The 57,671-nt window shown below is 66.8% G+C and carries 43 protein-coding genes (2 of these 43 only partly in view); 32 read left to right on the top strand and 11 right to left on the bottom strand.

All coding sequences use genetic code 11. From position 1 onward, the window contains the following. The 25 genes from flhA to CKW06_RS11540 form a co-directional block, all read left to right on the top strand. On the top strand, positions 1 to 2,058 hold the 3' portion of the coding sequence (flhA, locus tag CKW06_RS11660; RefSeq protein ID WP_174522842.1) for a flagellar biosynthesis protein FlhA. It extends 3 nt beyond the left edge of the window; only the last 2,058 of its 2,061 coding nucleotides appear in the window; the start codon falls outside the window, past its left edge; it ends in the stop codon at positions 2,056 to 2,058. A 145-nt stretch (positions 2,059 to 2,203) separates the two neighbouring features. Next, positions 2,204 to 3,820 carry a flagellar biosynthesis GTPase FlhF gene (gene flhF, locus CKW06_RS11655; protein ID WP_024957811.1) on the top strand — a complete coding sequence of 539 codons (1,617 nt, stop codon included), beginning with the start codon at positions 2,204 to 2,206 and terminating at the stop codon, positions 3,818 to 3,820. Further along, on the top strand, positions 3,807 to 4,694 hold the full coding sequence (locus tag CKW06_RS11650) for a MinD/ParA family ATP-binding protein (protein WP_005409532.1): 888 nt from the start codon (positions 3,807 to 3,809) through the stop codon (positions 4,692 to 4,694). The genes flhF and CKW06_RS11650 overlap by 14 nt, the downstream gene beginning before the upstream one ends. Beyond that, entirely contained in the window at positions 4,691 to 5,434 is a 744-nt protein-coding gene (locus CKW06_RS11645; RefSeq protein WP_005413248.1) for an RNA polymerase sigma factor FliA, read from the top strand. The genes CKW06_RS11650 and CKW06_RS11645 overlap by 4 nt, the downstream gene beginning before the upstream one ends. Positions 5,435 to 5,491: 57 nt before the next feature. Beyond that, positions 5,492 to 5,884: a chemotaxis response regulator CheY gene (gene cheY, locus CKW06_RS11640; protein ID WP_005413247.1), complete on the top strand. Its 393-nt coding sequence runs from the start codon at positions 5,492 to 5,494 to the stop codon at positions 5,882 to 5,884. Continuing rightward, the gene (locus tag CKW06_RS11635; protein ID WP_010482455.1) at positions 5,884 to 6,489 is read left to right on the top strand and encodes a protein phosphatase CheZ; all 606 of its coding nucleotides are present in this window, start codon (positions 5,884 to 5,886) and stop codon (positions 6,487 to 6,489) included. Before cheY ends, CKW06_RS11635 begins: the two co-directional genes overlap by 1 nt. A 2-nt stretch (positions 6,490 to 6,491) precedes the next feature. Next, complete coding sequence (locus CKW06_RS11630) at positions 6,492 to 8,321, top strand: chemotaxis protein CheA (protein WP_024957812.1); 1,830 nt, start codon at positions 6,492 to 6,494, stop codon at positions 8,319 to 8,321. A 101-nt stretch (positions 8,322 to 8,422) separates the two neighbouring features. Then, complete coding sequence (locus CKW06_RS11625) at positions 8,423 to 9,163, top strand: flagellar motor protein (protein ID WP_005409527.1); 741 nt, start codon at positions 8,423 to 8,425, stop codon at positions 9,161 to 9,163. A 1-nt stretch (position 9,164) separates the two neighbouring features. Beyond that, on the top strand, positions 9,165 to 10,181 hold the full coding sequence (motD, locus tag CKW06_RS11620) for a flagellar motor protein MotD (protein ID WP_012480097.1): 1,017 nt from the start codon (positions 9,165 to 9,167) through the stop codon (positions 10,179 to 10,181). Positions 10,182 to 10,185: 4 nt separating this feature from the next. Next, on the top strand, positions 10,186 to 10,968 hold the full coding sequence (locus CKW06_RS11615) for a ParA family protein (protein ID WP_024957813.1): 783 nt from the start codon (positions 10,186 to 10,188) through the stop codon (positions 10,966 to 10,968). After that, on the top strand, positions 10,965 to 12,179 hold the full coding sequence (locus CKW06_RS11610) for a chemotaxis protein CheW (protein ID WP_038645950.1): 1,215 nt from the start codon (positions 10,965 to 10,967) through the stop codon (positions 12,177 to 12,179). Before CKW06_RS11615 ends, CKW06_RS11610 begins: the two co-directional genes overlap by 4 nt. 286 nt (positions 12,180 to 12,465) lie before the next feature. Then, positions 12,466 to 12,774 (top strand): STAS domain-containing protein, encoded by a 309-nt coding sequence (locus CKW06_RS11605; RefSeq protein WP_005409522.1) that lies wholly within the window; start codon positions 12,466 to 12,468, stop codon positions 12,772 to 12,774. Continuing rightward, positions 12,771 to 13,136: a response regulator gene (locus CKW06_RS11600; protein ID WP_005409521.1), complete on the top strand. Its 366-nt coding sequence runs from the start codon at positions 12,771 to 12,773 to the stop codon at positions 13,134 to 13,136. Before CKW06_RS11605 ends, CKW06_RS11600 begins: the two co-directional genes overlap by 4 nt. A 45-nt stretch (positions 13,137 to 13,181) precedes the next feature. Beyond that, on the top strand, positions 13,182 to 15,167 hold the full coding sequence (locus CKW06_RS11595; protein ID WP_024957769.1) for a chemotaxis protein CheA: 1,986 nt from the start codon (positions 13,182 to 13,184) through the stop codon (positions 15,165 to 15,167). 370 nt (positions 15,168 to 15,537) lie between these two features. Further along, the gene (locus tag CKW06_RS11590; protein WP_024957770.1) at positions 15,538 to 17,787 is read left to right on the top strand and encodes a methyl-accepting chemotaxis protein; all 2,250 of its coding nucleotides are present in this window, start codon (positions 15,538 to 15,540) and stop codon (positions 17,785 to 17,787) included. A gap of 204 nt (positions 17,788 to 17,991) precedes the next feature. After that, a complete protein-coding gene (locus tag CKW06_RS11585) occupies positions 17,992 to 18,765 on the top strand; it encodes a flagellar brake protein (RefSeq protein ID WP_005413239.1) in 774 nt (257 codons plus the stop codon). A gap of 232 nt (positions 18,766 to 18,997) precedes the next feature. Continuing rightward, positions 18,998 to 19,489, top strand: coding sequence for a chemotaxis protein CheW (locus CKW06_RS11580; RefSeq protein ID WP_005409516.1), 492 nt, complete (start codon positions 18,998 to 19,000; stop codon positions 19,487 to 19,489). Between the two features lie 136 nt (positions 19,490 to 19,625). Further along, positions 19,626 to 20,009: a hypothetical protein gene (locus CKW06_RS11575; RefSeq protein ID WP_005409515.1), complete on the top strand. Its 384-nt coding sequence runs from the start codon at positions 19,626 to 19,628 to the stop codon at positions 20,007 to 20,009. A gap of 101 nt (positions 20,010 to 20,110) precedes the next feature. Next, positions 20,111 to 22,486: a methyl-accepting chemotaxis protein gene (locus tag CKW06_RS11570; RefSeq protein WP_024957771.1), complete on the top strand. Its 2,376-nt coding sequence runs from the start codon at positions 20,111 to 20,113 to the stop codon at positions 22,484 to 22,486. Between the two features lie 733 nt (positions 22,487 to 23,219). Then, positions 23,220 to 25,490: a methyl-accepting chemotaxis protein gene (locus tag CKW06_RS11565; RefSeq protein WP_024957431.1), complete on the top strand. Its 2,271-nt coding sequence runs from the start codon at positions 23,220 to 23,222 to the stop codon at positions 25,488 to 25,490. 37 nt (positions 25,491 to 25,527) lie between these two features. Further along, on the top strand, positions 25,528 to 26,397 hold the full coding sequence (locus tag CKW06_RS11560) for a CheR family methyltransferase (RefSeq protein ID WP_049402309.1): 870 nt from the start codon (positions 25,528 to 25,530) through the stop codon (positions 26,395 to 26,397). Beyond that, entirely contained in the window at positions 26,394 to 26,990 is a 597-nt protein-coding gene (gene cheD / locus CKW06_RS11555; protein WP_005409511.1) for a chemoreceptor glutamine deamidase CheD, read from the top strand. The genes CKW06_RS11560 and cheD overlap by 4 nt, the downstream gene beginning before the upstream one ends. Continuing rightward, a complete protein-coding gene (locus tag CKW06_RS11550; RefSeq protein WP_005409510.1) occupies positions 26,987 to 28,060 on the top strand; it encodes a protein-glutamate methylesterase/protein-glutamine glutaminase in 1,074 nt (357 codons plus the stop codon). The genes cheD and CKW06_RS11550 overlap by 4 nt, the downstream gene beginning before the upstream one ends. Before the next feature lie 92 nt (positions 28,061 to 28,152). Then, positions 28,153 to 29,739, top strand: a complete 1,587-nt coding sequence (locus CKW06_RS11545; RefSeq protein ID WP_024957434.1) for a hypothetical protein — start codon at positions 28,153 to 28,155, stop codon at positions 29,737 to 29,739. Positions 29,740 to 29,829: 90 nt separating this feature from the next. After that, positions 29,830 to 30,774, top strand: a complete 945-nt coding sequence (locus tag CKW06_RS11540) for a hypothetical protein (RefSeq protein WP_024957435.1) — start codon at positions 29,830 to 29,832, stop codon at positions 30,772 to 30,774. A gap of 91 nt (positions 30,775 to 30,865) precedes the next feature. Here CKW06_RS11540 and acnB read toward each other — a convergent pair whose 3' ends face one another. Genes acnB through CKW06_RS11525 form a run of 3 tightly spaced genes read right to left on the bottom strand, consistent with a single transcriptional unit; the run spans position 30,866 to position 34,130 of the window. Further along, positions 30,866 to 33,457: a bifunctional aconitate hydratase 2/2-methylisocitrate dehydratase gene (acnB, locus tag CKW06_RS11535; RefSeq protein WP_024957436.1), complete on the bottom strand. Its 2,592-nt coding sequence runs from the start codon at positions 33,455 to 33,457 to the stop codon at positions 30,866 to 30,868. 43 nt (positions 33,458 to 33,500) lie between these two features. Then, the gene (locus CKW06_RS11530; RefSeq protein ID WP_005409506.1) at positions 33,501 to 33,899 is read right to left on the bottom strand and encodes a type II toxin-antitoxin system VapC family toxin; all 399 of its coding nucleotides are present in this window, start codon (positions 33,897 to 33,899) and stop codon (positions 33,501 to 33,503) included. Between the two features lie 6 nt (positions 33,900 to 33,905). Then, positions 33,906 to 34,130, bottom strand: a complete 225-nt coding sequence (locus CKW06_RS11525) for an AbrB/MazE/SpoVT family DNA-binding domain-containing protein (RefSeq protein WP_005409505.1) — start codon at positions 34,128 to 34,130, stop codon at positions 33,906 to 33,908. A gap of 192 nt (positions 34,131 to 34,322) precedes the next feature. On the opposite strand from CKW06_RS11525, the gene bamE reads away from it, so the two are divergent. Together bamE and acnA are read left to right on the top strand one after the other, a co-directional pair. Further along, positions 34,323 to 34,694 carry an outer membrane protein assembly factor BamE domain-containing protein gene (gene bamE, locus CKW06_RS11520; protein WP_005409504.1) on the top strand — a complete coding sequence of 124 codons (372 nt, stop codon included), beginning with the start codon at positions 34,323 to 34,325 and terminating at the stop codon, positions 34,692 to 34,694. 260 nt (positions 34,695 to 34,954) lie between these two features. Further along, a complete protein-coding gene (gene acnA, locus CKW06_RS11515) occupies positions 34,955 to 37,708 on the top strand; it encodes an aconitate hydratase AcnA (RefSeq protein WP_024957437.1) in 2,754 nt (917 codons plus the stop codon). Positions 37,709 to 37,859: 151 nt separating this feature from the next. Here acnA and CKW06_RS11510 read toward each other — a convergent pair whose 3' ends face one another. Then, entirely contained in the window at positions 37,860 to 39,410 is a 1,551-nt protein-coding gene (locus CKW06_RS11510) for a BCCT family transporter (RefSeq protein ID WP_024957438.1), read from the bottom strand. A 170-nt stretch (positions 39,411 to 39,580) separates the two neighbouring features. Between CKW06_RS11510 and betI the strand changes: the two genes are divergently transcribed. The 5 genes from betI (at position 39,581) to rpfF (ending at position 46,432) form a co-directional block, all read left to right on the top strand. Continuing rightward, positions 39,581 to 40,171: a transcriptional regulator BetI gene (gene betI / locus CKW06_RS11505; RefSeq protein ID WP_024957439.1), complete on the top strand. Its 591-nt coding sequence runs from the start codon at positions 39,581 to 39,583 to the stop codon at positions 40,169 to 40,171. Between the two features lie 38 nt (positions 40,172 to 40,209). Beyond that, positions 40,210 to 41,682, top strand: a complete 1,473-nt coding sequence (gene betB / locus CKW06_RS11500) for a betaine-aldehyde dehydrogenase (RefSeq protein WP_005409500.1) — start codon at positions 40,210 to 40,212, stop codon at positions 41,680 to 41,682. Between the two features lie 101 nt (positions 41,683 to 41,783). Continuing rightward, positions 41,784 to 43,466: a choline dehydrogenase gene (gene betA / locus CKW06_RS11495; RefSeq protein WP_024957440.1), complete on the top strand. Its 1,683-nt coding sequence runs from the start codon at positions 41,784 to 41,786 to the stop codon at positions 43,464 to 43,466. A 219-nt stretch (positions 43,467 to 43,685) separates the two neighbouring features. Continuing rightward, positions 43,686 to 45,362: a long-chain fatty acid--CoA ligase gene (locus CKW06_RS11490; RefSeq protein ID WP_024957441.1), complete on the top strand. Its 1,677-nt coding sequence runs from the start codon at positions 43,686 to 43,688 to the stop codon at positions 45,360 to 45,362. Positions 45,363 to 45,562: 200 nt separating this feature from the next. Next, positions 45,563 to 46,432 carry a diffusible signal factor synthase RpfF gene (rpfF, locus tag CKW06_RS11485; RefSeq protein ID WP_024957442.1) on the top strand — a complete coding sequence of 290 codons (870 nt, stop codon included), beginning with the start codon at positions 45,563 to 45,565 and terminating at the stop codon, positions 46,430 to 46,432. A gap of 12 nt (positions 46,433 to 46,444) precedes the next feature. On the opposite strand, the gene CKW06_RS11480 is transcribed toward rpfF, so the two are convergent. The 7 genes from CKW06_RS11480 to prfB form a co-directional block, all read right to left on the bottom strand. Beyond that, positions 46,445 to 49,168, bottom strand: coding sequence for a response regulator (locus tag CKW06_RS11480; protein WP_077684481.1), 2,724 nt, complete (start codon positions 49,166 to 49,168; stop codon positions 46,445 to 46,447). Between the two features lies 1 nt (position 49,169). After that, on the bottom strand, positions 49,170 to 50,309 hold the full coding sequence (gene rpfG, locus CKW06_RS11475; protein WP_024957444.1) for a cyclic di-GMP phosphodiesterase response regulator RpfG: 1,140 nt from the start codon (positions 50,307 to 50,309) through the stop codon (positions 49,170 to 49,172). 205 nt (positions 50,310 to 50,514) lie between these two features. Continuing rightward, on the bottom strand, positions 50,515 to 52,026 hold the full coding sequence (gene lysS / locus CKW06_RS11470; protein WP_024957445.1) for a lysine--tRNA ligase: 1,512 nt from the start codon (positions 52,024 to 52,026) through the stop codon (positions 50,515 to 50,517). Between the two features lie 218 nt (positions 52,027 to 52,244). After that, the gene (locus CKW06_RS11465; RefSeq protein ID WP_005409493.1) at positions 52,245 to 53,885 is read right to left on the bottom strand and encodes an acetolactate synthase large subunit; all 1,641 of its coding nucleotides are present in this window, start codon (positions 53,883 to 53,885) and stop codon (positions 52,245 to 52,247) included. Between the two features lie 63 nt (positions 53,886 to 53,948). Further along, the gene (locus CKW06_RS11460; protein ID WP_024957446.1) at positions 53,949 to 55,334 is read right to left on the bottom strand and encodes an NAD-dependent succinate-semialdehyde dehydrogenase; all 1,386 of its coding nucleotides are present in this window, start codon (positions 55,332 to 55,334) and stop codon (positions 53,949 to 53,951) included. Positions 55,335 to 55,986: 652 nt separating this feature from the next. Beyond that, positions 55,987 to 56,769: a helix-turn-helix transcriptional regulator gene (locus tag CKW06_RS11455; protein ID WP_024958346.1), complete on the bottom strand. Its 783-nt coding sequence runs from the start codon at positions 56,767 to 56,769 to the stop codon at positions 55,987 to 55,989. A 154-nt stretch (positions 56,770 to 56,923) separates the two neighbouring features. Further along, the gene (prfB, locus tag CKW06_RS11450) for a peptide chain release factor 2 (RefSeq protein WP_014037064.1) occupies positions 56,924 to 57,671 on the bottom strand; it runs 378 nt beyond the window's last position. Within the gene, positions 56,924 to 57,671 belong to an annotated coding region that runs on past the window's edge; the region does not span the whole gene.

Here is a 57,671-nt window from a genome sequence, read left to right as displayed (position 1 = left end):
ATCCGCCAGGGCCTTGGCGCGCCGCTGATCGTGCTGGCCCTGCTGGCCATGGTCGTGGTGCCGCTGGCCGCGCCGGTGCTCGACGCTCTGTTCACCTTCAACATCGCCATCTCGCTGATGGTGCTGCTGGCGGTGGTCTACGTGAAGCGCCCGCTGGACTTCACCATCTTCCCGATCGTGCTGCTGATCACCACCATGCTGCGGCTGGCGCTGAACGTGGCCTCCACCCGCGTGATCCTGCTGAACGGCCAGAACGGCCACGACGCCGCCGGCAAGGTCATCGCCGCCTTCGGCGAATTCGTGATCGGCGGCAACTATGCGGTCGGCATCGTGGTGTTCGCGATCCTGACCATCATCAACTTCGTGGTCATCACCAAGGGCGCCGGCCGCGTTTCGGAAGTGACCGCGCGCTTCATCCTCGACGCGATGCCCGGCAAGCAGATGGCGATCGACGCCGACCTCAACGCCGGTTTGCTGACGCGTGAAGAAGCCAAGCTGCGCCGCGAGGAAGTCCGCGAGGAAGCCGACTTCTACGGCGCGATGGACGGTGCCAGCAAGTTCATCCGCGGTGACGCCATCGCCGGCATCCTGATCCTGTTCATCAACATGCTCGGCGGCCTGGCCGTGGGCGTGTTGCAGCATGGCATGCCGTTCGGCGAAGCCGCTGCCACCTACACCCTGCTGTCCATCGGTGACGGCCTGGTGGCGCAGCTGCCGGCCCTGCTGGTCTCCAGCGCGGTGGCGATGCTGGTGACCCGCGCCTCGCGCTCGCAGGACATGGCCCAGGCGATGACCGGCCAGGTGTTCGGCCAGTACCGCGCACTGGCGATCACCGCCGGCATCATCGGCGTGGTCGGCCTGGTGCCGGGCATGCCCAACGTCGCTTTCCTGACGCTGGCCGCGATCCTTGGCTTCATCGCCTGGAAGGTCTACCGCAAGGGCAAGGCCGCAGCCACCGACCCGGCAGCCGCCGGCAATGACGCGGCCGCACTCAACGCACTCGGCCGCCCGGCGGCACCTGCGCCGACCGCCGAACTGAGCTGGGACGAACTGCGCCCGGTCGACCCGCTGGGCCTGGAGGTCGGCTACCGGCTGATCCCGCTGGTGGACAGCAACCAGGGCGGCGAACTGATGGCGCGCATCAAGGGCGTGCGCCGCAAGCTGACCCAGGACGTTGGCTTCCTGATTCCCTCGGTGCACATCCGCGACAACCTGGAACTGCCGGCCAACGGCTACCGCGTGCTGGTGCATGGCGTGCCAGTGGCCACCGCCGAGATCCACCCGGACCGCGAACTGGCGCTGGACCCCGGAAGTGCCCTCGGCGCGCTGGAAGGCATCGCCGGCAAGGATCCCGCGTTCGGCCTGGATGCCACCTGGATCCAGCCGCACCAGCGTGCCCAGGCTGAAACGCTGGGCTACACCGTGGTCGACCCGGCCACCGTGGTGGCCACCCACCTCTCGCACCTGATCCGCGAACATGCGCCGGAACTGCTTGGCCACGAGGAAGTGCAGCACCTGCTGGCCAACCTGGCCAAGAGCGCGCCCAAGCTCGTCGAAGATCTGACGCCGAAGGCGCTGCCGCTGTCGGCGGTGGTGCGCGTGCTGCAGAACCTGCTGGTCGAGCGCATCCCGATCCGACAGCTGCGCAAGATCGCCGAGGCGCTGGTCGAACACGCGCCCAGCAGCCAGGACCCGGCGGTGCTGACCGCTGCCGTGCGCACCGCGCTGGGCCGCTTCATCGTGCAGGAGATCGCCGGAATGTCGGCGGAGCTGCCGGTGTTCACCCTCAACCCGCAATTGGAACGTGTCTTGCAGGAGTCCACGCAGGGCAACGGCGCCGCGCTGGAACCCGGACTCGCAGAGCGACTGCACCAGAGCCTGGCCGAATGTGTCAGCAAGCAGGAAGCGCGAAACGAGCCGGCGGTCGTGCTGGTACCGGGCCCGGTGCGCGCCGCGCTGGCGCGCCTGGTCCGCCACAGCGTTCCGTCGTTGTCGGTCCTGGCCTACAGCGAGGTGCCGGAGGACAAGCGCCTGAAGCTGGTCGGAACGATCAGCTGACGCCGCCCACCGATGCGCCAGAAAACAGACACCACCTTCGAACCAACGCAACAGACAGATACCAAGGGGAACCCGCACCGTGCAGACCACCGACCACCCGAGTTCTCCGACCGCCACCCCGCCGTCTTCGTCCCGTGACCACAGCATGAAAATCAAACGATTCGTCGCCGCCGACATGCGCTCGGCCATGAACCTGGTGCGCAAGGAACATGGTCCTGACGCCGTGATCCTGTCCAACCGCCGGATCGAGGAAGGCGTCGAGATCGTCGCCGCGGCCAACTACGACGAGAGCGCCGTGCAGCGTGCACTGGAAGCCTCGCGCCGTGATGTCGCACCGCCGCCGGCACCCAAGCCGCGCACCGCCGCCGACGCGGTGATCGCCGCTGTCACCCGCCGCCGCAGCAGCACCCCGGCGCCGGAACCGGTCGCCGCCACCACCTCGGCGGTGGCCGCCCTCGCCCGTGCGGCCGTTGGGGCCACCGGCCGTACCCTGGACAGCGCCGACGAGATCGTGCCGACTCGTGGCAGCACTGGCTTCGCCGCCACCCTGGCGCGCGCCGCCGTCAACGAACCGGCGCTACCCGAACAGAGCTTCGCCCCGTTCGCCGAGGCCATCGTTGCACCGGCCGCTACCGTGCCGGCCAACCGCGCCCGCTTCCAGATCGACCCGCCGCACGACATCCATCACGAAAGCGTGGCCCCGGCCGTGCAGCCGCCGCCGCTGCCGACCGCTGCCGTGACCGAAGCGCAGCCCGGGATCGCCGCCAGCGAACCGGCAGCGGTCGAAGCCGCCGGCGAAGCCAGCCCGGCCCCCATGCTGGCCCCGGCACCGACGCTGACCGTGGTTGCCCAGGACGACGCCGAGATCCGCCAGCTGCGCCAGGAAGTGGCCGGCATGCGCCAGGTGATCGAGCGCGAGATGAACCGCTTCACCGACGAGCGCCTGCGTGGCAGCCCGGTGCGCGCCACCGCGCTGGACCTGATGGACGAGTACGGTTTCGACGCCGGGCTGGCCCGCGACGTGGCCATGCAGATCCCGCTGGAGACCGAAGCCCATCGTGGCCGCGGCCTGATGCTGGGGCTGATCTCGCGCAAGCTGCCGATCGCCCCGGTCGACCCGCTGGAAGAAGGCGGCGTGATCGCCCTGGTCGGCCCGACCGGCGCCGGCAAGACCACCACCATCGCCAAGCTGGCCTCGCGCTTCGCCGAGAAGCATGCGCCGCGCGATGTGGCCCTGGTGACCACCGACACCACCCGCATCGGCGCCCGCGAGCAGCTGTACGGCTACGGCCGCCAGCTCGGCATCGCGGTGCACGAGGCCAACAGCGGCACCGACCTGGACCAGCTGCTGGAACGCCTGAAGGACTACAAGCTGGTGCTGATCGACACCGCCGGCCTGGGCCCGCGCGACCGCGCGCTGGCCGCGCAGCTGCAGTGGCTGCGCGCCGCCCGCCAGGTACGCACCCTGCTGGTGCTGCCGGCCAACACCAGCTTCGGCGACATGGACGAGGTGGTCCGCCGCTTCGGCGCCGCCAACCTGCAGGGCCTGGTGCTGAGCAAGCTGGACGAGACCGGCCGCTTCGGCAACGCCCTGTCAGTGGCCGTGGACCACGCCCTCCCGATCACCTGGGTGACCGATGGCCAGGACGTTCCGGAGGACCTGCACCGGGCCAGTGCGGCCAATCTCGTACTTCGCCTTGAAGATTTGCGCCGCGCGGCCGATATGCCCTGCAACCCGGAGTTGAACCATGCCGTCGCGTGAGTACGCCAAGCTGACCAAGACCTTCCCGCTGTCGGCCACCCGCAGCGAGCCGCTCGGCCCTGTGCGCACCATTGCCGTCACTGGCGGCAAGGGCGGCGTGGGCAAGACGAATGTGTCCGCCAACCTGGCGGTGGCACTGGCCGGCATGGGCAAGCGCACGCTGCTGCTGGACGCCGACCTGGGCCTGGCCAACATCGACGTGATCCTGGGGCTGAACCCGACCTTCACGCTGGCCGACCTGGTCGCCGGCCGCTGCTCGCTGGACGACGTCATCGTCGAAGGCCCGAACGGCGTGCTGGTGGTGCCGGCCGCGTCCGGCCGCCGGCACATGGCAGAGCTGGCCCCGGCAGAGCACGTCGGCCTGGTCAACGTGTTCTCCGAGCTGGAACGCGAACTGGACATCATGGTGGTGGACACCGCCGCAGGCATCACCGACGGCGTGCTGACCTTCTGCCAGGCCGCGCAGGACACCGTGGTGGTGGTCTGTGACGAGCCGGCCTCGATCACCGACGCCTACGCGCTGATCAAGGTGCTGTCGCGCGAACGCGGCGTGGACCGCATCCAGGTAGTGGCCAACATGGTGCGCGACCCCAACGAGGGCCGCGTGCTGTACGAAAAGCTGACCCGCGTCTGCGAGAAATTCCTCGCCGATGTCTCGCTGAACTACCTGGGCTGCGTGCCGCAGGACGACTGGCTGCGCCTGTCGGTGCAGCGCCAGCAGCCGGTGGTGAAGGCCTACCCGTCCAGCCCTGCCGCGCTGGCGATCACCGAGATCGCGCGTCGCACCGCACGCTGGCAGGCGCCGACCGAACCGCGTGGCGGCGTCGAGTTCTTCCTCGAGCGCATCCTCAAGCAGCGCGGGGTGGCCGCATGAAAGGCGCAGCCCAGTACAGGGAAGTCCAGCGCTCGGCGGCCAACGAGGTCATCGCCCAGCATTCGGACCTGGTGCGGCGCATCGCCCACCACCTGGCCGCGCGGTTGCCGGCCAGCGTTGAAGTGGACGACCTGATCCAGGCCGGCATGATGGGCCTGATCGAAGCGTCGCGCAGCTACGACGCCGACCAGGGCGCCTCGTTCGAGACCTATGCCTCGATCCGCATCCGGGGTTCGATGATCGACGAGATCCGCCGTGGCGACTGGGTGCCGCGCTCCGTGCACCGCCGTGCACGCGATGCCGCCGCCACCATCCGCCGCCTGGAACAGAGCAGCGGCCGCGCCGCCAGCGCCACCGAAGTGGCCGCCGCGATGGAGATGCCGCTGCCCGAATACCTGCGGTTGATGGAAGACGCCGCACGTGGCCAGGTGCTGAGCCTGGAGTCGCGCATCGAGGACCAGGGCGAGCTGGACACCGTCGCCCAGGGCGGCCCGACCCCGCAGCAGGTACTGGAGCGTGGTGAGTTCGGCCGCGAGCTGGGCAAGGCCATCGGCCACCTGCCCGAGCGCGAACAGCTGGTGCTCTCGCTCTACTACGAGCAGGAACTGAACCTGAAGGAGATCGGCGCAGTGCTCGGCGTGAGCGAGTCGCGGGTCTGCCAGATCCACGGCCAGGCGGTGCTGCGCCTGCGTGGCCGGCTCAAGATTTTCGAGGCGGCGGACGCCGGCCTGGAAGAATGAACATGCCCGAGGCGGCTGCCCCCGGCCGCCCGGAATGAACAACAAAGGAACTCTGCTTTGAACAAGAACATGCGCATCCTGATCGTCGATGACTTCTCGACCATGCGTCGGATCGTCAAGAACCTGCTGGGCGATCTGGGCTTCACCAATACCGCCGAAGCCGAGGACGGGCATGCCGCGCTGTCGCTGCTGCAGAGCCAGCCGTTCGATTTCGTGGTCACCGACTGGAACATGCCGGTGATGACCGGCATCGAGCTGCTGAAGGCGATCCGTGCCGATGCCAAGCTGAAGACCCTGCCAGTGCTGATGGTCACCGCCGAAGCCAAGCGCGAACAGATCATCGAAGCCGCCCAGAACGGCGTGAACGGCTACATCATCAAGCCGTTCACTGCGCAGACGCTGGAAGAGAAGCTCGGCAAGATCTTCGAACGCCTGGCGGCCAGCGCCTGATGGATACCACGGTCGACAAGAGCGCCCTCGCCCTGCGCCTGCAGGAAGCCCTGGACGCACTCGAGTCCGGTGACGAGGCCGCCTGGCGGCAGCGCATCGACGGACTGGTCGCGCTGCGAACGCAGCCGATGATGAGCGGCCTCTCGCGGCTGGCCCGCGAGCTGGGGCAGGCACTGGGTGAGCTGCCGACCGTGCCCAGCGAGGCCGGTGAGCTGGACGACGCCTGCGCACGCCTGGACCACGTGGTGGCCATGACCGAACAGGCCACGCACCGTACCCTGGACCTGGCCGAGGAATGCCGCAGCCTGACTGAACAGCTGCGTGCTGAAGGCCTGCAGCCGGGCCAGGACGCGCAGCTCGAGCGCATCCGCCACAACCTGACCGAGATCGCCCTGACCCAGAGCTACCAGGACCTGACCGGGCAGATCATCCGTCGCGTGGTCGGCATCGTCCGCCGCGTGCACGAGGGCTTCGGCGCACTCGGCCTGCCGCCGGAACAGCATCGCACCGACCCGGAACTGGCCGGGCCGGCACTGAAGGGACTGGACCGCCACGCGGTCTCGCAGAACGACGCCGACGACCTGTTGTCGGATCTGGGGCTGTAAGCATGAGCGCGGTATCCGACGACATCACTGCCGATTTCATCATCGAGGCACAGGAAATCCTGGATCGCCTGGGCGAACAGCTGGTGTCGCTGGAGCAGGCACCGCAGGACACCGAGCAGCTCAACGCGGTGTTCCGTGGATACCACACGCTCAAGGGCGGTGCCGGCTTCCTTGGCGTCACCGCGATGGTCGAACTGTGCCACGCCGCTGAAGAGGCCCTGGGCATCGCGCGTGCCGGGCAGGCGGTGCTGCAGGCCCACCACTTCGACGCCGCCCAGCAATCGCTGGACTACCTGCAGTCGATGCTGGACGCCGTGTCCTCCGGCACCGAGCCAGGCTATGCGCCGCCGGACCTGATCACGCAGTTCGACATGAACGGTGGCACTGCCGCGCCGGTCGCTGCGGCCGCCCCTGCGGCAGGTGGCAGCGACCTGATCACCGACGACGAATTCGAGGCCCTGCTCGACCAGCTGCATGGCGGCAACGCACCGACCGCGGTCGCGCCGACCAGGAAGACCGACGACGGCCTGATCAGCGAAGACGAGTTCGAAGCGCTGCTGGACCAGCTGCACGGCGGCGCTGCGCCAGGCGCGAAGCCTGCTGCCACCGTCGCGGCGGCGCCTGCCGCTGCACCGCGCCCAGCGCCCGTACCGGCGCCCGCCGCCAAGCCGGCGGCCAAGCCGATGGCCGAGGCCGAGCACACCGTGCGCGTGGACACCAAGCGCCTGGATGCGATCGTCAACCTGATCGGCGAACTGGTGCTTTCCCGCAACCGCCTGAAGACCCTGCGTGCACGCCTGCGCGACGAGGAGCTGGACCGCGCCGTATCGACGCTGGACATCGCCACTGCCCGCCTGCAGTCGGCGGTGATGCGTACCCGCATGCAGCCGGTGGGCAAGGTGTTCTCGCGCTTCCCCAAGGTCGCCCGCGACGTCGCCCGCTCGCTGAAGAAGGAAGTGGACCTGGAGCTGGTCGGCGCCGAAACCGAACTCGACCGCAACCTGGTCGAAGCACTGGCCGATCCGCTGGTGCACCTGGTCCGCAACGCCATCGACCATGGCGTGGAAATGCCCGACCTGCGCGAAGCACAAGGCAAGCCGCGGATGGGCCATGTACGCCTGTCGGCGCAGCAGGAAGGCGACTACGTCAGCATCGAGGTGCAGGACGATGGCGCCGGCATCGACCCGGAGAAGCTGCGCGCGAAGGCGCGTGAGAAAGGCCTGATCGATCCGGAAGCCGCCGCCCGCCTGAGCAGCGAGGAATGCCTGCACCTGGTGTTCCTGCCCGGCTTCTCGACCAAGCAGCAGGTCACCGACATCTCCGGCCGTGGCGTCGGCATGGACGTGGTGCAGTCGCGCATCCGCGAACTGAGCGGCCAGATCCAGATCCAGTCGGAACTGGGTCGTGGCAGCCGCTTCCTGATCCGCGTGCCGCTCACCCTCGCGATCCTGCCGACCCTGCTGGTGCAGGCCGGCGAGGACGTCTACGCGCTACCGCTGGCACGCGTGATGGAAGTGCTGCACGCGCCGCGCACCTCGCTGGGCTGGTTCGATGGCCGCGCCGTGCTTGATCGCCGCTCGCACACCCTGCCGCTGGTCGACCTGCGCCAGTGGCTGGATGTGACGCCGGCCGCGTCAACCCTGCTGACCATCGTGGTGCTGCAGGCCGGCGAAGCGCGCTTCGGCCTGGTCGTGGACCAGGTGCGCGGGCGCGAGGAAGTGGTCATCAAGCCACTGCCAAAAGCCCTGCGCGGCCTGCGCGGTTATGCCGGTGCAACGTTGATCGGCGATGGTCGCATGGCACTGATCCTGGACGTGGACGGCATACGCTGAACGCCGCCGGGCAAGGCCCGGCGACCCGAAAACTGTGACTACCGTCTGTACGCATTCTCCCGGTGTCTCAAGTCCCATTCATACAAGCCGATACCGGAACCATGGATAGACTCAGCCTCATTGGACTCTTTCTCGCCCTGGCCTCGCTGGTCGGTGGCAGCATCCTCAAGGGCGCCGGCCTGGCGTCGCTGTGGTCGCCTGCGGCGTTCGTGATCGTCATCGTCGGTACCGTTGCCGCGATCCTGCTTCACACCTCGCCGGCGGTGTTCAAGCATGCGTTCAAGATCGTGCGCTGGGTCGTGCGCCCGCCGCACAGCGATCGCCGCGAACTGATCCAGCAGATCGTCGAGTGGAGCAACATCGCCCGCCGCCAGGGCCTGCTGGGCCTGGAATCGCAGGTGGAAGCGCAGCAGGACCCGTTCCTGCGCAAGGGCCTGCAGCTGCTGGTGGACGGCGTTGAACCCGAATCGATGCGTCACATGCTGGAGATCGAACTGGGCAGCCAGGAGCACCAGGACCAGGCCGGTGCCAAGGTCTTCGAAGCGATGGGCATCTACGCGCCCACGCTCGGCATCATCGGTGCCGTTCTCGGCCTGATCGCGGTGATGAAGAACCTGGCCGACCCGAGCAAACTCGGCCACGGCATCGCCGCCGCGTTCACCGCCACCATCTACGGCATCGCCTCGGCCAATCTGCTGTTCCTGCCGATCGCCGCCAAGCTCAAGAGCGTGATCTCGCACAACACCCGCGACCGCGAAATGGTCATTGAAGGCCTGATTTCGATCGCCCAGGGCGAGAACCCGCGCAACATCGAAACCAACCTCTCCGGCTTCCTGCACTGACATGGCCCGCCGCAAGCACCACGAAGAGCACGCCAACCATGAAGCATGGGCGATCCCCTATGCCGACCTGATGACGTTGCTGCTCGCCTTCTTCGTGGTCATGTACGCGATCTCCTCGGTCAACGAGGGCAAGTACCGGATCATGGCCGACGCGCTCACCGATGCCTTCGGCGGCGCACCGCGCACCATCAATCCGGTGCAGGTGGGTAACAAGCAGGTGCAGGGTGGCGGCTGGGACAGCCCCTCGGTGATCAAGTCCGGCACCAAGATCGGCCCCTCCGCCCCCGCGCCGTCGCACGACCCGACCCTGCTGCCGTCGATGGCCTCGCAGATGCGCATGCCGGTCTCCGTGCACAACCAGGAACAGATCGCGCGTGCCGAGCGCCAGCTCAACAGCATCGCCGACCGCCTCACCGCGGCACTGGCGCCGCTGATCGACCGCGGCATGATCAGCGTGCGCCGCACCGAGTTGTGGATCGAAGTGGAGATCAACAGCGACATCCTGTTCCCCACCGGCTCGGCCGCGCTGGACGTGCATGCACGGCAGACGCTGGCCAGCCTGGCCGAGGTGCTGCGCGACGTGCCCAACAGCGTGCGCGTGGAAGGCCATACCGACAACGTGCCGATCGCCACCGCCACCTTCCCTTCGAACTGGGAACTGTCGGCCGGACGCGCCGCCAGCGTGGTGCACCTGTTCGCCGACCAGGGCGTGCAGCCATCACGGCTGGCGATGGTTGGCTATGGCCAGTTCCGTCCGCGCGAAGAGAACGACAGCGCGCAGGGGCGCAACCGCAACCGCCGGGTGATGGTCATCATCCTGGCCGACACCTCGCACTCGGTGGATCCGCTTGGCCAGCGCCTCAATGCGGCCACCGGCGCCGTCGACGACAACACCACCGAACAGGCCGCCGCAACTCCGGCTACCGCCCCCACCTCCCCCATCGCACCGGTGAAGTTGCCGCCGGTGCCGGCTGGCAGCCGCGTCGGCGCCGCCGTTCCCCCGGCAATGAAGGAGTAAACCGATGCGCATCTGGGCAGTCGCCAACCAGAAGGGCGGAGTCGGCAAGACCACCACCACCCTCGCCCTCGGCCGCGGCCTGGCCGCACTTGGCCATCGCGTGCTGCTGATCGACCTCGATCCGCATGCCTCGCTCAGCCGCGCCTTCGGCGTGCCGGTGGATCCGCCACCGGCGGGCGTGCTGGAACTGTTCGGCGCCCCGCCGGCCGATCTTTCCAGCCTGTGCCATGCCAGCAGCATCCACGGCCTGGACTACGTCTGCGCGCAGTCGGCGCTGGCCACGCTGGAGCGCCGCAGCGCCAACCAGCCCGGCCTCGGCCTGGCCCTGCAGAACGCACTGGCGCGTCACCAGGGCCAGCACGACTACATACTGCTGGACTGTGCCCCCACCCTTGGCCTGTTGATGATCAACGCGCTGGCCGCTGCCGACCGCCTGATCATTCCCACCCAGGCAGAGCCGCTGGCCCTGCATGGCCTGGACGGCATGGTCCGCACCGGCGAGATGGTCGAGCGCTCGCGCCGCCGCCCGCTGCCGATCTCGATCCTGCCGACCCTGTTCGACCGCCGCACCCGCGCCGGCAACGAGTCGCTGCGCACGATGCAGGATCGCCAGGGCACCCGCGTGTGGGAAGACGCCATTCCGATCGACACCCGCATCAGCAATGCCGCAGGCCTGACCCTGCCCAGCGTTGGTGAGGACTACCCGGGCCGCGGCCTGGCCGCCTATCGCCGCGCACTGAACTGGATCCTCGGTGAGGATGCCCGTGCCTTGGAGCAGGCCGCATGAACAGCACCGGCGTACTGGACGACTACCTGGACGAACTGCTGGGCGAAGCGATCGCCCCGGCGGCCGTCGTGCTGCCAACGCCGGACAGCGCCGCCCCGGCTCCGGACAGCACATCGGAACCGGAACGCGAGCCGACCTGGGATGACCTGCCGGCCGAGGTGATCTACGAAACCGACACCGTTGCCGCGGGGCCTGCCGTGGACAACGCCGCGCTCGAAGCCGCCTTCGAGGCGGCCACAACGGCCGAGCGCGAACCCACCTGGGACGATCTGCCCCCCGAAGTGATCTATGAGACGGACACTGTTGCCGCTGCCCCGGCACAGGACGAGGCAGCACTGGAAGCCGCCTTCGAGGCCGCCGCAATGCCGGTCGCCGCTCCCGAGCGCGAACCGACCAGGGATGACCTGCCTGACGAGGTGATCCACGAGACGGCCCCGGCCAAGACCGGCCCGGAGCCCACCTGGGACGACCTGCCCGACGAAGTGATCTACGAGACCGACGCGGCCGACAGCCATCAGCTCGCCCACACTGACAGCCCCGGTCTGCAGGCTGCGTTCGAAGCCGCTGCTGGTGGCGAGGATGTCCCCACGCCGCCACCGGCCGTGGTTGCGCCCCCGGCACCGCGCCCTGCACCCGCGCCCGCCCCGGCCGCGCGTGCTGCCGCCGCGCCGCCGCCCCGCGTTGCCCTGGATGCCCCGGCCACCAACCGTCCCGGTACCTGGCAGGAGCTGCAGGCGCAGGCGCACCAGCCCGCCAGCAGCCCGCACCCGCAGAACCGCCGCGCCGGCGAGCGCACCTCGCGCTGGCTGCGCCTGCGCTGCGGGACCCAGGCCTATGCGCTGGAACTGCTGAAAGTGCAGGAAGTGGTGTTGCCGGTGCCACTGCTGCCGTTGCGTGGCACGGCACCGGCGATGCTCGGGATCATGAACCTGCGTGGCCAGGTGGTGCCGGTGATGGACCTCGGCCTGCACCTCGGCGCCGCAGCGGCAGAAGACGATGCCCAGACCCGCATCGTGGTGCTGGAAGAGGACGGCGAGACCATCGGCCTGCGCGTGTCGACAGTGGAAGATGTCGCCAACCTCACCGATTCACAGATCGAACCCCCGGATACCGCCCGCATCTGCCAGATCTCCAATGATCTGTTCCGCGGCGTCGCCCGGGTCAGCCAGCGCCCGATGATCCTGCTGGACGCCACACGGCTGTTGAGTTGATCTGGAAAAAAGGGGACGGAGGGGATTAAGTCGCAAGTGGCTCGGCGCTTTGCGCCGAAGCGGTGCCTGTCGGGGACGCAAGGAGTTGATCCGTTGGATCAACACCTTACGTCCCCACTGCGCGGTCGCCGTTGCCGAGGGGGCTGCAGTAGAGCCAGGTCGCTTGCGACTTGATCCCCTCCGTCCCCTTTTCAGCTGCGACCGCATCGACGCACCGCGTCGATTCCTCTAAAGAACCCCGCCCGGGTGCCGTTATGGATCACGGAACCGTTTGTCCGGAGCAACGATGAGCACTGTCGAACTGGGTGAGGATCTCGGCATCGAGAGCAGCACCGAGCTCAAGAACCGCCTCGCCCCGCTGGTGGCGCAGGCAGGCGAGCTGACCCTGGATGCAAGCCAGGTCGCCCGCATCCACACGGCCGCCGTGCAGGTGCTGTGTGCATTCGTGCAGGCCCGCCGCGAGGCAGGCCTGGGCACCGGCTTCCACGGTTGCACCGCAACCTTCCGTGACGCCGCACGCCTGCTGGGCGTCACCCAGGCCCTGGGCCTGGACGTAACCCATGACAACCTGAAATCTGTGGAGAACGCTGCATGAGCGCACGTATCTTGGTGGTGGACGATTCGGCGTCGATGCGCCAGATGGTTTCCTTCGCCCTCACCTCGGCCGGTTTCGCCGTCGAAGAAGCCGAAGACGGCGCGGTCGCGCTCGGTCGCGCCAAGGGCCAGCGCTTCAACGCGGTGGTCACCGACGTCAACATGCCGAACATGGACGGCATCGCGCTGATCCGCGAACTGCGCCAGCTGCCGGACTACAAGTTCACCCCGCTGCTGATGCTGACCACCGAATCGGCCGCCGACAAGAAGTCCGAAGGCAAGGCCGCCGGTGCCACCGGTTGGCTGGTCAAGCCGTTCAATCCGGAACAGCTGGTCGCCACCGTGCAGAAAGTGCTGGGCTGATCGCCCCGCACCGCTCCCCTTCTTCGCTTCCGGACCACCACTGCCATGAGCATGGACCTGCAACGCTTCCACGCCACCTTCTTCGAGGAGAGCCGCGAAGGCCTCGACGCGATGGAGGCTGGCCTGCTGGCCCTGGAATCGGGGCAGCAGGACGCGGAGATCATCAATTCGGTGTTCCGCGCCGCCCACTCGATCAAGGGCGGCGCCGGCACCTTCGGCTTCGATGCCATCGCCGGCCTGACCCACGTGCTGGAAACGCTGCTCGATGAGCTGCGTGCCGGCAAGCGCGCCCTGGAAGGCCATGCCGTCGATGCCATGCTGTCCTCGGTGGATGTGCTGCGCGCCCTGCTGCGCGAAGCCGAACATGGCCAGGCCGCAGACCCCGCTGCGGTCGCCGCAGTGAAGGCGCGCCTCGAAGCCGTTCTCTCCGGCCAGGCCGCACCGAGCGCGCCGGCCGCTGCCGCCGCCAAGGTGGACGATACGCCGGAAGCCTGGCAGATCGGGTTCACCCCGGCACCCTCGCTGTTCATGAGCGGCAACGACCCGTTGCGCATCATCCGCGAACTGGAACACCTCGGCTCGCTGCAGGTGGCCGCGCGCATGGAACGCCTGCCGGGCTTCGCCCAGCTCGACCCGCTCGAGGCCCACCTGGCGTGGGACCTGGGCCTGGTCGGCAAGGTGCCGCGCAGCAAGATCGAAGACACCTTCGCCTGGGTGCTGGACGACTGCGAGCTGGACATCCGTCCGGCAGCGCCGCCGAGCCTGGCAACCCAGGCCCCCGTTGCTGCATCCCCTTCCACACCTGCTGCCGTCGTGCCGGCAGCGCCTGCTGCGCCTGCTGCGCCTGCCGCCCAGGAAGCCGAAACGTCGATCCGCGTCAGCGTCGACAAGGTCGATGCGCTGATCAACCTGGTCGGCGAACTGGTCATCACCCAGGCCATGCTCAAGCAGGTCTCGCACGCGCTGGACCCGGTCCACGCCGAGAGCCTGTTCGCCGGCCTGGACCAGCTGGAACGCAACACCCGCGACCTGCAGGAAGCGGTGATCGGCGTTCGCATGCTGCCGGTCGACGCGGTGTTCCGCCGCTTCCCGCGCCTGGTCCGCGACCTGTCCAGCCGCCTCGGCAAGCAGGTGCGCCTGCGCACCGTCGGCGAGGGCACCGAGCTGGACAAGGGGCTGATCGAGAAGATCGCCGATCCACTGGTGCACCTGGTGCGCAACTCGATCGACCACGGCCTGGAAATGCCCGACGTGCGTCGCGGCGCAGGCAAGGACGAAACCGGCACGATCACCCTGGCCGCTTCGCACCAGGGCGGCCATATCGTCATCGAAGTGAGCGACGACGGCCGCGGCCTGGATCGCGCCAAGATCCTGGCCAAGGCCACCGAACGCGGCCTGGCCGTACCGGACAACCCGACCGATTCGCAGGTCTGGGACCTGATCTTCCAGCCAGGCTTCTCCACTGCCGATGCGGTCACCGACCTGTCCGGGCGTGGCGTCGGCATGGACGTGGTTCGCCGCAACATCCAGGCACTGGGCGGCGAGGTCCAGATCGAAAGCAGCCTGGGTACTGGCACCCGCACGCTGATCCGCCTGCCGCTGACCCTGGCCATCCTCGACGGCATGACCGTGGCCGTTGCCGGCGAAACCCTGATCCTGCCGCTGGCCTATGTGCTTGAGGCGTTGCAGCCGCAGGCCGAGGACATCCGCAGCATGGCCGGCGAAGGCCGCGTGCTGCGCGTACGTGGCGAGTACCTGCCGATCCTCTCGCTGAGCGAGTACTACGGCTACGGCAACCGTGCGCCGGGCAGTGAATCGCTGGTGGTCGTGGTCGAAGGCGATGGCCAGAAGATCGCACTGGAAGTGGATGAACTGGTCGGCCAGCAGCAGGTGGTGGTGAAGAACATCGAGAACAACTACCGCCGCATCGGCGGGGTGTCCGGTGCCACCATCCTTGGCGACGGCCGCGTCGCGTTGATCGTCGACATCGGCGGACTGGTGCGCTCGTTGCGGATGCCGCAGGCCGCCTGATCCACGCTGCATGCGTGTACTGGACCGCCGCCCTTCGGGGCGGCGGTTTTTGTTTATGCGCGCTCTGCCAAGGGGGGCGGATCCCTTTCCGCAGGAAAGAGCTCTGACCCCATCCCTTCTGTGAACTCCGTCGCCATGATGGTTGCGGGCGCAACTACTTCATCCAAGCGAAAGCACGCCGCTGCAACGCTTTCGCGCTGTCATCCCTACGCAACCGAATGTGATCTGCGTCCATAAAGTCCACGCGGACGGCGCCGTTATTTCGCAATGACGGTCGTCACCGAACCCCACCGGGCACCCCCGTTCGCTCTGCAACCACCCCCGAACCGGCGCACAGACGCCGGCACTCTGCCCACCTGGAGCACCCTGCATGAAGTGGTTCCAAGATCTGCCCATCGCCCGCAAGCTGGCCGTGGGGTTCACCCTCACCACCTTGATGACCCTGATCCTCGGCGCCTTCGCACTGCTGCGCCTGAGCGAAGCCAACGCGCAGTTGCGCGAGATGGCTGGCAACGACATCCCCTCGGTCCAGCACCTGGGCGAGGCGCGCTCGCAGCTGGGAGAATTCCGCACCTATGAACTTGCACAGCTGAGCATGCTCGACCAGCCGGAGAAGGTCGCCGACTACAACAAGCGCATGGACGACACCGCCAAGGCCGTGCATGACGAGCTGGCCGCGTACTCGGCGCTGCCGGCGCTGGCCAAGGAGCGTGAACTCTATCGCGCGGCCAGCGCACAGCTGGACCGCTACTTCGCCGCCAACAAGGCGATGCGCGACGCCGTGGCCGCCGGTGATGGCGCTCGGGCCCAGCAGATCTCCGACGAGCAGTCGCGCCCGGCGCGTCGCGACCTGTTCGCTGCGATGAAGGCGCTGGGCACCCACATCGCCGGCCAGATGGACGGCAAGATCGCCGACGCCAACGCCACCCATCGCAACAGCATGATCGCGATCGTCAGCTGCATCGTGCTGCTTTCGTTGGTGGCCGCCGCACTGGCCACCGTCATCTCGCGCGCCGTCACTGGCCCGCTGGGCAAGGCCGTGCATGCCATCCAGGCGGTTGCCCGCGGCGACCTCAGCGTCAGCACCCAGGCCACCAGCAAGGACGAAGCCGGCAAGATGCTGGCCGCCACCGCCGAGATGACCGCGATGCTGCGCCGCTTCAGCGAACAGACCCAGTTGATGGCACAGATGCATGCCGGCCCGGACATCAGCCACCGTATTCCGGAAGACTTCCCGGGCGTCTACGGCCAGCTGGCCAGCGGCATCAACACGGTGATCTTCGAACACCTCGATGCGATCGTCGATGCCATTGAAGTACTCAACCAGTACGCCATCGGCAACCTCGCCCCGGACGCCCGCCGCCTGCCTGGCAGCCGCGCGATCCTGCACGAGTCGATGGACGCGGCCAAGGCCAGCCTGCTGGCCATCAACACGCAGATCCAGCAGCTGGCCTCGGCCGCCGCCGCCGGCGACTTCAGCCAGCGCGGTGATGCGCAGCGTTTCGATCACGATTTCCGCGTGATGATCGAGCAGCTCAACAGCATGATGCAGGTGGCCGACGGCAACCTCGGCCAGCTCTCGCAACTGCTGCAGTCGATCGCCGCCGGCGACCTGACCGCACGCATGGACGGCCAGTTCAACGGCGTGTTCGCGCGCATGCGTGACGACGCCAACACCACCGTCGCACAGCTGACCCAGATCGTCGGCCAGATCCAGGCCAGTGCCTCCAGCATCACCCTCGCCGCTGGCGAGATCGCGTCCGGCAACAGCGACCTGTCGCGCCGTACCGAGCAGCAGGCCGCCAACCTGGAAGAGACCGCCGCCTCGATGGAGGAACTGACCTCCACCGTGCGCCAGAACGCCGAGCACGCCCGGCAGGCCAACCAGCTCGCCATCGGCGCGCACGGTGTCGCCTCGCAGGGCGGCGAGGTGGTCGGCCAGGTGGTCACCACCATGTCGGCCATCGAAGCCTCGTCGAAGAAGATCGCCGAGATCATCAGCGTCATCGACGGCATCGCGTTCCAGACCAACATCCTGGCGCTGAACGCCGCAGTGGAAGCCGCGCGTGCCGGTGAGCAGGGCCGTGGTTTCGCCGTGGTCGCCAGCGAAGTGCGTACCCTCGCCCAGCGTTCGGCTGCGGCGGCCAAGGAGATCAAGGGCCTGATCGATGATTCGGTCGGCAAGGTCGCCGAAGGCTCCAGCCTGGTGCACCAGGCCGGCAGCACCATGGGCGAGATCGTCGCCTCGGTGCAGCGCGTGACCGACATCATGGCCGAGATCTCCGCCGCTTCGCAGGAACAGTCGGCCGGCATCGAGCAGGTCAACCAGACCGTGGTGCAGATGGACGAAACCACGCAGCAGAATGCCGCGCTGGTGGAGGAAGCGACTGCTGCGGCGCGCGCCATGGAAGACCAGGCCGTGCAGCTGGGCGAAGCCGTGGCGCGCTTCCGGCTGGCATCGCAGGGCGTCGCCGCTGCGCCGGCACGGTTGGCCAATGCACCGCAGCCACGTCAGGTCGCGGCCGCCCTGCCCGTCACCAAGGCAGCACCGACACGGCCGCTGCGGGCGTCGGCCGCCCAGCCGGCGCTGGCTGCCGAGGGTGATTGGCAGGAGTTCTGACCCCACGCAGAAAGCATCCGCCCATGGGGTGGATGCACCAGCATGGCGGGCCACGGGGTCAGATCCCATTCCCACGGGAAAGGGATCTGACCCCTTATGCATGGAAAGTGATGCAAATCTCACTTCATAATCCAATGAAGAGGCCGATATACCCATCGAGCCTGCACCAACGCGTGCTGGCGCCCGCCCCTGATCACAGACTCCATGTCCGACGGCCACGACACTGAACTGCATGATGTCCACGCGGCCGACGCCGCGGACGAACGCTTCCTGGTCCGCAACCCCCGCCAGCTGCGGCAGCTGCTGCGCTCGCTGATCGACCAGCGATCACTGATCAACGCGCATATCGACGGCCGGGATCGTTCCTTCCCGACCGCCCTGCTTGATCTCGACGAGGACGAAGACTACCTGCTGCTCGACGGCAGCCCGCAGGAGGCATCGAACCGTGCCGCCGAGCAGGCCGACCACCTGCTCTGCTTCGCCCAGCTTGAACGTGTCCTTGTGCGGTTCCGCCTGCACGAACTGCAGCGCGTGGACAACGATGGCCACGTCGCCTTCCGCGCCCCGCTGCCGGACGAACTGGTGCATCTGCAGCGCCGCGAGCTGTACCGGCTGGAGACCCCGGTCACCGACTCGCCGCATCTGCTGCTGCCACCCGGCGAAGCACGTGCCGAAGCGCTGTCGATGCGGGTGGTGGACATCAGCGGTGGCGGCCTGGCCGTAGTGGTTCCCAACGACTGCGCCGTATTCGGCCTGCAGAAGCGCTACCCGGCGCAGCTGTCGCTGCCCGATGGCCCCGACCTGGACATCGAACTGGTGGTCTGCAACCTGCTGCCACAACGACAGCCCAATGGCATCGAGGTCAAGCGCGTGGGAATGCGCTTTGACAGCCTGCCGCGCGGCGGCGACAGCGCCATCCAGCGCTACATCTTCCGCATCGACCGCCAGCGCAAGGCGCGCCGCAACGGCGAGCTCTGAGGCCCGTTCGACCGTTCGTGCCGGCCGGCGGCCGGCAACCCGCATGACGCCGTTGCCGGCCAGCGGCCGGCACTACCGATCTTCGGCGGATCCACGCCATATACGGGCGCCGGCCGCGCCGCGGCAGATCCACGCCATGCGTGGATACCTCTCCCCCGGCACCTAAAGTCCCCCCACGCGGGGCCGATATCGAGCCTGACACCGGGACTTCCGGCAGAACCAGGACCCCTCGATGAACGACAAGACCAGCTCCGCCGCCAGCGCCGGTGGCGAATTCCTCAGCTTCACCCTCGGCGCCGAGCACTACGGCGTGGACATCCTCAAGGTGCAGGAGATCCGTGGCTACGATGCGGTCACCCGCGTGCCGGACGCCCCGGATTACATCAAGGGTGTGATCAACCTGCGCGGCACCATCGTGCCGGTCATCGACCTGCGCTTGAAGCTGCGCCTGGACAACGCCCGCTACGACGCTTTCACCGTGATGATCGTGCTCAACGTCGAAGACCGCGTGGTCGGCATCGTGGTCGACAGCGTGTCGGACGTGATCCCGCTGTCGGCCGAGCAGATCCGCCCGACCCCGGAGTTCGGCGCTGCAGTCGACACCCGCTTCATCTCCGGCATCGGCACCCACGACGACCGCATGCTGATCCTGCTGGACATCGAGACCCTGCTCGACAGCGCCGACATGGGTCAGGCCTCCCTCGCCGAAGACGCTGCCGCCTGATCCATCGGACCTGCTTCACGTTCTGGTCACAAAACCCTTCAGTTCCCCCCAGCGGTGCCGATAGGGGGACAGAAGCCGGTCGCGCAGGAGCGCGCGGAACCGGAACGACCATCACCATCCCCGGAGATACACCTCGATGAAGTCCCTGCTTGCGTTCGTTTCGGCCGCTGTCCTGGCCACCACCGCTTCCTCCGCGTTCGCCCAGGCGGCCGACATGATCCCGCCGGAACTGGCCCCGCGTTCGGTCGGCAAGGACGGCATGGTCTGTGGCAAGGTCGAAAAGGCCCGCTACGCAGAAGGTTCCGAAGGCCAGCCGACCTTCCTGTACATGGGCGGCGCCTTCCCGCGCCACACCTTCTCGGCCCGCATCGCCGGCGAGAACCGCGGCAAGTTCTCCTTCCCGCTGGAAACCCTGGAAGGCAAGACCGTGTGCGTGATCGGCAAGATCCAGCGCGACGCCTCGCGCGCGGAAATCGAAGTCAGCTCGCCGGCGGGCCTGAAGCTGGCCAACATCAAGTAATCCGCTGTCCGTCGAACCACGCCGGAGCTTGTGCCGGCGTGGTTTCTGCTGCAACCGGGCCCGACGCCCGGACGCGTCTGCCTTAGGAGATCGCAACGCCCATGCCGTGGATCAACAACCTGAAACTGATGCCGAAGCTGCTGTTGACCTTCGGCGTCCTCCTGCTGGTGATGCTGCTGCAGGGCATCGTCGCCTATCGCGGACTGCATTCGCTGAACAACGTCACCACCGAGTTGGCCGGTTCGCGCATGGAAAGCATCCGCATGGCCGGCGAGATGCGCGGCATGCTGGGCGAGTACCGCAATGCCGCCTACCAGCAGCTGATCCGCGCCAGCGATGACGTCAAGTCCGACGCGCGCAAGCAGGCCGTCGACCTGCGCACCAGCATGGACACGTCGATCAAGGAATACCCGAAGCTGGTCGACAACGCGCAGCAGAAGAAGCTGTTCGATACCTTCGCCAAGGAATGGAAGGACGCCCTGGCCTCCTACGACAGCGTCACCGAGATGCTCGAGCTGGACCTGCCGGACGATGCCATCGATACCTTCGTGGGCGAGACCCGCACCAAGCACCGCAAGGCTGCATCGGCGCTGGAAGCGCTGATCGCCGAAGACAACCGCCTCGCCCGCGCCTCGCGCGAAGAGGCCGCGTCCACCTATTCCGCCTCCGCCGTGCTGACCGTGATCGCCCTGCTGGGCGGCGCCGCGCTCGGCCTGGTGCTGGTCTGGCTGTTCGCGCGCGCCCTGGTCGGCAGCGTGCGTGGCGCCGTGTCGGTTGCCAACGACGTGGCCGGCGGCAAGCTCGATGGCCACATCGACGTCAGCCGCCAGGATGAAGTGGGCGAACTGATGCAGGCCATGCAGCGGATGCAGCGCGACCTGCGCGAACGCATCGAAACCGACCAGGCCGTTGCCCGCGAGAACCTGCGCATCCGCACCGCGCTGGACTACAGCTCGACCGGTGTCTACCTGACCGATACCAGCAACACCATCGTCTACAGCAACCGCGCCCTGCAGCAGACCCTCAGCCAGTACCAGGATGAAGTACGCCGCGACCTGCCGGACTTCGACGCCCAGGCCTCGTTGATCGGCAAGCCGGTCACCGTGCTGGAACACCGCGGCGAGATGGACCAGACGCTGTTGGGCAACCTGAAGGCCCACGGCGTCGCCCGTCGCCCGATGCAGTACGGCGATGCCCAGTTCGCGCAGGTGGTGTCGACCATCCGCAACGAAGGCGGCGACACCGTCGGCTACGTGGTGGAATGGCGCGACCGCACCCAGGAAGCACTGGTCGAAGCCGAAGTGGCGCGCGTGATCGCCCAGGCCGCCGCCGGCGACCTGTCCGGCCGCATCGACGCCAGCGACAAGGAAGGCTTCTTCCTGCAGCTGGCCCAGCAGATCAACGGCCTGCTGGACGCCAATGCCGGCAGCATCGAACAGATCTCCGGCCTGCTTGCCGCGCTGTCGCAGGGTGACCTGACCGTGCGCATGCACGGCGACTACCAGGGCGTGTTCGCCCGCATGCGCGACGACGCCAACGCCACCGCCGCGCAGCTGAGTGAAATCGTCACCCGCATCAAGCAGTCCAGCCGCGCGATCAGCTCGGCCGCCGGCGAGATCGCCTCGGGCAACAGTGACCTGTCGCGCCGTACCGAGCAGCAGGCCGCCAACCTGGAAGAAACCGCTGCTTCGATGGAGGAACTGACCTCCACCGTGCGCCAGAACGCCGAGCACGCCCGCCAGGCCAACCAGCTCGCCATCGGCGCGCACGGCGTCGCTTCGCAGGGCGGCGAGGTGGTCGGCCAGGTGGTCACCACCATGTCGGCCATCGAAGCCTCGTCAAAGAAGATCGCCGAGATCATCAGCGTCATCGACGGCATCGCTTTCCAGACCAACATCCTGGCGCTGAACGCTGCGGTGGAAGCCGCGCGTGCCGGCGAGCAGGGCCGCGGCTTCGCCGTGGTCGCCAGCGAAGTGCGTACCCTCGCCCAGCGTTCGGCCGCTGCCGCCAAGGAGATCAAGGGCCTGATCGACGATTCGGTCGGCAAGGTCAACGACGGCTCGGCGCTGGTGCACAAGGCCGGCGCGACCATGGGCGAGATCGTCGCCTCGGTGCAGCGCGTGACCGACATCATGGCCGAGATCTCCGCCGCCTCGCAGGAACAGTCGGCCGGCATCGAGCAGGTCAACCAGACCGTGGTGCAGATGGACGAAACCACCCAGCAGAATGCCGCGCTGGTGGAAGAAGCGACTGCTGCCGCGCGTGCGATGGAAGAACAGGCTGGTCAGCTCAGCGAAGCGGTGTCGATCTTCGTGGTGGACGAAGCCGAGGTCGTCGCCGCCCCGCGCGTCACCGCCCCGGCGCCGCGCGCCGCTGCACCGGCTGCCCCGTCCCCGGCTGCCCCGCCGGCCCGCCGCACGGCGGGTGGTCGCCCGATGGCCACCGAGCTTGCCGACGGAGACTGGCAGGAGTTCTGATGCCTGCCTGACCTGAGTTACGAGAACGCCCTGGCCCTGTGCTGGGGCGTTTTTGTTTACGGGGTATCTGATTATCCAGCCAACGGCGAAGCCCCTCGGGGTGGGTCGCGAAAAGCGCTTGGCTAGCGAGGGTTGGCCGGGAGGGTAGGCTGCGCAGGGGCCGCTGCAAGTACGTCCATGTAAGCTCGGTCGCCGCATCCATGCGGCTCACGCCCCTGCGCAGCCCACCCTCCCGGCCACGGACAGTTTCCGTGCGCGTCCACCCCGGATTGAAGAAAGAAGAGCAAGAGCAACAGCCGTATTGCTTCCGGGGTCAGATCCGTTTTCCGCAGGAAAACGGATCTGACCCCTCTTTCCACTTGGAAACCCAATGCTCTTGCCGTCCGACACCGGGATATCGAATGGGCCGGGCAAGGGTGGTTGGCGGGGGTGTCCGCGGCATGGATGCCGCGGCCAAGCCCCCAAGGACGGGTTTACGGCGTCCCCCGCCAACCCATCCTGGCCCGGCCCTTCTCGCAACCCCTGACCACCGACCAAGCGCCGTTGCTGTTGCTGTTGCTTCAAAACCAGCCTGCCGCAGGCAGCGCCGCAGCCGCCGCTGCAAGAAAACCTGAATACGTTCGAACACCGCACCTCAATCCCCCACCCCAGCGGCCGATAACGGGGGTGTCACGGCGTATCCCGCCGCTGACCGGCTCGGCGCCGCCCGCCCGTTTCGACCTGGTCCTGCTCGATGAATCTCCTGCATCGCTGGCAACACTACTTCAGCAATCTCTCCGTCCGGCGCAAGCTCAACCTGCTGACGCTGCTCATCGCGCTCGGCGTGATCGCGCTCTCGGTGATCGCCGCCCGCATGCAGTACCTGGACCTCACCGAGACCCGCAAGACCGCGCTGAAGACCCAGGTCGCACTCAGCTACGGCATCCTCCAGCACTACCACCGCCTGGCCGGCACCGGCGAACTCAGCGAGGACGCCGCGAAGAGCGCCGCGTTGCAGGCCCTGGAAGGGATGCGCGCCGAGAACGATACGTACTACTTCAACATCTACGACACCGGCTACCGCCTGCTGATGCACCCGTTCCGCAAGGACCTGGTCGGCAAGGACATGAAGGACTTCCGCACCGACGACGGCGTGCGCATCTATTACGACCAGGTCGAAGCGGCCAAGGCCGGCGGTGACTTCGTCAACTATCGATGGGCCAAGCCGGGCAGCAAGGGCGAGGTCGAGAAGGTCGCCTACGCCGGCCTGTTCGCGCCGTGGAACTGGGTGGTCAGCAGCGGCGTCTACATGGACGACGTGCAGCGGCAGGCGCTGGTGTTCACCGCCATCATGGCGATCTCCGGTGGTGTGCTGGTGCTGATCGTGCTGGCCCTGAGCTGGGTCATCGGCAACCGTATCGCGCGCCCGCTGAAGCAGGCTACCGCCGTCGCCGAAGGCATCGCCAACGGCAAGCTGGACAGCCATATCGGCCCGCAGCCGCATGACGAACCCGGTCGCCTGCTGGAGGCCATGTCCGGCATGCAGCAGCAGCTGCATGCGGTCATCGGCGGCCAGCGCGAAATGGCCCGCCGCCACGATGCCGGCGAACTGAGTTACCGCATCGACGCCAGTGTCTTCCCCGGCGAGTACGGGCTGATGGTGCAGGAGACCAACACCCTGGTCGGCAGCCATGTGCAGACCCTGCATGACGTGCTGGACGTGGTACAGCAGTACGCAGTCGGCGACCTGAGCCGTGACATCGCCCGCTACCCCGGCGAAAAGGCGGCGATGACCACCACCGTCGACACCGTCAAGGCCAACCTCGGCCGCATCAATGCCGAGATCAAGCAGCTGGCCAGTGCCGCTGCCGCCGGCGACTTCAGCCAGCGCGGTGATGCGCAGCGCTTCGATCACGATTTCCGCCTGATGCTGGAAAACCTCAACGCAATGATGGCGGTCAGCGATGACAACCTCGGCAAGCTCTCGCAGTTGCTGTCGGCCATCGCCGAAGGCGACCTGACCGCACGCATGCACGGCGACTATCAGGGCGTGTTCGCACGCATGCGCGACGACGCCAACACCACCGTTACGCAGCTGACCCAGATCGTTGGCCAGATCCAGGCCAGTGCCTCCAGCATCACCCTCGCCGCTGGCGAGATCGCGTCCGGCAACAGCGACCTGTCGCGCCGTACCGAGCAGCAGGCCGCCAACCTGGAAGAAACCGCTGCCTCGATGGAGGAACTGACCTCCACCGTGCGCCAGAACGCCGAGCACGCCCGCCAGGCCAACCAGCTCGCCATCGGCGCGCACGGTGTCGCTTCGCAGGGCGGCGAGGTGGTCGGCCAGGTGGTCACCACCATGTCGGCCATCGAAGCCTCGTCGAAGAAGATCGCCGAGATCATCAGCGTCATCGATGGCATCGCGTTCCAGACCAACATCCTGGCGCTGAACGCCGCAGTGGAAGCCGCGCGTGCCGGTGAACAGGGCCGTGGTTTCGCCGTGGTCGCCAGCGAAGTGCGTACCCTCGCCCAGCGTTCGGCTGCGGCGGCCAAGGAGATCAAGGGCCTGATCGACGATTCGGTCGGCAAGGTCAACGACGGCTCGGCGCTGGTGCACAAGGCCGGCGCGACCATGGGCGAGATCGTCGCCTCGGTGCAGCGCGTGACCGACATCATGGCCGAGATCTCCGCCGCTTCGCAGGAACAGTCGGCCGGCATCGAGCAGGTCAACCAGACCGTGGTGCAGATGGACGAGACCACCCAGCAGAATGCTGCACTGGTAGAAGAGGCCACCGCCGCCGCACGTGCGATGGAAGACCAGGCCGCGCAGCTGGCCGACGCCGTGGCGATCTTCCGCCTCGACAACCAGGTCTCGGCCGCGGTGAAGGCTGTCGCCGAACGCGTCGAACCGGCGCGCATCACCACCGTGGCACGTCCGCAGCCGACCAGCACGCCCACGCCGGTACGTCGCAGCAGCAACGCCAGCACCTTCGCCGCCAGCGACAGCGACTGGCAGGAATTCTGAGACCCACCCGCGGCGGCTTCGGCCGCCGCCTCTGCCGATGGACACGTCCCCCGTGCAAAGTCCTACTCCCATCGTCACCGGCCCGCGCGAATTCGAGTTCGCCGACCGTGATTTCCGCCGCGTCTGCGACCTGATCTACCAGCGCGTGGGCATCGCCCTCGCACCGGCCAAGCGCGACATGGTCTATGGCCGCCTGTCGCGCCGCCTGCGCACGCTGGGCATGCGCAGCTTCCAGCAGTACCTGGACCATCTTGAGCAGGAAGACGGTGACGAGTGGCAGGCGTTCACCAACGCACTGACCACCAACCTGACCTCGTTCTTCCGCGAGCCGCACCACTTCGACAAGCTGCGCGAAGAACTGCAGCAGCGTTCCAGCCGTTCGCCGCTGCTGCTGTGGTCGTGCGCGGCGTCCACCGGTGAGGAACCCTATTCGATGGCGATCACCGCCTGCGAGGCCTTCGGTACGCTGAAGCCGCCGGTGCGCATCATCGCTACCGACGTCGATACCCAGGTACTGGCCACCGCCGGCCGCGGCGTCTACAACATCGACCGTGTCGCCAATCTCGACCCGGACCTGCGCCGCCGTTACTTCCAGCGTGGCAGCGGTCCCAACGAGGGGCAGTGCCGCGTGCTGCCGGCGCTGCGCGAGCTGATCGAGTTCCGTCCGCTGAACCTGCTCGCCCCGCGCTACGACGTCGGCGGCCCGTTCGACGCGCTGTTCTGCCGCAATGTGATGATCTACTTCGACAAGCCGACCCAGCGCGCCATCCTCGGCCGCCTGGTGCAGCACCTGGCCGACGATGGCCTGCTCTACACCGGACACTCGGAGAACTACCTGCACGCCGCCGACCTGATCCAGCCCTGCGGGCGCACCCTGTACCGCCGCGCGGCAAAGGCCGGCGCATGAACGCCTCACTGCGTACCGACGACGTGATGCGCTACCAGGATGCACGCTTCCAGACCCTTGCCGCCAAGCTGCTGCCCACCCAGTACCTGGTGGTCGATGACACCACCGCGCTGACCACCACCCTGGGTTCGTGCGTGGCCGCCTGCCTGCGCGACCCGGTGCTGAAGATCGGCGGCATGAACCACTTCCTGCTGCCGGAGGGCAACGCCGGCGACGGCGCGCCCGCACGCTACGGCAGCTATGCGATGGAGCTGCTGATCAACGACATGCTCAAGCGCGGCGCGCACCGCAAGCGCATCGAGGCCAAGGTGTTCGGCGGCGCCAACGTACTGAAGGGCTTCACCAGCAATCCGGTCGGTACCCGTAACGCCGAGTTCGTGCGCCAGTACCTGCAGGCCGAGCATATTCCGATCATCGCCGAGGACCTGTGCGGCATCCATCCGCGCAAGATCTGGTTCTTCGCCGACACCGGCCGCGTGGTGGTGCAGCGCCTGCCGCATGCCCACGAAGCCGAAGTGGCTGCCACCGAATCGGCAGTGCGTGCGCGCCTGTCCAAGGCCCCGGTCACCGGTGGCGTGGAGTTGTTCGAATGACCCTGACCGGCAACGCCCCCTGCCGGGTCCTGATCGTCGACGACTCCGCCGTCGTGCGCCAGATGCTCACGGAAATCCTGTCCAGCGATCCGGCCATCGACGTGGTCGGCACCGCTGCCGACCCGCTGCTGGCGCGCGAGAAGATCAAGCGCCTGGCCCCGGACGTCATCACGCTGGACGTGGAAATGCCACGCATGGACGGCCTCGCCTTCCTGGAAAACCTGATGCGGCTGCATCCACTACCTGTGGTGATGATTTCCTCGTTGACCGAGCGCGGCGCCGATACCACGCTGCAGGCACTGGCACTGGGCGCCGTGGACTTCGTCTCCAAGCCCAAGCTGGACGTTGCACGCGGCCTGCAGGGCTACGCCGACGAGATCATCGCCAAGGTGAAGATGGCGGCGCGCTCGCGGGTGCGCCCGCTGGTGCGTGCTGCCGCTCCGAAACTCCTGCTGGAAGCAGCTCCTGCAATGCGCCCGGCTGCACCGCAGTTCCGCACCACCGACCGCCTGATCGCGATTGGTTCTTCGGCCGGCGGCACCGAGGCGCTGCGCGTGGTGCTCGAAGGCATGCCGGCCGATGCGCCTGCCGTGGTGATGACCCAGCACCTGCCTGCCAGCTTCAGCAGCGCCTTCGCCGAACGCCTGGACCGGCATTCCGCGATGGCCGTGCGTGAGGCCAGCGACGGCGAGGCAGTGCTGCCTGGCCATGCCTACCTGCCACCGGGCGGCAAGCACCTGCGGATCATCCGCGACGGTGCGCGCTGGCGCTGCCGCGTCGATGATGGCCCTGCGGTGAACCGTCACAAGCCCGCGGTGGACGTGCTGTTCCGTTCGGTCGCGCAGAGCGCGGGCGGCAACGCCATCGGCGCCATCCTCACCGGCATGGGTGACGATGGCGCGCGCGGCCTGCTGGAAATGCGCCAGGCCGGCGCGCCGACGCTGGTCCAGGATGAAGCCACCAGCGTGGTCTGGGGCATGCCCGGCGCTGCCTTCAAACTGGGAGCGGCCGAAGAACAGGTGCCATTGGAACGGATCGCCGAACGACTCTTGGCGCTCGCCCGCGGCTGATCGTCCGCGGCATCGCACCGTCTGATTTCCTCTTTCAGATGCCGGCCCCGGAAGGGCCGGCACGGCTGTCGTGTTTTCCAAGGAGTTTGACCATGGCCCTGCGTCTCTTCCGTTACCAACCGTCACTGCTGGCGGCCGCTCTGCTGGCTCCGCTGGCAGCTACCGCTGCCGGCGTGCCGGCACCGCCGCAGGCCACCCCGGGCCTTCCCCCCGCCCCCGTCGCGAAGGGCACCGCCTGGACCGATCGCGTCCACATCCAGAGTGGTCCGGATACCGCATCGAAGCGCCTCCACGCACCCGACGTGGCGTTGCGCATCGTCACCCCCGATGACAGCGAGTCGCTCACGCCAAAGGGCCTCGCACTGCTCTTCAGCGGCAATGAGCCGGACTACTTCCGGCGCAACACCCTGCCCGGCAGCATCGTCGAGAGCCAGGCCAGCCCCGCCACCACGCTGATGCCCAACGTAGCCAGGGCGCTGGTGGGTGGCTACTTCAGCTATGCGCCTGACGCGCTGCCCAACCAGAGCAGCACCCTGCGTTTCAGTGCAGACACCTGGGCGCTGGTGCACCAGGGCAACACGCGGAAGGATCCCCTTTACCGCCTCAACCACGTCAGCACCATCGAGCAACGCCGTGCCGATGGCACCCTGGCTGAAATCATCAGATGCAGTGACAGCGACGACCGGGCGACCCTGGGCGAGTGGCAGGCCAATGACTACGCCAGGCTCAAGATTGCCGCCCAGGTGATCACGATGAAGTGCACAGAGCAGCTCATCAAGCGAATACCGGCGATGTACCCTCGCCCGCTTGCTGCTGAAGATCTCACGGCCTACGCAGGCGGTGCCGTGCCGCCGGCACGGGTGCGCATCTATGCCAGCCTGGGGCGGACCACCACCCTGTACACCGACGCCGCCTGCCGCGAGGACTACCGCGACAGGATCGACGTCAAGTACAACAACGCCGGTGACAAGGGCGTGCTCGGCATCCCCGCCACGGAAACCCTGCGCAGCAAGGAGAACGAGCGGTTCTCCATGCTCAGCTACCAGGAGTACGAAGTCGCCGGCGGCAAGCCGCTGATCGTCGAAGCGCGCTTCGACGCATCAAGCCGCATGTACTGCGACGGGCAGTTGTCGGGTCAGTTCGTGGCCAGGCCCGGACAGGACTACGAAGTGGAAATGGAAGTGGCCGACAAGATGTGCCGCCTGCATCTGCGCCAGGTACACGCCGATGGCAGCACGACGCCACAGGTTGCGCGCAAGACCCCCAGCATCTGTGAGGGCACGCGTGCGCCGGTGCGCGTTGAACCGCGGCAGGACATGCAGGTCCTGCTGTTCAGCCCAGGCCAGCTGCAGATCCAGGATGCCCGCCAGGGCAGCGCACCGGAACGGTTGACCGACGACGCGGGCAGCACCGAGGCACTGCGGAAGATGCTGCAGCAGGCCAGCAGCAATCCCGGCACACGCCTGTGCGTGGTGGTACCGGCTACCGATTACAGCAGCGCCCTTCACGATGCCGTGCGCGAACGCGTACTGGACGCACCGCAGGTATTGCCCAGCCTGTGGGAAGAGGCGGCCACGGTGAACAGGCGCCGCAGTGCCGCCGCCGATGCTCCGGTCGACATCGCCGCTGCGATCGCCCATTGCAATGCGTTCCCGATCAGGGAATTCGCGCCGCACTGAGCAATCGCTCCCCTGCCTTCGGCCTTCGCCGGGCATCAACCACCAGAGCGCACACAGCGCCTCATCTTCGTTTCCCCAAGGAGTACTACCGTGGCATTACGCCCAACCTGCCTCACCGCCGCGATCGCGGCCACCCTGCTGCTGGCGCCGTCGGCCTACGCCAACGACGAAGCACCCACACCCACGCCTTCCGTGGATTCCGCGGTCACCAGCGGATCAACGCTCGATCCAGCAACGGATGCGGCGACCGCGCCAGACGCGGCGCACGCCCCCACCGCGGCCGATCCGGCCATCGGGAATGTCACAGCCGCCGTGGCACCTCCTGTCGACTACAGCAGCCTGCAGCACATCAAGGTCACCTCCGGACTGGGTGCAGGCCCCAACGGCAATCGCGTGGGCGATCACGTGCTGCGCCTGGTGATGCGTGCCGACACCGCTGCCGTCACCGCGGCCAAGGTCGGCCTGTCTGCTCTGGCGTTCGTCACTGGCGTGGGTGACATCGGTACCAGCAACAGCTTCAGCAAGAACAACGTCCGTGGCGAGGACATCCACTCTGTGCCCAGCCCGGCCTTCGGCGCATTGCCCGGCATGATCCGCGAGCAGCTGGCACTCTATTTCGCGGCCCACCCCGGCGCCATTCCCAGCGACGAGCGCACCGTGGAAGCCAGTGCCGGCCAGTGGTCGCTGGTGTACCAGAAGCTCAGCGATGCAGAGACCCCCTACGAGCTGCGCCACGATGTAACCATCGGCTTCCCGGTGGTGCGCAAGCTGTTCCGCAGCGCCAGTGGCGGCCAGGGCGTGCACTGCCGGGACGAAGCACGGGTTGCCCCGCTGCAGGAATGGCAGGCAGACGACTACGCGAAGGCCAAGGCGGCGTCGCGTGAGTTCGCCGAGGCCTGCATCGCGCGTTTCGTGGCTGAGCTGCCCCGCCTGTTCCCCGACCATGGCGCTCTGCCGCAGCCTGCGGTGGAAGCCGAGCTTCCGGCGGAAACGCCGGCCGTGACCGAGGAAGCGGCGGCCGTTACCCAGGCCTGAACCTGGGTACGCCCCCAAACGAAGAACCCCCGGCTCTCACCGGGGGTTCTTCGTTTCAACGGCGTGCCGGCCAGTGGCCGGCACTACCGCATCAGGCAGCGACCGTGTTGGCCACGTCCTGGTATTCCTCGATCTGGTCGAAGTTCATGTAGCGGTAGATCTCCGCACCATTGGCGTTGATCACGCCGATGTCCGCCATGTACTCCTCCTTGGTCGGGATGCGGCCCAGACGCGAGCAGATCGCGGCCAGTTCGGCCGAACCCAGGTACACGTTGGTGTTGCGGCCCAGGCGGTTCGGGAAGTTGCGGGTCGAGGTCGACATCGCGGTGGAGCCTTCGCGGATCTGCGCCTGGTTGCCCATGCACAGCGAGCAGCCCGGCATTTCCATGCGGGCGCCGGTGGCGCCGAAGGTGCCGTACACGCCTTCCTTGGTCAGCTCCGAAGCATCCATCTTGGTCGGCGGAGCCACCCACAGGCGGGTCGGCAGGTCACGCTTGCCTTCCAGCAGCTTGGCAGCGGCACGGAAGTGACCGATGTTGGTCATGCACGAACCGATGAACACTTCGTCGATCTTGGCGCCAGCGACTTCGGACAGGGTCTTCACGTCGTCCGGATCGTTCGGGCAGGCCACGATCGGCTCGTGGATGTCGGCCAGGTCGATCTCGATGACGGCGGCGTACTCGGCGTCGGCATCCGGCTCCAGCAGCTGCGGGTTGGCCAGCCACGCCTCCATCTTCTCGATGCGACGCTGCAGCGAACGCGGATCCTGGTAGCCCTCGGCAATCATCCACTTCAGCAGCGTGATGTTGCTGGTCAGGTACTCGATGATCGGTTCCTTGTTCAGGCGCACCGAGCAACCGGCCGCCGAACGCTCGGCCGAGGCGTCGGACAGTTCGAACGCCTGTTCGACCTTCAGCTCCGGCAGGCCTTCGATTTCCAGGATGCGGCCGGAGAAGATGTTCTTCTTGCCAGCCTTGGCCACGGTCAGCAGGCCCGACTTGATCGCGTACAGCGGGATCGCGTTGACCAGGTCACGCAGGGTCACGCCCGGCTGCATCTTGCCCTTGAAGCGCACCAGCACCGACTCCGGCATGTCCAGCGGCATCACGCCGGTGGCCGCAGCGAAGGCGACCAGGCCCGAACCGGCCGGGAACGAAATGCCCACCGGGAAGCGGGTGTGCGAGTCACCACCGGTACCCACGGTGTCCGGCAGCAGCATGCGGTTGAGCCAGCTGTGGATCACGCCGTCGCCCGGGCGCAGCGAAACGCCGCCACGGGTGGAGATGAACTCCGGCAGGGTGTGGTGGGTCTTCACGTCCACCGGCTTCGGGTAGGCGGCGGTGTGGCAGAACGACTGCATCACCAGATCGGCCGAGAAGCCCAGGCAGGCCAGGTCCTTCAGCTCGTCACGGGTCATCGGGCCGGTGGTGTCCTGCGAGCCGACCGAGGTCATCTTCGGTTCGCAGTAGGTGCCCGGGCGCATGCCCTGGCCTTCCGGCAGGCCACAGGCGCGGCCGACCATCTTCTGTGCCAGCGAGAAGCCCTTGCCGGTGTCGGCCGGCTGCACGGGCAGGCGGAACAGGTTGGTCGGGGCCAGGCCCAGCGCTTCGCGCGCCTTGCCGGTCAGGCCACGGCCGATGATCAGCGGAATGCGGCCACCGGCACGCACTTCGTCGAACAGCACTTCGGACTTGACCTGGAACTCGGCGATCACTTCACCGTTCTTCAGCGCCTTGCCTTCGTACGGACGCAGCTCGACCACATCGCCGTGCTCCATCTTCGACACGTCCAGCTCGATCGGCAGTGCGCCGGCATCTTCCATGGTGTTGTAGAAGATCGGGGCGATCTTCGAACCCAGGCAGACGCCACCGGCGCGCTTGTTCGGGATGAACGGAATGTCATCACCGGTCCACCACAGCACGCTGTTGGTGGCCGACTTGCGCGAGGAGCCGGTACCGACCACGTCGCCGACATAGGCAACCAGGTGGCCCTTGTCCTTCAGGTCGAGGATCTGCTGGATCGGGCCGCGCTTGCCGTCTTCTTCCGGGGTGAACGGCGCGTCGTCGCGCTTGTTCTTCAGCATCGCCAGGGCGTGCATCGGGATGTCCGGGCGGGTGGTCGCATCCGGTGCCGGCGACAGGTCGTCGGTGTTGGTCTCGCCAGGCACCTTGAACACGGTGACGGTCAGGCTCTGCGGCACTTCCGGGTTGCTGGTGAACCACTCGGCATCGGCCCAGCTCTGCAGCACGGCCTGGGCGTTGGCGTTGCCGGCCTTGGCCTTTTCCTGCACGTCGTGGAACGCGTCGAACACCAGCAGGGTCTTCTTCAGGCCGTTGGCGGCAATGGTGCCGACGCTGGTGTTGTCAAGCAGCTGCACCAGCGGCGCAACGTTGTAACCGCCGAGCATGGTGCCCAGCAGTTCGGTGGCGCGCTCGCGGCTGATCAGCGGGTTCTGCTCGCTGCCCAGCGCGATCGCGGCCAGGTACGAGGCCTTGACCTTGGCTGCGTCATCGACGCCGGCCGGCACGCGGTGGGTCAGCAGGTCGAGCAGGAACTCGGCCTCGCCCTGCGGCGGGTTCTTCAGCAGTTCGATGACATCGGCCGTCTGCTGCGCGCTCAGCGGCAGCGGCGGGATGCCAAGCGCAGCGCGCTCGGCGACGTGGTGGCGGTAGGCTTCCAACATGACAACTCCCGGGTAATGCGTAGGTTGAAAAAACAAAGTGGGCTCAGGCTTGCGGCACGATCAGCTTCAGGCCCTTGAAGTAGTCGCGGTAAAACGTGTCGTTCCAGGTGATCAGGCCGTCGCACTGCAGCAGTGCGTGGGCGCCGACCATGAATTCGTCCAGGCTGCGGCGGCTGCCGCCGCGCTGGCGATGACGGCGGTGCATCTCGCCGGCGCGCAGTGCCGACTTGGCTTCCATCGGGTTGAAATGCACGCCCATCTCTTCCAGCGCTTCGAGCACTTCGGCACCGCCGCGCAGCGATGCGCAGACTTCGGCCAACGTCGCGCCACAGACCACCACGCGGCCGCCGACCAGGCTCTGCCGCAGGATGGCTTCCACCGCATCGGCCTGCGGACCATTGCTGAGCAGCTCGACCAGAACTGGTGAATCGACGGCGATCATCACCGCTTACTCCTCGTCACGCACCGCGCGCACCGCCGCGTCGGACGATTCGAAGCCGTCCAGCGCGAACTTGCCGCGCGCCCGTGAGATGGCATCGTCAACACTCTTGCGCAGGATGATGCGGCTGCCGTCCAGCTCGACCTTCAGCAGCGTGCCCTTGGTCAGGCCGAGGGCATCACGCACCGCCTTGGGCAGGGTGATCTGTCCGCGTTCAGCAACGGTGGCTTCCATGGGGGGTACGCCTCAAAAAGTATGCATGAATTATACATACTCGCAGCATCTGGAACAAACCCGCCCAATCCGTGACCGCGATCCTGCGCTGGTCGCATCCGGGGGTTAGACTGGCTCCGCAGCGACCTGCTGCGGCCCCGGGCTGGACGCACCGCGTGCCGCCCGCACCTACCCGCCATAAAAGGATGTTCCATGCGCGCCTTGACCCTTGCCCTGATGCTGGCTGCCCCGCTGGCCCTTTCGACGACGGCAGCCCACGCCAATCCGTTCGGCGCCTACACCACCGGCGTCGAGATCACCCAACAGCAGATGGACACCCTGGAAGTCGGCAAGACCAGCCAGGACCAGGTCCGTGAGAAGTTCGGCGCACCCGGCCGCCGCGAACAGCTGGGCGACACGCAGGTCTGGTACTACGACTACGTGAAGATCAAGACCTTCGGCAAGAACATCCAGGAAGCGACCGTCCTGGAATTCAACAAGCAGGGTGTGCTGACGGCCAAGTCCAAGAGCAACGCTGTTGGCAAGACCGGCAATCCGCTGCTGGATGCCGCCAACGGCAAGTAAGTCCTGCTCGACACGCACTTCCGGACGGGACGCCCATGGGCGTCCCGTCTGCGTTCGGGCCAGCGGGCGACGACCGCACGCGCTGACACGAATGCTACACACACCGCTGTAACCTTGCGTTCCAAGCCAGCCGGGTCATTGCCGGGCGCTGGATCGCCGATACTGGGCAGGATCCGGGGCCGGAATGCCACCGGCGACCGCAAGCAGGCCCCTGCACGCACGGGCCAGAGCAAGCCATCCGCAAGAAGGAGTTACCCCGCATGAGCGATTCGTTCTCCACCCGCAGCCAGCTGAACGTCGGCGGCAAGACCTACGACTACTTCAGCCTGCCCACGCTGGGCCAGCGCTTCGATATCTCCCACCTGCCCTACTCGATGAAGATCCTGCTGGAGAACCTGCTCCGGCACGAGGACGGCGGCATCACCGTCGGCAAGGACCACATCGAAGCCGTGGCCCGCTGGAATCCGGCGGCAGAACCGGACACCGAGATCGCCTTCATGCCGGCGCGCGTGGTCCTGCAGGACTTCACCGGCGTGCCCTGCGTGGTCGACCTGGCCGCGATGCGCGATGCGGTGGTCAAGCTCGGCGGCTCGCCGGAGCAGATCAACCCGCAGATTCCCTCCGAACTGGTCATCGACCACTCGGTGCAGGTCGATGTGTTCGGCAAGCCGGACGCACTGGACCTCAACGGCAAGATCGAATTCCAGCGCAACCAGGAACGCTACGGCTTCCTGCGCTGGGGCCAGAAGGCCTTCGACAACTTCAAGGTGGTGCCGCCGAACACCGGCATCGTCCACCAGGTGAACCTGGAAAACCTCGCCCGCGTGGTGATGACCGCGGAGAAGGATGGCAAGGCCGTGGCCTACCCGGATACCGTGTTCGGTACCGACAGCCACACCACCATGATCAACGGCATCGGCGTGCTGGGCTGGGGCGTGGGCGGCATCGAAGCGGAGGCCGCCATGCTCGGCCAGCCATCGTCCATGCTGATCCCGCAGGTGGTCGGCTTCAAGCTGACCGGCAAGCTGCCCGAGGGTGCCACCGCCACCGACCTGGTGCTGACCGTCACCCAGATGCTGCGCAAGCTGGGCGTGGTCGGCAAGTTCGTCGAGTTCTACGGTGACGGCCTGCAGCACCTGCCGCTGGCCGACCGCGCCACCATCGGCAACATGGCCCCGGAATACGGCGCCACCTGTGGCATCTTCCCGATCGACGCCGAGTCGCTGAACTACCTGCGCCTGTCCGGCCGCAGCGAAGAGCAGATCAACCTGGTCGAGGCCTACGCCAAGGCGCAGGGCCTGTGGCACGAGCCGGGCAGCCCGCACGCCCAGTACAGCACCACGCTGGAACTGGACATGGGCACGGTGAAGCCGTCGCTGGCCGGTCCGAAGCGCCCGCAGGACCGCGTGCTGCTGGAAGACGTGCAGAAGAACTACCGTGAAGCCCTGGTCGGCATGACCGCCAACCGTGACAAGCGCAGCGACGACGTCTCCTCGTTCGTCAACGAAGGCGGCGGCGCCGCGGTCGGCAACGAGCAGCTGGCCAAGGGCTTCGCCGACATCGAGATCGAAGGCCGCAAGGTCCGCCTGAAGGACGGCGCGGTGGTCATCGCTGCCATCACTTCGTGCACCAATACCTCCAACCCGGCGGTGATGATCGGCGCCGGCCTGCTGGCCCGCAATGCGGCCGCCAAGGGCCTGAACCGCCAGCCGTGGGTGAAGACCTCGCTCGGGCCGGGCTCGCGGGTGGTCACCGATTACCTGGAAAAGGCCGGCGTACTGAAGGAGCTGGAAAAGATCGGCTTCTACGTGGTCGGCTACGGCTGCACCACCTGCATCGGCAACTCCGGCCCGCTGCCGACCGAAGTCAGCGCCGGCATCGCCACTGGCGACCTGGTGGTCACCTCGGTGCTGTCGGGCAATCGCAACTTCGAGGGCCGCGTGCACCCCGAAGTGAAGATGAACTACCTGGCCAGCCCGCCGCTGGTGGTGGCCTACGCCATCGCCGGCACCACCGACATCGACCTGACCACCCAGCCGCTGGGTACCGGCAGCGATGGCCAGCCAGTGTTCCTGCGCGACATCTGGCCGAGCAACAAGGAAATCGGTGACGTCATCGCCGCCACCATCGGCCCGGAGATGTTCAAGCAGAACTACGCGGATGTGTTCAAGGGTGACACCCGCTGGAACACCATCGCCTCGCCGGACGGCAACCTGTACGCGTGGAGCGATGCGTCCACCTACATCAAGAACCCGCCGTACTTCGATGGCATGACCATGCAGACCGGCAGCATCGACGACGTGCACGGCGCGCGCGTGATGGGCCTGTTCGGCGATTCGATCACCACCGACCACATCTCCCCGGCCGGCAACATCAAGAAGGACTCGCCGGCGGGCCGCTTCCTGCAGGAACGTGGCGTGCAGCCGGCCGACTTCAACAGCTACGGCAGCCGCCGCGGCAACGATGACGTGATGGTCCGCGGCACCTTCGCCAACATCCGCATCAAGAACCTGATGTTCGGTGGCGAGGAAGGCGGCAACACCCTGTACTACCCGGCCGGTGGCGGCCAGCCGGAAAAGCTGGCGATCTACGATGCGGCCATGAAGTACAAGGCCGACAAGGTGCCGCTGGTGGTGCTGGCCGGCAAGGAATACGGTACCGGTTCGTCGCGTGACTGGGCTGCCAAGGGCACCCTGCTGCTGGGGGTGAAGGCGGTCATCGCCGAAAGCTTCGAGCGCATCCACCGCTCCAACCTGGTCGGCATGGGCGTGCTGCCGCTGCAGTTCCGCAACGGCGAGAACGCGCAGAGCCTGGGCCTGGACGGCTCGGAAGTGATCGACATCACCGGCCTGCAGGACGGTGCCAGCAAGCGCGCCACGGTCACCGCGACCAAGGCCGATGGCACGAAGAAGACCTTCGAGGTGTCGGTGATGCTGCTGACCCCGAAGGAAGTCGAGTACTTCCGTCATGGTGGCCTGCTGCAGTACGTGCTGCGCCAGTTGGCCAGCAAGTAACGTTCCGCTCTCGGTAGAGTCGACCGCTGGTCGACTACCCAACAAAAGGGCCGGATCCTCGCGGATCCGGCCCTTCCTGTTTCTCTGCAGCCAGGCATGGCCTGGCTCTACCGCATCTCCGGCGGCACCGGGATGGGCGCCAGGTGCGCGCTCAGCGGCGCGGCGCGTCCGGGTCGGTGCGCAGCGCCATCAGCAGGCCCCACATGTAGAACGCCAGGGTGAACGAGAACGGCAGGCCGCACAGCACCACCGCCGTCTGCATTGCGCTGAAATTGCCGGCCAGCAGCAGCCCGACGCTGGCTACGGTGATGCCGACGGCCCAGAACACGCGCAGCCAGATCGGCGCGTCATGGCCATCTTCCACGCCATCGTCAACGCGACGGGTACACAGGTTGGCGATCATCAGCGTGCCCGAATCGACCGGGGTCAGGAACAGCACGAAGCCGATCACCACTGCGGCACCGGCCACGTACGGCGCGGCGGGCAGGTATTCCAGCAGCTTGAACAGCGTCATCGCCGCATCGTGCTGGGCCACGTCACCCAGGATCGCCTGGCCATGGTTGAGCACCAGGTCGATGGCGGTGTTGCCGAAGATCGACAGCCACGCCAGGGTGAAGCCGAGCGGGATCAGCAGCACGCCCATGATCACTTCGCGGATGGTGCGGCCGCGCGAGATGCGCGCCACGAAAAGGCCGACGAACGGCGCCCAGGCGATCCACCAGGCCCAGTAGAACAGCGTCCACGAGCCCATCCACTCACGGCCCTTCGGGTCGTTGAGGTACATGTCGAAACTCTTGCGCACGAACGCACCGAGGTAATCGCCGGTGTTCTGGATCAGGCCATCGAACAGGTGCAGGGTCGGGCCGGTGACCAGCACGAACAGCAGCAGGCCGCACAGCAGGCGCACGTTGAGGTTGGACAACCAGGCAATGCCCTTCTCCACACCGGCGACCACGCCGATGGTGGCCACCACCATCATCACCAGCACGATCGCCACCAGCACCTGCGGCGTATCCGGGATGTGGAACAGGTAGACCAGGCCGGACTGCACCACCAGCGCGCCGATGCCGAGGTTGGTGACCATCGAGATCAGCGTGGCGAGGATGCCGAAGCCATCGACCATGTCGCCGATGCGACCATGGATGCGCTCACCGAAGATCGGGTACAGCGCCGAGCGCAGCGCCAGCGGCAGGTCACGGCGGTAGGCGAAATAGCCCAGTGCCACGCCGACCAGCGCATACAGCGCCCAGCCGTGCAGGCCCCAGTGCAGGAAGGTCAGCACCATCGCCTCGCGGCCGGCGGCCACGGTGCCGCCGGGTTGCCCGGGCGGATGCAGGAAGTGGTCCAGCGGCTCGTAGGCGCCGTAGTACAGCAGCGCGATGCCGATGCCGGCCGAGAACAGCATCGAGACCCAGGCGACGTAGCCGAAGGCCGCCGATTCCTCGTTGTGACCCAGGCGGATGCGGCCATACGGCGAGAACGCCAGCCACAGCACGAAGCCCAGGCACAGCACGATCAGCAGCATGTACCACCAGCCGAACGCGGCCGACACCTCGGCCTGCGCCCATTGCAGCCAGTGCTCGCTGCCTTCGGGATAGAGAACGGTGAGCAGCCCGAGGATGCCGATCGACACCGAGGAGCTGAAGAAGACAAAACGGTTCAAGCGCAGGGGCGAACGCTTGGGATGAGCCAGGGAAGACATGGGGTCGTCTCATCAAGTCCGAGGGAGCACATGGGCGGGGCCGGACCGGTAAACCGGGCCCATGGCGTGGGGCGCGAGCGCATCCTAGGGTTTATTGATTGAACGTTCAATCAATAAAAAGCATAATGGCGGGCAGCCCGATCCTTCGGGTCGCAATCCGTGGAGAGACAATGCCGAAGAAAGGCGTGGAACCGGTACGGCGCGAACAGCTGATCCGGGCCACTTTCCAGACCATCGACGAGATCGGCATGGCCGATGCGACCGTCGCCACCATCGCGAAGAAGGCAGGGCTGTCCAGCGGCATCGTCGCCCACTACTTCGGCGACAAGGACGGCCTTCTCAATGCTGCAATGCGGCAGATCCTGCGCGAGCTGAAGGACGCGGTCACCCGCTACCGCGCCGACGCCAGCGACGACCCGCGCGAGCAGCTGCGCGCCATCGTCGACGGCAACTTCGACGACAGCCAGATCAACGGCACCGCGATGCGCGTCTGGCTCACCTTCTGGGCCGCGAGCATGCACCAGCCGGAACTGGCCCGGCTGCAGCGCGCCAACGACCAGCGCCTGTTCTCCAACCTGTGCCACCAGTTCAACCGCCTGCTGCCCCACCCGCAGGCCCGCCTGGCCGCCCGCGGGCTGGCCGCGATGATCGATGGCCTGTGGCTGCGCGGCAGCCTGGTCGGCGGCCAGTTCAACGCCGAGAAGTCCCGGCGCATCGCTTACGGCTACATCGACTTCCAGTTGCAGGCTGTCGCGCTATAAGCGCTTCAGCACCCGCCCCCTTCCAAGGAGTACGCCCCATGACCACCCTGCCCGTCCAACAGCTCTACATCCACGGCCAGCGCGTCGATGCCACCAGCGGCAAGACCTTCAAGACCGTCAATCCGGCCACCGGTGAGGTGATCGCCGAAGTGCAGGTTGCCAGCCAGGCCGACGTCGAGCGTGCCGTGCAGAGCGCGTCCGAAGGCCAGAAGGTGTGGGCCGCGATGACCGCGATGGAACGCTCGCGCATCCTGCGCCGCGCCGTCGAGATCCTGCGTGAGCGCAACGACGAACTGGCCCACCTGGAAACCCTGGACACCGGCAAGGCGCTGGCCGAAACCACCACCGTGGACATCGTCACCGGCGCCGACGTGGTCGAGTACTACGCCGGCCTGGCCACCGCCATCGAAGGCATCCAGCTGCCGCTGCGCGAATCGAGCTTCTTCTACACCCGCCGCGAGCCGCTGGGCGTGGTCGCCGGCATCGGCGCCTGGAACTACCCGATCCAGATCGCCATGTGGAAGTCGGCCCCGGCCCTGGCCGCCGGCAACGCGATGGTGTTCAAGCCTTCGGAAGTGACCCCGCTGACCGCGATCCGGCTGGCCGAGATCTACACCGAAGCCGGCGTGCCGGCCGGCGTGTTCAACGTCGTGCAGGGCCCGGGCCGCGAGATCGGCCAGTGGCTGACCGAGCACCCGGTTATCGAGAAGATTTCCTTCACCGGCGGCGTCGCCACCGGCAAGAAGGTCATGGCCAGCGCCGCGTCCTCCTCGCTGAAGGAAGTGACCATGGAGCTGGGCGGCAAGTCGCCGCTGGTGATCTGCGATGACGCCGACCTGGACCGCGCCGCCGACATCGCGGTGATGGCCAACTTCTTCAGCTCCGGCCAGGTCTGCACCAACGGCACCCGCGTGTTCGTGCCGCGCAGCATGCTGGCCGCATTCGAGGCCGCCGTGGTCGAGCGTGTCAAGCGCATCCGCATCGGCGACCCGATGGCCGCCGAAACCAACTTCGGCCCGCTGACCAGCTTCCCGCACATGGAAAACGTGCTGCGCTACATCGAAAGCGGCAAGGCCGAAGGCGCCCGCCTGCTGACCGGCGGTGGCCGTGCCACCGAAGGCGCGCTTGCCAATGGCGCCTACGTTCTGCCGACCGTGTTCTCCGACTGCCGCGATGACATGACCATCGTCAAGGAAGAGATCTTCGGGCCGGTCATGAGCATCCTCGCCTACGACGACGAAGACGAAGTGGTGCGTCGCGCCAACGACACCACCTTCGGTCTTGCCGCCGGCGTGGTCAGCAAGGACATCAGCCGCGCCCACCGCATCATCCACCGCCTGGAAGCCGGCATCTGCTGGATCAATACGTGGGGTGAGTCGCCGGCCGAAATGCCGGTCGGTGGCTACAAGGAATCCGGCGTCGGCCGCGAGAACGGCATCTCCACCCTCGGCCACTACACCCGCATCAAGTCGGTGCAGGTGGAACTGGGCGACTACGCCAGCGTGTTCTGACCGGCGCGCCCCGAGCGCGCACCCTCGTCCGGCCACCGCGCCGATCCGACATTCCGCCGGGCCGCCTGCATGCAGCGCGCCCCGGCCTGCAGGAGACACCCATGAGCACCCACAACGAGTACGACTACATCATCATCGGCGCCGGTTCGGCCGGCAACGTGCTGGCTACCCGCCTCACCGAAGATGCCGATGTCAGCGTGCTGCTGCTGGAAGCCGGTGGCCCGGACTACCGGCTCGACTTCCGTACCCAGATGCCGGCGGCACTGGCCTTCCCGCTGCAGGGCAAGCGCTACAACTGGGCGTACAAGACCGATCCCGAGCCCTTCATGAACAACCGCCGCATGGACTGCGGCCGCGGCAAGGGCCTGGGCGGCTCGTCGCTGATCAACGGCATGTGCTACATCCGCGGCAACGCGATGGATTACGACAACTGGGCCAGCATGCCGGGCCTGGAAGACTGGACCTACCTGGACTGCCTGCCATACTTCCGCAAGGCGGAAACCCGTGACATCGGCCCCAACGACTACCACGGTGGCGACGGCCCGCTGCGCGTGACCACGCCGAAGGCCGGTAACAACGAGCTGTTCGCTGCGATGGTCGAAGCCGGCGTGCAGGCCGGCTACCCGCGCACCGACGACCTCAACGGCTACCAGCAGGAAGGCTTCGGCCCGATGGACCGCACGGTGACCCCGAAGGGCCGTCGCTCCAGCACCGCCCGTGGTTACCTGGACCTGGCCAAGCCGCGCCCGAACCTGACCATCGTCACCCACGCGCTTACCGACCGCATCCTGTTCTCCGGCAAGCGTGCGGTGGGCGTGCAGTGGCTGCACAACGACCAGCCGCAGCGTGCCACCGCGCGCCGCGAAGTGCTGCTGTGTGGCGGTGCCATCGCCTCGCCGCAGATCCTGCAGCGTTCGGGCGTCGGCCCGGCCGACCTGCTGCGCAGCCTGGACATCGACCTGGTGCACCACCTGCCGGGCGTCGGCGCCAACCTGCAGGACCACCTGGAGATGTACCTGCAGTACGAGTGCAAGAAGCCGGTCTCGCTGGCACCGGCACTGAAGCTGTACAACCAGCCGGCCATCGGCGCCGAGTGGCTGTTCCTGGGCACCGGCATCGGCGCCAGCAACCAGTTCGAGGCCGGCGGCTTCATCCGCAGCGACGCCGAATTCGGCTGGCCGAACCTGCAGTACCACTTCCTGCCGGTGGCGATCAATTACAACGGCTCCAACCCGATCAAGGCGCACAGCTTCCAGATGCACGTCGGTTCGATGCGCTCGCCCAGCCGCGGCCGCATCCACGTGCGTTCGAAGGATCCGCGCGAACATCCGAGCATCCTCTTCAACTACATGTCGCATGAGCAGGACTGGCGCGAGTTCCGCGCGGCGATCCGCATCACCCGCGAGATCTTCGCGCAGCCGGCGCTGGCACCGTACAGCGGCCGAGAGATTTCCCCGGGCAGCGCGCTGCAGACCGATGCGCAGATCGATGCGTTCGTCCGCGAACATGCCGAGACCGCCTATCACCCGTCGTGCTCGAACAAGATGGGCCACGCCGATGACCCGATGGCGGTGGTCGACGGCCAGGGCCGCGTGCACGGGCTGGAAGGCCTGCGCATCGTCGATGCCTCGATCATGCCGCAGGTGGTGACCGGCAACCTCAACGCGCCGACCATCATGATGGCCGAGAAGCTGGCCGACGTGATCCGCGGCCGCACCCCGCTGGCCCGCAGCACCGCGCCGTACTACAAGGCCAACGGTGCACCGGTGCGCAAGCAGGACTGACGCAAGCGCCCCGCTTGGCGACACGGTCGTGCCGGCCGCTGGCCGGCATCCACCGGAATCCCGATCGAGCGCAGATGCCGGCCAGCCGGCAGTACCAAGCAAAGAGGCCCTTCGGGGCCTCTTCGCGTTTTCCCTACGGCGGGGTATGCTGCAATGAACGGCCATTGTCGCTACGCTCAGGGCCGGAACCTAATACATCACGATTCCTGGAGGGGGAATATGAGTCTGGATCGTCCCTGGCTGCAGAGCTATCCGAAAGGCGTTCCCGCCGAAATCGACGTCAACGAGTTCCATTCGGTAGCTTCGGTCTTCGACGCTTCCGTCGCGAAATTCCGCGACCGTCCAGCCTACTCCAGCTTCGGCAAAGTGCTCACCTACGGTGAGACCGATGCGCTGGTCACCCAGTTCGCCGCCTACCTGCTGGGTGAGCTCAAGCTCAAGAAGGGTGACCGCGTCGCCCTGATGATGCCCAACTGCCTGCAGTACCCGGTGGCCACCTTCGGCGTGCTGCGCGCCGGACTGACCGTGGTCAACGTCAACCCGCTGTACACCGCGCGCGAGCTCAAGCACCAGCTGATCGACGCGGGCGTCAGTGCGCTGGTGGTGGTCGACAACTTCGGCGACACCGTCGAACAGGTCATCGCCGATACGCCGGTCAAGCACGTGGTCACCACCGGCCTGGGCGACCTGCTCGGCGCCAAGGGCGCGATCGTCAACTTCGTACTGAAGTACGTCAAGAAGATGGTGCCCAACTACCACATCAAGGGCGCCGTCCGCTTCAGGCAGGCGCTCAAGCTGGGCAGCCGCCACGCGCTTCCGCCTGTCGAGATCGACCACGACGACATCGCCTTCCTGCAGTACACCGGCGGTACCACCGGCGTGGCCAAGGGCGCGATGCTGACCAACCGCAACCTGATCGCCAACATGCAGCAGGCCTCGGCGTGGCTGTCCACCTCGGGCATCGAGCCGGGCAAGGAAGTGATCATCACTGCCCTGCCGCTGTACCACATCTTCGCGTTGACCGCGAACGGCCTGGTCTTCATGAAGTTCGGTGGCTGCAACCACCTGATCACCAACCCGCGCGACATGAAGGGTTTCGTCAAGGAGCTCAAGGGCACCCGCTTCACCGCCATCACCGGCGTCAACACGCTGTTCAACGGCCTGCTCAACACGCCCGGCTTCGACGAGATCGACTTTTCTTCGGTCAAGTTCACCCTCGGCGGCGGCATGGCGGTACAACGTGCCGTGGCCGAACGCTGGAAGAAGGTCACCGGGGTGACCCTGGTCGAAGCCTATGGCCTGACCGAGACCTCGCCGGCAGCCTGCATCAACCCGCTCACCCTGCCCGAGTACAACGGCGCCATCGGCCTGCCGATCCCGTCCACCGATGCGTGCATCAAGGACGACAACGGCAACATCCTGGCGCTGGGCGAAGTGGGCGAGCTGTGCATCAAGGGTCCGCAGGTGATGAAGGGCTACTGGCAGCGCCCGGAGGAAACCGCCACCGCCATCGACGCCGACGGCTGGCTGCACACCGGCGACATGGCGAAGATGGACGAACAGGGCTTCTTCTACATCGTCGACCGCAAGAAGGACATGATCCTGGTGTCCGGCTTCAATGTGTACCCGAACGAGGTCGAGGACGTCATCGCGATGATGCCCGGCGTGTTGGAAGTGGCTGCGGTCGGTGTCCCGGACGAGAAGTCCGGCGAGGTAGTGAAGGTCGTGATCGTGAAGAAGGACCCGAGCCTGACCGCGGAAATGGTCAAGGAACATGCCCGGGCCAACCTGACCGGTTACAAGCACCCCAGAATCGTAGAATTCCGAAAGGAGCTGCCGAAGACCAACGTAGGCAAGATTCTCCGTCGCGAGCTGCGTGATACGCCCGCCCAGTAAGGGTTTCCGGGCAACACGACAGTACAGGGGACCCCGCCGGAGACGGCGGGGTCTTTTTATTGCCGGAACATGGCCGGCCCGGCGCTTGCGGGCGGTTCACGACGGGTGCATAGAATCAGTCGCCGCCGCATGTTCAGCTCGCCCCCTCACTCCTCTCCGTCCGCTCTGCGGTTGGCCGGACGGTCACACGGAGAACTCCCATGTCTGCAGTACGCCCCATCATTACCCGTCCCTCGCAGCACCCTACCCTGCGTATCACCGAAGAACCCGAGCGGGATGTTTACTGGATCCATATGCACGCCAGCCTGGTCAACCAGCCAGGCCGGCCTTGCTTCGCCTCGCGCCTGGTCGATGACATCGTCGACTACCAGCGCGAACTGGGCGATCGCCTCAGCGCCTCGCACGCTCTGTCACCCCATGTCGTGCTTGCCTCGGACAGCGACGTGTTCAACCTGGGCGGCGATCTCGAACTGTTCTGCCGCCTGATCCGCGAGGGCGACCGCGCCCGCCTGCTCGACTATGCCCAGCGCTGCGTGCGCGGCGTGCATGCCTTCCATGCCGGCCTGGGCACCCGTGCCCACAGCATTGCCCTGGTCCAGGGCAATGCACTGGGGGGCGGCTTCGAGGCCGCACTGAGCTGTCACACCATCGTCGCCGAGGAAGGCGTGTTGATGGGCCTGCCGGAGGTGCTGTTCGACCTGTTCCCCGGCATGGGTGCCTACTCCTTCCTGTGCCAGCGGATCAGTCCGCGGCTGGCGGAGAAGATCATGCTGGAAGGCAACCTCTACACCGCCAGCCAGCTGAAGGAAATGGGCCTGGTCGACATCGTGGTGCCGGTGGGCGAAGGTGTTGCCGCAGTCGAACAGGTGATCAAGGAAAGCCGACGCATCCCGCACGCCTGGGCGGCGATGCGTGAGGTCAACGAGATCGCCACCATGGTGCCGCTGCATGAAATGATGCGGATCACCGAGATCTGGGTAGACACTGCGATGCAGCTCGGCGAGAAGTCCCTGCGCACCATGGATCGGCTGGTACGGGCGCAGGCCCGGCGCAATGGCGACCCGGCCTGATCGTCTGGCGGGTCAGGACGGGCTGCGCTCGCTGTCGTCGCGGTGCGGTGCCCCCGCACTACGGGCAGCCAACGCATTCCTGCCGTTGCGCAGAGCGGTCGCCAAGTTGCCGAGGCGGGAGCTCCATTCACCCTTCAGCTGCCAGTCCGCCATGCGCATGATTTCGCCACTGGAGGCGGCAACCTGGACAAGCCCCAGGTTGCTCGCCACGCCACGCAGCGCGTGGGCGTGCTCGCGGAAATCCTCCCATGCCTGGCGCTCGCCGCAGCCCTGCAGCTGGCCCATGCTCGCGTCAACGTCCGCCAGGCACTGGTCGATGAACTTGCGTTCGAAGCCATCGCCCATGCCCAGCGACGCCAGCTCGTCCAGCACCGCGGTATCGAGCACGCCATCGCCGACCGGCAATGCAGGCACCGACTGTATGCCGGGCTCGGCGCGGGTGTTGGCGGCGACATCGGCCAGCACTTCCAGCAGGCGGGTGGCCACCACGGGCTTGGCAAGGAAGGCGCGGGCGCCGGCCTGCTCGCAACGCAGGATGGACTCGGGGGTGACGTCTGCGCTCAGCACCATGACCGGAACGTAAGGCATGCCGCTGGCCTGCATCACCCGCAACTGCTTGAGCAGATCCAGTCCGCTCATGCCGGGCATGTGCAGGTCGACGATCGCTGCGTCGTAACTGGCCTGCTCCAGCGCATCGAGCACTTCAGCGCCGCCGTTGACGCAGGTGACCTTGTGGCCGGCCTTCTCCAGCAGCCGCTGCAGCACCATGCGGTTGGCCTCGTGGTCGTCGGCGACCAGAACCCGCAGGCTCCGCACCCGTGCACGATGGCGCAGGAAGGGGTTGGAAAACGCGATGACATTGCCGGCTTCAGCCACTTCGGACGGAACCGCCGGGGCTGATGAGGTGTCTGCGACGTCCAGCGTGATCTCGACCCAGAACACGCTGCCGCGCGGGCTGTTCGGCGCATAGCCGACCTGCCCGCCCATCGACTCGACCAGGCCCTTGGCAATGGCGGTGCCCAGACCGGTGCCTTCATGGCGCCGGGCCAGGCCGACATCGCCCTGCTCGAAGGCATTGAACAGGCGTCCGCGCAACGCCACCGGCACGCCGATGCCGGTATCGACGATCTCGAATCGCAGGCGCATCCGCTCGCTGCCCAGCGCATCGGGGCTGGACACGCGCAGATGCACGTAGCCACTGTCGGTGAACTTGACCGCGTTGCCCATCAGGTTCAGCAGGATCTGCTGCAGATGCCCGGCATCCCCGAGCAGGCGCGGCGGCACGTTGTCGTCCACCTGCACGCGATAATCCAGCGATTTGGAGCGGGTCTGCGGGGTCAGGATCAGGTTGATCGCCTGCAGCACGTCGGCCAGCGCGAACTCGTGCCACTCCACGCGCACCTTGCCAGCTTCGATCGCGGAGATGTCCAGCACCTCTTCCACCAGCGCCAGCAGGCTGCGGGTCGAGGCCTGGATGGTGTTCAGGCACTCGCGCTGTTCGTCGTCCAGGCGGGTGGTGGCCAGCACTTCGGTCATGCCGGCCAGCCCGTTCAACGGCGTGCGGAACTCATGGCTCATGTTGGCCAGGAAGCGGCTCTTGGCTTCGTTGGCCTGGCGCGCCTCGGCCACCGCCCGGGTCAAGGCATGCAGCAGCGAATCGAAGTACAGCGGAATCGCACCCAGGCCCAGCAACAGGCCCCAGCCCAGATAATCGTGGCCGCGCCAGTACGGCGACAGCATCACCGTGCACAGGAAGGCCAGGCAGCCCATGGCCGTGGCCACGCGCAGGTAGGTGCTGCCGTAGCGCATGCCGTTGCCGATCGTCACCCACAGCATCACCGCATACAGCGGTGCGGCCGGCTCGCCCTGGATGGTCATGATCCAGGCCATGCAGGTGTAATCGGTCAGCATGCCGATCACCCGGCGCACATGCGACACGCCCGGATTGACCAGGATCGCGGTCAGCAGGCCGGCGGAAATGGTCAGCTCGAAGGCGAGGATCAGCCACGTCGCCGTCAGCGCCTCACCGCCGCCGCTCAGCGAGCGCCAGCCGAGATAGCTGATGAACAGTGCCGTGATGATGATGCGGATCAGGTTCTGCGCGTGCTCGCTGTCCTCGCGCCCGGACAGGCGATGCTTGAAGCGGGCCAACAGCGAGCGCTTGTCGGATCCAGCGGCGGGAATCGTATCCATGGTTGGATGTCGCATCCTTCGGCGCAGCAGGGAGGAGCAGCACAACGGTACTGCCAGCAACCCCAACCACAGGGAAATGGCCAGCCCCAGGTTGGCCTGCCAATAGGGAGTCAACAGCACGGTAGTGCCGAAACTGACCATCGCCAGCACGATGGCAGCGGTCAGGTAACGCGGCCCGAAGCGCAGGCCGTTGCCCACCGTGACCCACATCACCACCGCATACACCCACGCCAGCGGCTCACCCATCTGGATCATGCCGATCGCGATCAGGCCGTAATCGGCCAGCATCCCGGCCACCCGCCGCGGGTCCGAGCGCTGCGGCTTCCACAGCAGCCAGCCGAACAACAGCAGCGACAGGCCCAGCCCGGTCACCGCCGTTGCCAGCGCGCCCTGGTACTGATCCAGCCGGTGCAGGCGGGCGCCGGACAACAGAACATAGACCAGGATCAGCGAGATCAGCACCACCCGCACGATCGCCTGGCCATGTTCCGAATCCGGACGCTGCGCCAGCCGACGCCTCACGCGTGCGAACAGGTCCTGCATGTCACCCACCCGGTCGCGTCGATGCCGTCGAGTGCTGGGCGCAGATATCCATCAACTGCTGGTGGCCGCGCATCAGCGCATCCACGCAACGCGAATCGAACAGTCGCCCACGCTGGGCGTACAGATAAGCCAGTGTGGCTTCCATGGTCCATGCTTCCTTGTACGGACGGGGCGAGATCAGCGCATCGAAGACGTCGGCGACAGCAACGATCCGCGCTTCCAGCGGGATCGCTTCGCCGACCAGGCCGTCGGGATAGCCGCTGCCGTCATAGCGCTCGTGATGGCGCAGCGCGATGAGCGCGCCCACCTGGATGAAACGGTTCTGGCTGCCACTGAGCAGCTCGTGGCCGATGCGTGGGTGCCGGCGCATGATCGCCAGCTCCTCGTCATTGAGCTTGCCCTGCTTGAGCAGCACCGCGTCGGGAATGGCGATCTTGCCCATGTCATGCAGCGGTGCCGCCATCTCGATCAGGCGCACGTCGTCTTCGGGCAGGCCAAGCTGCTCGGCGATCAGCCCCGCAACGCGCGCCATGCGTTCAAGATAGGCACTGGTGCCGGCATCACGGAACTCGATCGCCCGCGCCAATCGCGACAGGGTCTCGCGTTCGCGTTCCTCGACCTCGTGCATGCTGGCCAGCAGGCGCTGCTCCAGCGACAACGCACGTTGCTTCACGTTCTCGGTCTGCTGGCGCAGCTGCAGCAGGTTGTAGCAGCGCGCGCGCAGTTCGCGCGGGCGGATCGGCTTGACCAGGAAGTCGATGACCCCCGCTTCCAGCGCCGCCTGGCGGATCGGCTCGTCGCCGACCACGGTGATCAGGATCACCGGGATATCGCGGTGCTTGGGCAGGCGACGGAATCGACGGGCGAACTCCAGCCCGTCCATCTTCGGCATGCGGTAATCGAGCAGCAGCAGGTCGACCGGGTGCGCCTCGCACCAAGCCAATGCGGTCAGCGGATCACCGAAGTCATACACGCTCAGTTCCGGCGCGATGTCTTCGATGACGTGACGCAGCATCGTCCGCGCGGACGTCTGGTCGTCAACAATGACGATGTTCAACGCGTACTCCGCCTGGTTTCTCGACCATGCTGGATCATCAGCAGGCGAGGATACCCTGCTGCTGCGAACGCTCGCACCCTGCATCGGCCCGACTCCCGTGTCATGCGTCCCGGTTCATGATCGTCATCACATTGTGAAGCGGACTCTCCACAATGCGCACTCCCCCTGGCGCCGATCAAGCCATAACAGACGTCAAGGTAGTGCATTAACGATACGCCGAGCGCGGGAGGCGTCAATCGCGCCGTCTCATTTCGGGACGGCGCGCACAAACGGGAGTCAAAAAGACGACTTACTGCTCCGGACGCATGTACGGGAACAGCAGCACGTCACGGATCGAGCTGCTGCCGGTCAGCAGCATCACCAGGCGATCAACGCCGATGCCGAGGCCGCCGGTCGGGGCCATGCCGTACTCCAGCGCACGGATGTAGTCGGCGTCGTAATGCATCGCCTCGTCGTCGCCGCCTTCCTTCGCGGCCACCTGGGCCTGGAAACGCTGGGCCTGGTCTTCCGGGTCGTTCAGTTCGGAGAAGCCGTTGGCCAGCTCCTTGCCGTTGACGAACAGCTCGAAGCGATCCGTGTAGCCCGGGTCGTTGTCATTGGCACGGGCCAGCGGCGAGACCTCGACCGGATGGTCGGTGATGAAGGTCGGCTGGATCAGGGTGTGCTCGACCGTGGCCTCGAAGATCTCCAGCAACAGCTTGCCCCAGCCGTAGGACGGCTTGACGCGGATGTTCAAGCGCTCGCAATGGCGCAGCAGCGCATCGCGGTCAGTGCAATCAGCGGCCGAGATTTCCGGGTTGTGGTGGCGCACCGCCTCATCCATGCGCCAGCGGCGGAACGCCGGACCCAGGTCGATCTTCGCGCCGTCCCATTCCACTTCGGTGCCACCGTTCACGGCCTTGGCCACATCACGGATCACACCCTCGGTCAGGTCCATGATTTCGTTGTACGTGGCATAGGCCTCGTACAGTTCCATCATGGTGAACTCCGGATTGTGGCGGGTGCTGACGCCTTCATTGCGGAAGTTGCGGTTGATCTCGTACACGCGCTCCAGGCCACCCACGGTCAGGCGCTTGAGGTACAGCTCCGGCGCCACGCGCAGGTACAGGTCCAGGTCCAGCGCGTTGTGATGGGTGGTGAACGGCTTGGCCGTCGCGCCGCCGGGGATGTAATGCATCATCGGCGTCTCGACTTCCAGGAAGTCGCGGTTGTCCAGCCACGCGCGCATGGCGCGGATGATCTTCGAGCGCTTGATGAACACCGCGCGCGATTCCGGAGTCACGATCAGATCGACGTAACGCTGGCGGTAGCGCTGCTCGACGTCGGCCAGGCCGTGCCACTTGTCCGGCAGCGGGCGCAGCGACTTGGTCAGCAGGCGGATCGACTCGGCCTTGACCGACAGTTCGCCGGTCTTGGTACGGGTCAGGCCGCCTTCGACGGCGATGATGTCGCCCACGTCCCAGCCCTTGAAGGCCGTGTAGGCATCGCCCAGCACCGCGCCCTGCAGGAACAGCTGGATGCGGCCGGACTCGTCCTGGATCTGCGCGAAGCTGGCCTTGCCCATGATGCGCTTGGCCATCAGGCGGCCGGCCATCTTCACCTGGCGGCCGTTGCCTTCCAGCGCCTCGGCGGTCCAGGCCTCGGCATCGGCGAATTCTTCCTGCAGGCGGCCGGCGAAGTCCTCGCGACGGAAGTCGTTCGGGTACGCGATGCCCTGCCCACGCAGCGTTTTGAGTTTCTCGCGGCGCTCGGCGATCAACTTGTTTTCGTCAACGGGGGGGGTATCGGTAGCTTCGCTCATGGATCTGCGGGAATCGTGTAGTGAGGGGGGATGTTGCACCCGGCACAGCCGGTTGCCCAGCATACCAAAACCGCCCTGCCCCGGCCTTGGGCCGGGCCCGCCCAGATGGCCGCCAACCTTGGTTGGCGGTCCGTGTGTCGACCAAGGTCGACACCTACCGGATTCCGGGGAACCGATGCCCCGGTAGTCGCCAACCTTGGTTGGCGCTCGTCCCGGCGTCAACCGTTCCCAGGGAACGCCTGCCGCAACTCGTCCACCAGCACCCGCTGGTTCTCCGAATAGTCCACCGGCACCGACACCAGGTGCACCCCGCCCTCGTTGAAGGCCGCCTCCAGCGTCGGGATGAACTGCTCGATGGCGGTCACCTCGTGGCCCTTGCAGCCGTAGGCTTCCGCGTACTTCACGAAATCCGGGTTGCTGAAGGTCATGCCGTAGTCGGTGAAGCCATCTACCGCCTGCTTCCAGCGGATCATGCCGTAGGCGCCGTCGTTGAGGATCAGCACCACCAGGTTCAGGCCCAGCCGACGCGCGGTCTCCAGCTCCTGGCTGTTCATCATGAACCCGCCATCGCCGCACACCGCCAGCACCCGCCGCTGCGGGTACAGGATCGAAGCCATGATCGCCGACGGCAGACCCGCGCCCATGGTCGCCAACGCATTGTCCAGCAGCAGCGTATTGGCCACCTGGGTGCGGTAATTGCGCGCGAACCAGATCTTGTACATGCCGTTGTCCAGCGCCACGATGCCGTCCGGCGGCATCACCTGGCGCACGTCGTGCACCAGCCGCTGAGGCGTGAATCCAGCCTCCTCGGCTCGGTCAGCCAGGTGTTCCAGAATGGTCGCGCGCAGCGGCAGCAGCGCGTCAGCGTTCGGCACCGCGCCTTCGATACGATCGGCCAACTGGGTCAGCGAACGACCGATGTCACCGATCACTTCCACCTGCGGGAAGTACACCTGCTCCACGGCCGCCTGCGAGTAGCCGATATGGATCACGGTCGGCCCACCCGGGCGCATCACGAACGGCGGCTTCTCGGTGACCTCGTGGCCGATGGTCACGATCACGTCGGCCTGGTCGATCGCCATGTGCACGTAATCGCGCTCGGTCAGCGCCGCGGTGCCCATGTACAGGCCCGAACCACCGGCCACCGCGCCCTTCCCCATCTGCGTGGTGAAGAACGGAATGCCGGCGCGCAACACGAACGCCGACAGCGCTTCGCTGGACTGCGGCCGCGACGCCGCCGAGGCGATCATCAGCAGGGGGCGCTTGGCGTTGCGGATGATCTCCGCCGCCCGATCCAGCGCCTCCGGACTGGCAATGGGACGATCCACCGCGTGCGGCGGAATCAGCGCCACGCCCTCGACCTCATCGGCCGCGATATCTTCGGGCAGCTCCAGCAGCACCGGGCCCGGGCGCTCTTCCTGGGCGACACGGAACGCCTCGCGGACGATGGTCGGGATGGTGCGCGCCGAGACGATCTGACGCGCCAACTTGGTCAGCGGCTTCATCGTGCTGACGATGTCGACGATCTGGAAGCGCGCCTGCTTGCTGGCGACGATGCCCTTCTGCCCGGTGATCATGATGACCGGCCATGCGCCAAGCAGCGCATACGCGGCGCCAGTGGTGAAATTCAGCGCGCCGGGGCCGAGCGTGGCAAGGCACACGCCCGGCTTGCCGGTCAAGCGGCCATAGGTGGCCGCCATGAACACCGCCGCCTGCTCGTGACGGGTGATGACCAGCTCGATGCTGGAATGGCGCAGCGACTCGACCACGTCGAGATTTTCTTCGCCGGGAATGCCGAAAATGCGCTCGACGCCTTCGTTCTCAAGTGCGGCGACAAGCAGATCTGAACCCTTGGACATTGGAATGCCGTCCTTTTCGCTGGACTGATGGTGGATCGTTGCAGGGAGGATGGAAGCTGCGCGTCAACGCTTGTCGAACCACACCGTCTGCGCGTTGACGAATTCGCGGATGCCGAAGTGCGAGAGCTCACGGCCGAAGCCGCTCTTCTTCACGCCGCCGATCGGCACGCGCGGATCGGACGCGGAGAAGCCGTTGACGAATACACCGCCGGTCTGCAGCCGGCGCGCCAGCTGCATGGCACGGGCGCGGTCGCCACTCCACAGGTTGCCGCTGAGGCCGAACTCGCTCTGGTTGGCCAGTTCCACCGCATGGTCGGCGTCGCGGGCGCGGCTGATCGAGGCCACAGGCCCGAACGTTTCGGTATCGAAGGCCTGCATGCCCGGCTCAACCCCGGCCAGCACGGTGGGTGCATAGAACGCACCCGGACGATCCAGCTGGTGCCCGCCGACCAGCAGCTGCGCACCGGCGTCGACCGAAGCGCGTACCTGCGCGTCGAGCTGCTCCAGCAGATCCTGGCGCGCCATCGGGCCGATGCGGTTTGCCGGGTCACGGCCGTCGCCAATGGTCAGTGCCTGCACCTTCTGGCAGAACCGCGCCACGAAACGATCGTAGACCGCGTCTTCAACGATGATGCGCTTGCCGGCGATGCAGACCTGCCCGGTGTTCTGGAAGCGCGAGGCCACCGCCGCATCGACGGCCGCATCAAGATCGGCGTCGGCCAGGACGATGAACGGATCGGAACCGCCCAGTTCCAGCACCACCTTCTTCAGCGCCTGCCCGGCCTGGGCAGCAATGCTGCGGCCGGCGGCCACACTGCCGGTCAGGGTCACCGCCGCGATGCGGTCATCGGCGATCGCGCGGCTGGTGCCCTCGCGGCTGATGTTGGCCGCGATGAAGGTGCCCTCCGGCAAGCCGGCATCGCGCCAGGCGGCGTCGAGCAGCTGCGCGGTACCGACGATGTTCTCGGCCGGCTTCAGCAGGAAGCCGTTGCCGCCCATCAGGATCGGCACCGCCGCGCGCATCACCTGCCAGTACGGGAAGTTCCACGGCATGATGCCCAGCACCACGCCCAGCGGCAGGTAGGACACGTAAGCCTTGTCGTCGGGCACCTGGGTCGGTTCGTCGCGCAGGAACTGCGCACCGTTGTCGGCGTACCAGTCGCACAGCACAGCACACTTCTCGATTTCGGCCAGCGCTTCTGCCTGGACCTTGCCCATTTCGGCGGTAGCCAGCGCGGCCAGCTTTTCACGGTCACGGCGTAGCACCGCGGCCATCGCACGCAGTACGTCTGCGCGCTGTTCGAGGCTCTTGACGCTCCAGGCCGCAAAGCCGACCTGGCCGCGATCCAGGATTGTTTCCAGCTCGGCGTCGGTGGCGAAGGGATGGCTGGCGATCTGCTGGCCGGTGGCCGGATCGCGGGAAATGGCGGTGGTGGGGGCAGCGGACATGCAGGGCTCCTGTTGTCTCGACAACGGGCGGTGGCCCGTCTCCTGCACAGGAATGTGGACCCGATTGGCGGAGGCAACAAGGCGTCTGCTTATCCTGTGACCTGCACTTGCCTGTCTGAATGGGGGCTCCTGGCAGGGCTGCGCCCTGCACCCGCAGAGGCAACGGCAACAGCCGAAGCAACAGCAACAGCGGGCTATCCGTGGGATGGCGGGGTGGGTCCAGTTGCGGGAGACGCCGTAAACCCGTCCTTGGGGGCTTGGCCGCGGCATCCATGCCGCGGACACTCCCGCAACCGGACCCACCCCGCCTTCGACAGATTTCCGCGATCTGTCGGAACGGCGTATTGCCCTGGTGGGTGTCGACCTTGGTCGACACAGTAGATCCACGCCATGCGTGGATGACTCATTCGATATCTGACAGATGTGTCGACCAAGGTCGACACCTACCAACAGCCGCGTGAACCTGTCAGAGGCGGGGCGGTGTGGGTTGGCAGGACCGTTGGCGCCATGGATGGCGCCATCGAGCCCCCAGGGACGGGTTTACGGCGTGTCCTGCCAACCCACACCGCCCCGCCATCCCACAGAATGCCCGCTGTTGCTGTTGCAGTTGCTTCGGCCTCTGCGGGTGCAGGGCGCAGCCCTGCCGACCAACCTACCTACGCGGCAGGTAAGTAACCAAGGAAAGATCGTGCCGGCTCTCCGGCACCAGCGCCACGTACTGCAGGTCCAGCAACCCGCGCGTGGGATGGTTCAGCTTCTTCGCCCCTTCATCGAACCGACGTACATCGTGCTCCGGCCACCACTGGCGGAACTCCTCGCTGTGCGCGGCGATGTCTTCCACCAGCGCCAGGAACGGGGCCTTGTCCGGCGCCTGCGCCATCGCCGCGCGGAAGCCCGCCAGCAGGCCGCGGGTCATTTCTTCCCAGTTGAGGATCAGCGTGCGGTACGGCGGGTACAGGAACATCAGCCGCAGCGTATTGCGCTCATGCGGCGCCAGCTGGCTGTAGTCCACGAACAGCTCGGCGATGGCCGGGTTCCAGGCCAGGATGTCGAAACGGGTGTTGCGTACGTAGGCCGGGATCGGCTGCATCGCTTCCACCAACTGGCGCAGGCCATCAGTCACGCTCTCGTCCGGCGATTCCAGCGGCACGCCGTAGCCGGACAGCGCGAATGCGTAGGCGCGTTCGTCGTCGCTCATGCGCAGTACCTGCGCCAGGCGCTCAAGCACCTCGGGCGAGGCACGCACTTCACGGCCCTGCTCGATCCAGGTGTACCAGCTGACGCTCACCCCGATCGCCAGCGCCACTTCCTCGCGCTTCAGGCCCGGGGTGCGCCGCCGCCCGGCCGGCAGGCCGAGCGTGGCGGGGTCGACACGGGCGCGGCAGGCCTTGAGGAAGCCGCCAAGTTCCTTGCGTTCACTTTCGCTGCGCATCATCGCCACCGCCGTACCCGTTGTAGCGTCGAGCCATGCTCGACGCATCTGCTACTGCGCCAACAGCAGCCGAGCATGGGCTCGGCTCTACCGGAAGCGTGATCAGCCACCCTCGGCGTTGCGCATGAGGGTGACGATATCCGCGCAGGCGCGTCGATCAGGCATCGACGCGCTTGGAGCCCACGGCCAGGCCGGCCTTCAGGCTGGCCTCGACGAACTCGTCCAGATCGCCGTCCAGCACCTTCTGCGTATCCGAACGTTCGATGCCGGTACGCAGGTCCTTGATGCGGCTCTGGTCGAGCACGTAATTGCGGATCTGGCTGCCCCAGCCGATGTCGGACTTGGTCGCTTCCACGGCGTCCTTTTCGGCGTTGCGCTTCTGGATCTCCAGCTCGTACAGCTTGGCGGCCAGCATCTTCATCGCGTTGTCGCGGTTCTGGTGCTGGCTGCGGCCGGTCTGGCAGGCCACCACGATGTTGGTCGGGATGTGGGTGATGCGCACCGCCGACTCGGTCTTGTTCACGTGCTGGCCACCGGCACCCGACGAACGGTACACGTCGGTACGCAGGTCGGCCGGATTGATGGTGATGTCGATGTTGTCGTCGATTTCCGGCGACACGAACACCGAGGTGAAGCTGGTGTGGCGGCGATTGTCCGAGTCGAACGGCGACTTGCGCACCAGGCGGTGCACACCGGTCTCGGTCTTCAGCCAGCCATAGGCATAGTCGCCTTCCACGCGCAGCGTGGCCGACTTGATGCCGGCGACGTCGCCGCCGGAGACTTCCATCAGCTCGGTCTTCCAGCCGCGCGATTCACACCAGCGCAGGTACATGCGCAGCAGGATCTCGGCCCAGTCCTGGGCTTCGGTGCCACCGGCACCGGCCTGGATGTCGACGAACGCAGCG

This window comes from Stenotrophomonas maltophilia (assembly GCF_900186865.1).
Classification (GTDB): Bacteria; Pseudomonadota; Gammaproteobacteria; order Xanthomonadales; family Xanthomonadaceae; genus Stenotrophomonas; species Stenotrophomonas maltophilia.
This window is presented reverse-complemented; position numbering and strand designations above follow the sequence as displayed.

What these genes read in the sequence shown, in the direction of transcription:
- flhF (WP_024957811.1), top strand. Translation starts at nt 2,204, where the DNA reads ATGAAAATCAAACGATTCGTCGCCGCCGACATGCGCTCGGCCATGAAC.
- CKW06_RS11650 (WP_005409532.1), top strand. Translation starts at nt 3,807, where the DNA reads ATGCCGTCGCGTGAGTACGCCAAGCTGACCAAGACCTTCCCGCTGTCG.
- CKW06_RS11645 (WP_005413248.1), top strand. Translation starts at nt 4,691, where the DNA reads ATGAAAGGCGCAGCCCAGTACAGGGAAGTCCAGCGCTCGGCGGCCAAC.
- CKW06_RS11635 (WP_010482455.1), top strand. Translation starts at nt 5,884, where the DNA reads ATGGATACCACGGTCGACAAGAGCGCCCTCGCCCTGCGCCTGCAGGAA.
- CKW06_RS11630 (WP_024957812.1), top strand. Translation starts at nt 6,492, where the DNA reads ATGAGCGCGGTATCCGACGACATCACTGCCGATTTCATCATCGAGGCA.
- CKW06_RS11625 (WP_005409527.1), top strand. Translation starts at nt 8,423, where the DNA reads ATGGATAGACTCAGCCTCATTGGACTCTTTCTCGCCCTGGCCTCGCTG.
- motD (WP_012480097.1), top strand. Translation starts at nt 9,165, where the DNA reads ATGGCCCGCCGCAAGCACCACGAAGAGCACGCCAACCATGAAGCATGG.
- CKW06_RS11615 (WP_024957813.1), top strand. Translation starts at nt 10,186, where the DNA reads ATGCGCATCTGGGCAGTCGCCAACCAGAAGGGCGGAGTCGGCAAGACC.
- CKW06_RS11610 (WP_038645950.1), top strand. Translation starts at nt 10,965, where the DNA reads ATGAACAGCACCGGCGTACTGGACGACTACCTGGACGAACTGCTGGGC.
- CKW06_RS11605 (WP_005409522.1), top strand. Translation starts at nt 12,466, where the DNA reads ATGAGCACTGTCGAACTGGGTGAGGATCTCGGCATCGAGAGCAGCACC.
- CKW06_RS11600 (WP_005409521.1), top strand. Translation starts at nt 12,771, where the DNA reads ATGAGCGCACGTATCTTGGTGGTGGACGATTCGGCGTCGATGCGCCAG.
- CKW06_RS11595 (WP_024957769.1), top strand. Translation starts at nt 13,182, where the DNA reads ATGAGCATGGACCTGCAACGCTTCCACGCCACCTTCTTCGAGGAGAGC.
- CKW06_RS11590 (WP_024957770.1), top strand. Translation starts at nt 15,538, where the DNA reads ATGAAGTGGTTCCAAGATCTGCCCATCGCCCGCAAGCTGGCCGTGGGG.
- CKW06_RS11585 (WP_005413239.1), top strand. Translation starts at nt 17,992, where the DNA reads ATGTCCGACGGCCACGACACTGAACTGCATGATGTCCACGCGGCCGAC.
- CKW06_RS11580 (WP_005409516.1), top strand. Translation starts at nt 18,998, where the DNA reads ATGAACGACAAGACCAGCTCCGCCGCCAGCGCCGGTGGCGAATTCCTC.
- CKW06_RS11575 (WP_005409515.1), top strand. Translation starts at nt 19,626, where the DNA reads ATGAAGTCCCTGCTTGCGTTCGTTTCGGCCGCTGTCCTGGCCACCACC.
- CKW06_RS11570 (WP_024957771.1), top strand. Translation starts at nt 20,111, where the DNA reads ATGCCGTGGATCAACAACCTGAAACTGATGCCGAAGCTGCTGTTGACC.
- CKW06_RS11565 (WP_024957431.1), top strand. Translation starts at nt 23,220, where the DNA reads ATGAATCTCCTGCATCGCTGGCAACACTACTTCAGCAATCTCTCCGTC.
- CKW06_RS11560 (WP_049402309.1), top strand. Translation starts at nt 25,528, where the DNA reads ATGGACACGTCCCCCGTGCAAAGTCCTACTCCCATCGTCACCGGCCCG.
- cheD (WP_005409511.1), top strand. Translation starts at nt 26,394, where the DNA reads ATGAACGCCTCACTGCGTACCGACGACGTGATGCGCTACCAGGATGCA.
- CKW06_RS11550 (WP_005409510.1), top strand. Translation starts at nt 26,987, where the DNA reads ATGACCCTGACCGGCAACGCCCCCTGCCGGGTCCTGATCGTCGACGAC.
- CKW06_RS11545 (WP_024957434.1), top strand. Translation starts at nt 28,153, where the DNA reads ATGGCCCTGCGTCTCTTCCGTTACCAACCGTCACTGCTGGCGGCCGCT.
- acnB (WP_024957436.1), bottom strand. Translation starts at nt 33,457, where the DNA reads ATGTTGGAAGCCTACCGCCACCACGTCGCCGAGCGCGCTGCGCTTGGC.
- CKW06_RS11530 (WP_005409506.1), bottom strand. Translation starts at nt 33,899, where the DNA reads ATGATCGCCGTCGATTCACCAGTTCTGGTCGAGCTGCTCAGCAATGGT.
- CKW06_RS11525 (WP_005409505.1), bottom strand. Translation starts at nt 34,130, where the DNA reads ATGGAAGCCACCGTTGCTGAACGCGGACAGATCACCCTGCCCAAGGCG.
- bamE (WP_005409504.1), top strand. Translation starts at nt 34,323, where the DNA reads ATGCGCGCCTTGACCCTTGCCCTGATGCTGGCTGCCCCGCTGGCCCTT.
- acnA (WP_024957437.1), top strand. Translation starts at nt 34,955, where the DNA reads ATGAGCGATTCGTTCTCCACCCGCAGCCAGCTGAACGTCGGCGGCAAG.
- CKW06_RS11510 (WP_024957438.1), bottom strand. Translation starts at nt 39,410, where the DNA reads ATGTCTTCCCTGGCTCATCCCAAGCGTTCGCCCCTGCGCTTGAACCGT.
- betI (WP_024957439.1), top strand. Translation starts at nt 39,581, where the DNA reads ATGCCGAAGAAAGGCGTGGAACCGGTACGGCGCGAACAGCTGATCCGG.
- betB (WP_005409500.1), top strand. Translation starts at nt 40,210, where the DNA reads ATGACCACCCTGCCCGTCCAACAGCTCTACATCCACGGCCAGCGCGTC.
- betA (WP_024957440.1), top strand. Translation starts at nt 41,784, where the DNA reads ATGAGCACCCACAACGAGTACGACTACATCATCATCGGCGCCGGTTCG.
- CKW06_RS11490 (WP_024957441.1), top strand. Translation starts at nt 43,686, where the DNA reads ATGAGTCTGGATCGTCCCTGGCTGCAGAGCTATCCGAAAGGCGTTCCC.
- rpfF (WP_024957442.1), top strand. Translation starts at nt 45,563, where the DNA reads ATGTCTGCAGTACGCCCCATCATTACCCGTCCCTCGCAGCACCCTACC.
- CKW06_RS11480 (WP_077684481.1), bottom strand. Translation starts at nt 49,168, where the DNA reads ATGCAGGACCTGTTCGCACGCGTGAGGCGTCGGCTGGCGCAGCGTCCG.
- rpfG (WP_024957444.1), bottom strand. Translation starts at nt 50,309, where the DNA reads ATGCAGGGTGCGAGCGTTCGCAGCAGCAGGGTATCCTCGCCTGCTGAT.
- lysS (WP_024957445.1), bottom strand. Translation starts at nt 52,026, where the DNA reads ATGAGCGAAGCTACCGATACCCCCCCCGTTGACGAAAACAAGTTGATC.
- CKW06_RS11465 (WP_005409493.1), bottom strand. Translation starts at nt 53,885, where the DNA reads ATGTCCAAGGGTTCAGATCTGCTTGTCGCCGCACTTGAGAACGAAGGC.
- CKW06_RS11460 (WP_024957446.1), bottom strand. Translation starts at nt 55,334, where the DNA reads ATGTCCGCTGCCCCCACCACCGCCATTTCCCGCGATCCGGCCACCGGC.
- CKW06_RS11455 (WP_024958346.1), bottom strand. Translation starts at nt 56,769, where the DNA reads ATGATGCGCAGCGAAAGTGAACGCAAGGAACTTGGCGGCTTCCTCAAG.